45 protein-coding genes and 1 tRNA gene (2 of these 46 only partly in view) are annotated in these 57,671 nt (G+C 67.5%); 17 read left to right on the top strand and 29 right to left on the bottom strand.

What is annotated here, in order from left to right; all coding sequences use genetic code 11:
* The 4 genes from thiL to hisG all read right to left on the bottom strand — a co-directional run.
* Positions 1-696, bottom strand: the 5' portion of a protein-coding gene (thiL, locus tag AC0CH3_RS09195) for a thiamine-phosphate kinase (RefSeq protein ID WP_354303274.1). The gene continues 198 nt to the left of window position 1, outside the view; 696 of the gene's 894 nt are visible here — the first part of the coding sequence; the start codon lies at positions 694-696; its stop codon lies off the left edge, out of view.
* 108 nt (positions 697-804) lie between these two features.
* Positions 805-1,260: a transcription antitermination factor NusB gene (gene nusB / locus AC0CH3_RS09190; RefSeq protein ID WP_354303272.1), complete on the bottom strand. Its 456-nt coding sequence runs from the start codon at positions 1,258-1,260 to the stop codon at positions 805-807.
* 205 nt (positions 1,261-1,465) lie between these two features.
* Positions 1,466-2,761 (bottom strand): histidinol dehydrogenase, encoded by a 1,296-nt coding sequence (gene hisD / locus AC0CH3_RS09185; RefSeq protein ID WP_354303270.1) that lies wholly within the window; start codon positions 2,759-2,761, stop codon positions 1,466-1,468.
* Positions 2,758-3,423, bottom strand: coding sequence for an ATP phosphoribosyltransferase (gene hisG, locus AC0CH3_RS09180; RefSeq protein ID WP_465237795.1), 666 nt, complete (start codon positions 3,421-3,423; stop codon positions 2,758-2,760). The genes hisD and hisG overlap by 4 nt, the downstream gene beginning before the upstream one ends.
* A gap of 46 nt (positions 3,424-3,469) precedes the next feature.
* Here hisG and AC0CH3_RS09175 point away from each other — a divergent pair, with 46 nt between their 5' ends.
* The gene (locus AC0CH3_RS09175) at positions 3,470-4,564 is read left to right on the top strand and encodes a DUF2332 domain-containing protein (RefSeq protein ID WP_354303268.1); all 1,095 of its coding nucleotides are present in this window, start codon (positions 3,470-3,472) and stop codon (positions 4,562-4,564) included.
* A 39-nt stretch (positions 4,565-4,603) separates the two neighbouring features.
* On the opposite strand, the gene AC0CH3_RS09170 is transcribed toward AC0CH3_RS09175, so the two are convergent.
* From AC0CH3_RS09170 to AC0CH3_RS09145, 6 genes are all read right to left on the bottom strand, one after another.
* The gene (locus AC0CH3_RS09170; RefSeq protein WP_354303266.1) at positions 4,604-5,083 is read right to left on the bottom strand and encodes an RcnB family protein; all 480 of its coding nucleotides are present in this window, start codon (positions 5,081-5,083) and stop codon (positions 4,604-4,606) included.
* Between the two features lie 220 nt (positions 5,084-5,303).
* Positions 5,304-6,179, bottom strand: coding sequence for an alpha/beta fold hydrolase (locus AC0CH3_RS09165; RefSeq protein WP_354303264.1), 876 nt, complete (start codon positions 6,177-6,179; stop codon positions 5,304-5,306).
* A gap of 242 nt (positions 6,180-6,421) precedes the next feature.
* The gene (locus tag AC0CH3_RS09160; protein WP_333995997.1) at positions 6,422-7,321 is read right to left on the bottom strand and encodes a pirin family protein; all 900 of its coding nucleotides are present in this window, start codon (positions 7,319-7,321) and stop codon (positions 6,422-6,424) included.
* Positions 7,311-7,697: an NUDIX hydrolase gene (locus tag AC0CH3_RS09155; protein WP_457325968.1), complete on the bottom strand. Its 387-nt coding sequence runs from the start codon at positions 7,695-7,697 to the stop codon at positions 7,311-7,313. Before AC0CH3_RS09155 ends, AC0CH3_RS09160 begins: the two co-directional genes overlap by 11 nt.
* 56 nt (positions 7,698-7,753) lie before the next feature.
* Positions 7,754-8,476, bottom strand: a complete 723-nt coding sequence (locus tag AC0CH3_RS09150; protein WP_354303260.1) for a glutathione S-transferase — start codon at positions 8,474-8,476, stop codon at positions 7,754-7,756.
* Entirely contained in the window at positions 8,476-8,763 is a 288-nt protein-coding gene (locus AC0CH3_RS09145) for a BolA family protein (RefSeq protein ID WP_354303258.1), read from the bottom strand. Before AC0CH3_RS09145 ends, AC0CH3_RS09150 begins: the two co-directional genes overlap by 1 nt.
* A gap of 137 nt (positions 8,764-8,900) precedes the next feature.
* Here AC0CH3_RS09145 and AC0CH3_RS09140 point away from each other — a divergent pair, with 137 nt between their 5' ends.
* Entirely contained in the window at positions 8,901-9,437 is a 537-nt protein-coding gene (locus AC0CH3_RS09140) for a J domain-containing protein (protein WP_082445926.1), read from the top strand.
* Between the two features lie 37 nt (positions 9,438-9,474).
* Here AC0CH3_RS09140 and AC0CH3_RS09135 read toward each other — a convergent pair whose 3' ends face one another.
* From AC0CH3_RS09135 to AC0CH3_RS09110, 6 genes are all read right to left on the bottom strand, one after another.
* Entirely contained in the window at positions 9,475-10,059 is a 585-nt protein-coding gene (locus AC0CH3_RS09135) for a DUF922 domain-containing protein (protein WP_465237794.1), read from the bottom strand.
* Positions 10,056-10,319 carry a ribbon-helix-helix domain-containing protein gene (locus AC0CH3_RS09130; protein ID WP_354303254.1) on the bottom strand — a complete coding sequence of 88 codons (264 nt, stop codon included), beginning with the start codon at positions 10,317-10,319 and terminating at the stop codon, positions 10,056-10,058. The genes AC0CH3_RS09135 and AC0CH3_RS09130 overlap by 4 nt, the downstream gene beginning before the upstream one ends.
* A 7-nt stretch (positions 10,320-10,326) precedes the next feature.
* Positions 10,327-12,150 carry a cobaltochelatase subunit CobT gene (cobT, locus tag AC0CH3_RS09125; protein WP_354303252.1) on the bottom strand — a complete coding sequence of 608 codons (1,824 nt, stop codon included), beginning with the start codon at positions 12,148-12,150 and terminating at the stop codon, positions 10,327-10,329.
* Positions 12,151-12,154: 4 nt separating this feature from the next.
* Entirely contained in the window at positions 12,155-13,159 is a 1,005-nt protein-coding gene (cobS, locus tag AC0CH3_RS09120) for a cobaltochelatase subunit CobS (RefSeq protein WP_031393922.1), read from the bottom strand.
* Between the two features lie 134 nt (positions 13,160-13,293).
* On the bottom strand, positions 13,294-17,976 hold the full coding sequence (locus AC0CH3_RS09115) for an NAD-glutamate dehydrogenase (RefSeq protein ID WP_465237793.1): 4,683 nt from the start codon (positions 17,974-17,976) through the stop codon (positions 13,294-13,296).
* 138 nt (positions 17,977-18,114) lie between these two features.
* The gene (locus tag AC0CH3_RS09110; protein WP_354303248.1) at positions 18,115-19,197 is read right to left on the bottom strand and encodes a PAS domain-containing protein; all 1,083 of its coding nucleotides are present in this window, start codon (positions 19,195-19,197) and stop codon (positions 18,115-18,117) included.
* A 136-nt stretch (positions 19,198-19,333) separates the two neighbouring features.
* Here AC0CH3_RS09110 and AC0CH3_RS09105 point away from each other — a divergent pair.
* The 4 genes from AC0CH3_RS09105 (at position 19,334) to AC0CH3_RS09090 (ending at position 22,104) form a co-directional block, all read left to right on the top strand.
* A tRNA-Thr gene (locus AC0CH3_RS09105) sits at positions 19,334-19,409 on the top strand.
* 375 nt (positions 19,410-19,784) lie between these two features.
* Positions 19,785-20,210 carry a LexA family protein gene (locus AC0CH3_RS09100; protein WP_354303246.1) on the top strand — a complete coding sequence of 142 codons (426 nt, stop codon included), beginning with the start codon at positions 19,785-19,787 and terminating at the stop codon, positions 20,208-20,210.
* The gene (locus AC0CH3_RS09095) at positions 20,207-21,475 is read left to right on the top strand and encodes a Y-family DNA polymerase (RefSeq protein ID WP_354303244.1); all 1,269 of its coding nucleotides are present in this window, start codon (positions 20,207-20,209) and stop codon (positions 21,473-21,475) included. Before AC0CH3_RS09100 ends, AC0CH3_RS09095 begins: the two co-directional genes overlap by 4 nt.
* A 158-nt stretch (positions 21,476-21,633) precedes the next feature.
* Positions 21,634-22,104 carry a hypothetical protein gene (locus tag AC0CH3_RS09090; RefSeq protein ID WP_354303242.1) on the top strand — a complete coding sequence of 157 codons (471 nt, stop codon included), beginning with the start codon at positions 21,634-21,636 and terminating at the stop codon, positions 22,102-22,104.
* A gap of 81 nt (positions 22,105-22,185) precedes the next feature.
* On the opposite strand, the gene AC0CH3_RS09085 is transcribed toward AC0CH3_RS09090, so the two are convergent.
* Positions 22,186-23,259: an AGE family epimerase/isomerase gene (locus AC0CH3_RS09085; protein WP_465237792.1), complete on the bottom strand. Its 1,074-nt coding sequence runs from the start codon at positions 23,257-23,259 to the stop codon at positions 22,186-22,188.
* Complete coding sequence (locus AC0CH3_RS09080) at positions 23,256-23,801, bottom strand: D-glycero-alpha-D-manno-heptose-1,7-bisphosphate 7-phosphatase (RefSeq protein WP_354303238.1); 546 nt, start codon at positions 23,799-23,801, stop codon at positions 23,256-23,258. The genes AC0CH3_RS09085 and AC0CH3_RS09080 overlap by 4 nt, the downstream gene beginning before the upstream one ends.
* A gap of 127 nt (positions 23,802-23,928) precedes the next feature.
* On the opposite strand from AC0CH3_RS09080, the gene AC0CH3_RS09075 reads away from it, so the two are divergent.
* From AC0CH3_RS09075 to AC0CH3_RS09050, 6 genes are all read left to right on the top strand, one after another.
* Entirely contained in the window at positions 23,929-24,780 is an 852-nt protein-coding gene (locus AC0CH3_RS09075; RefSeq protein ID WP_354303236.1) for a hypothetical protein, read from the top strand.
* The gene (gene rfaE2 / locus AC0CH3_RS09070; protein WP_354303234.1) at positions 24,777-26,195 is read left to right on the top strand and encodes a D-glycero-beta-D-manno-heptose 1-phosphate adenylyltransferase; all 1,419 of its coding nucleotides are present in this window, start codon (positions 24,777-24,779) and stop codon (positions 26,193-26,195) included. Before AC0CH3_RS09075 ends, rfaE2 begins: the two co-directional genes overlap by 4 nt.
* Positions 26,196-26,268: 73 nt before the next feature.
* Positions 26,269-28,440, top strand: a complete 2,172-nt coding sequence (locus AC0CH3_RS09065; protein ID WP_354303233.1) for a sulfotransferase — start codon at positions 26,269-26,271, stop codon at positions 28,438-28,440.
* Between the two features lie 8 nt (positions 28,441-28,448).
* Positions 28,449-29,633: a glycosyltransferase family 9 protein gene (locus AC0CH3_RS09060; RefSeq protein ID WP_354303232.1), complete on the top strand. Its 1,185-nt coding sequence runs from the start codon at positions 28,449-28,451 to the stop codon at positions 29,631-29,633.
* A gap of 247 nt (positions 29,634-29,880) precedes the next feature.
* On the top strand, positions 29,881-36,222 hold the full coding sequence (locus tag AC0CH3_RS09055) for a hypothetical protein (protein ID WP_465237791.1): 6,342 nt from the start codon (positions 29,881-29,883) through the stop codon (positions 36,220-36,222).
* Positions 36,126-40,925: an autotransporter domain-containing protein gene (locus tag AC0CH3_RS09050; protein WP_465237790.1), complete on the top strand. Its 4,800-nt coding sequence runs from the start codon at positions 36,126-36,128 to the stop codon at positions 40,923-40,925. Before AC0CH3_RS09055 ends, AC0CH3_RS09050 begins: the two co-directional genes overlap by 97 nt.
* A gap of 85 nt (positions 40,926-41,010) precedes the next feature.
* On the opposite strand, the gene AC0CH3_RS09045 is transcribed toward AC0CH3_RS09050, so the two are convergent.
* Both AC0CH3_RS09045 and AC0CH3_RS09040 read right to left on the bottom strand, forming a co-directional pair.
* Positions 41,011-41,268: a hypothetical protein gene (locus AC0CH3_RS09045; protein ID WP_354303226.1), complete on the bottom strand. Its 258-nt coding sequence runs from the start codon at positions 41,266-41,268 to the stop codon at positions 41,011-41,013.
* Positions 41,269-41,315: 47 nt separating this feature from the next.
* Positions 41,316-42,320 (bottom strand): SDR family oxidoreductase, encoded by a 1,005-nt coding sequence (locus AC0CH3_RS09040; RefSeq protein WP_354303224.1) that lies wholly within the window; start codon positions 42,318-42,320, stop codon positions 41,316-41,318.
* A 332-nt stretch (positions 42,321-42,652) separates the two neighbouring features.
* Here AC0CH3_RS09040 and AC0CH3_RS09035 point away from each other — a divergent pair, with 332 nt between their 5' ends.
* Positions 42,653-44,680, top strand: coding sequence for an alpha/beta fold hydrolase (locus tag AC0CH3_RS09035; RefSeq protein WP_354303222.1), 2,028 nt, complete (start codon positions 42,653-42,655; stop codon positions 44,678-44,680).
* Between the two features lie 83 nt (positions 44,681-44,763).
* Here the strand turns inward: AC0CH3_RS09035 and AC0CH3_RS09030 are convergent, their stop codons facing one another.
* The 3 genes from AC0CH3_RS09030 to AC0CH3_RS09020 all read right to left on the bottom strand — a co-directional run bounded on the left by AC0CH3_RS09030 (position 44,764) and on the right by AC0CH3_RS09020 (position 46,253).
* Positions 44,764-45,192 carry a DUF1810 domain-containing protein gene (locus AC0CH3_RS09030; protein WP_465237789.1) on the bottom strand — a complete coding sequence of 143 codons (429 nt, stop codon included), beginning with the start codon at positions 45,190-45,192 and terminating at the stop codon, positions 44,764-44,766.
* Positions 45,193-45,409: 217 nt separating this feature from the next.
* Positions 45,410-45,745 (bottom strand): hypothetical protein, encoded by a 336-nt coding sequence (locus AC0CH3_RS09025; protein ID WP_056020281.1) that lies wholly within the window; start codon positions 45,743-45,745, stop codon positions 45,410-45,412.
* A gap of 238 nt (positions 45,746-45,983) precedes the next feature.
* Positions 45,984-46,253 (bottom strand): GlsB/YeaQ/YmgE family stress response membrane protein, encoded by a 270-nt coding sequence (locus AC0CH3_RS09020; RefSeq protein ID WP_354303219.1) that lies wholly within the window; start codon positions 46,251-46,253, stop codon positions 45,984-45,986.
* A gap of 171 nt (positions 46,254-46,424) precedes the next feature.
* On the opposite strand from AC0CH3_RS09020, the gene AC0CH3_RS09015 reads away from it, so the two are divergent.
* Positions 46,425-47,900, top strand: a complete 1,476-nt coding sequence (locus AC0CH3_RS09015; protein WP_354303217.1) for a helix-turn-helix transcriptional regulator — start codon at positions 46,425-46,427, stop codon at positions 47,898-47,900.
* A gap of 132 nt (positions 47,901-48,032) precedes the next feature.
* On the opposite strand, the gene AC0CH3_RS09010 is transcribed toward AC0CH3_RS09015, so the two are convergent.
* The 3 genes from AC0CH3_RS09010 to AC0CH3_RS09000 form a co-directional block, all read right to left on the bottom strand.
* Positions 48,033-49,421 (bottom strand): glutamate--cysteine ligase, encoded by a 1,389-nt coding sequence (locus tag AC0CH3_RS09010; RefSeq protein WP_354303215.1) that lies wholly within the window; start codon positions 49,419-49,421, stop codon positions 48,033-48,035.
* A gap of 100 nt (positions 49,422-49,521) precedes the next feature.
* Positions 49,522-50,283 (bottom strand): 16S rRNA (uracil(1498)-N(3))-methyltransferase, encoded by a 762-nt coding sequence (locus AC0CH3_RS09005; RefSeq protein ID WP_465237788.1) that lies wholly within the window; start codon positions 50,281-50,283, stop codon positions 49,522-49,524.
* Between the two features lie 183 nt (positions 50,284-50,466).
* Entirely contained in the window at positions 50,467-50,622 is a 156-nt protein-coding gene (locus tag AC0CH3_RS09000) for a hypothetical protein (RefSeq protein WP_354303211.1), read from the bottom strand.
* Positions 50,623-50,706: 84 nt separating this feature from the next.
* Here AC0CH3_RS09000 and ubiA point away from each other — a divergent pair, with 84 nt between their 5' ends.
* The 3 genes from ubiA to AC0CH3_RS08985 are packed head-to-tail and all read left to right on the top strand — an operon-like array spanning position 50,707 to position 53,782.
* A complete protein-coding gene (gene ubiA / locus AC0CH3_RS08995) occupies positions 50,707-51,630 on the top strand; it encodes a 4-hydroxybenzoate octaprenyltransferase (RefSeq protein ID WP_354303210.1) in 924 nt (307 codons plus the stop codon).
* Positions 51,631-51,645: 15 nt separating this feature from the next.
* The gene (locus tag AC0CH3_RS08990; protein WP_354303208.1) at positions 51,646-52,992 is read left to right on the top strand and encodes a TldD/PmbA family protein; all 1,347 of its coding nucleotides are present in this window, start codon (positions 51,646-51,648) and stop codon (positions 52,990-52,992) included.
* Entirely contained in the window at positions 52,985-53,782 is a 798-nt protein-coding gene (locus AC0CH3_RS08985; protein WP_465237787.1) for a 3'(2'),5'-bisphosphate nucleotidase CysQ, read from the top strand. Before AC0CH3_RS08990 ends, AC0CH3_RS08985 begins: the two co-directional genes overlap by 8 nt.
* A 154-nt stretch (positions 53,783-53,936) precedes the next feature.
* Here AC0CH3_RS08985 and typA read toward each other — a convergent pair whose 3' ends face one another.
* The 3 genes from typA to AC0CH3_RS08970 all read right to left on the bottom strand — a co-directional run.
* Complete coding sequence (gene typA, locus AC0CH3_RS08980) at positions 53,937-55,781, bottom strand: translational GTPase TypA (protein ID WP_056020309.1); 1,845 nt, start codon at positions 55,779-55,781, stop codon at positions 53,937-53,939.
* 172 nt (positions 55,782-55,953) lie between these two features.
* The gene (locus AC0CH3_RS08975) at positions 55,954-56,979 is read right to left on the bottom strand and encodes a DUF2268 domain-containing putative Zn-dependent protease (RefSeq protein WP_354303204.1); all 1,026 of its coding nucleotides are present in this window, start codon (positions 56,977-56,979) and stop codon (positions 55,954-55,956) included.
* Positions 56,980-57,256: 277 nt separating this feature from the next.
* A protein-coding gene (locus tag AC0CH3_RS08970; protein WP_354303202.1) for a zinc-binding alcohol dehydrogenase family protein crosses the window boundary here: on the bottom strand, positions 57,257-57,671 show its 3' end. 599 nt of this gene lie beyond the right edge of the window; only the last 415 of its 1,014 coding nucleotides appear in the window; its start codon lies off the right edge, out of view; it ends in the stop codon at positions 57,257-57,259.

Raw genomic sequence — 57,671 nt, 5'->3', positions numbered from 1 at the left:
GCGATAGGCGGCCGACAACGGCACGCAGTCGAGGTCGATCGCCACCGCGAGGCCGCTCGCGCGTGCCATCCGGGCGGCGTCGATCAGCAACCCGTCGGAGACGTCCATCATCGCATGGACATGCGGGGCAAGGATGCGACCATCGGCAAGCCGCGGCTGCGGGCGCCGGTACGCGGCGAGGAGCTCGGGCGGGCCGTCCTTGCCGCGCGCGATGGCGAGCCCCGCGCCCGCGTCACCGATCGTACCGGTGACATAGAGCGCGTCGCCCGCCTTCGCGCCGCTGCGCACCGGGGCGGTGGCGTTGCTGCCGAATGCGGTGACGGTGAGGATGCGGGGCGCGCCTGCGGGCAGCGTGACGGTATCGCCGCCGATGATCCGGGTGTCGAACGCAGCCAGGACGTCGGCAAGTCCGCCCAAAAAGGCGCGGTCCCACGCGTCGTCGCGCAACGGGTAGTTGAGGAGGATCCCCTCGGGGATTGCCCCTTTGGCGGCAAGGTCCGAGAGGTTGGTCGCGACCAGCTTCCACGCGACGTCCTGCGGCGGGTCGGTGGGGAGGTAATGCACGCCTTCGACGAGCGTGTCGGTGGTGACGACCAGCGGGCCCGCATCGAGCAGCGCTGTGTCGTCGTTGAGGCCTCGCGCCGCTGGGTGAAGCGGGACGCGTCGGAGCGCGGCGATGAACTCGGCTTCGGTCATTCCCGCTCCCCAAACACCCCCGTCATCCTGACGAAAGTCAGGACCCAGAGCCACGAACGATGCGCGCCGTCACTCTGGATCCTGGGTCGAGCCCAGGATGACGATAGATTACTTCCGCACCTCTTTCGCGATGCCGTCGAGCAGGCCGTTGACGAAGCCCGATTCGCGCTTGTCGTAGAAGGCATGCGCGACGTCGACATATTCGCTGATCACCGCGGCGACCGGTACGTCCTTGCGCGCCAGCAGCTCGTAGGTGCCGACGCGGATGATCGCCTTCATCGGCTTGTCGAGCCGCGCGAGCGTCCAGCCCTTGGCGAGCTTGCCCTCGATCAGCAGGTCGATCTCGCCGCTGCGGGCATTCGCGCCGGTGACCAGATCGTCGAAGAAATCGACGTCCGCTTCGGCATATTCGACGTCTTCGATCGTCGCGCCGAGCCGGTGCTGGTGGAATTCGTTGAGCAGGACGGGCATCGCGGTGCCCTCCATCTCATGCTGATAGGTCGCCTGGACGGCGGCGAGACGCGCGGCGGCACGCGCCTTTGTGCGGGGGGCGGTTCTGGACATAAGCGGTTGCCTGTACGCGCGGGGGGCTTGCGTGTCAGCCCTTCGCGTCGTGCTGAAGGGAGAAGGGTTTGTTCACGCGAAGGCGCAAAGGCGCGAAGAGCCTTTGTCGCGCCGCAGGCGAAGCGTCATCACCGCCGGCCGTTGTCATGCCGGCCGGTACGCAGCGTGCGCGTCTTCGCGCCTTTGCGCCTTTGCGCGAACAAATCTAACTGTTGAGGCGAAGCCGCAGCGCGACTGATTTCGCGTGGGCGGGGAGGCCCTCCGCGTTGGCGAGGGCGACGGTTGCGGGGCCGAGTTCGCGCAGCGCGGCTTCGTCGAGCGCGAGGAAGCTGGTGCGCTTCATGAAGTCGAGCACCGACAACCCGCTGGCGAATCGCGCGCGGCGGCCGGTGGGGAGGACGTGGTTCGGGCCAGCGACGTAATCGCCGATCGCCTCCGGGGTGTAGCGGCCGAGGAACACCGAGCCCGCGTGCCGGATGCGGTCGAAAAAGCCCTGCGGGTCGGGAATCGCAAGCTGGAGATGCTCGGCGGCGAGCCGGTCGACGAGCGGGATCGCGTCCGCCAGCGTGTCGACGACGATGATCGCGCCGTTCGCATCCCAGGCGACGCGCGCGACCGCTTCGGTGGCGAGGTCGCTGAGCTGCCGATCGACCGCGGCGGCGACCTTGTCGGCAAAGCCTGCGTCGTCGGTGAACAGAATCGACTGCGTCGTCGTGTCGTGCTCGGCCTGGCTGAGCAGGTCGGCGGCGGTCCATTCGGGGTCGTTGAGCGCATCCGCGACGACGACGATCTCGGACGGCCCTGCGACCATGTCGATGCCGACGACGCCGTAGACCTGGCGCTTGGCCTCCGCGACCCAGGCGTTGCCGGGGCCGGTGATCACGTCGACGGGCGCGATCCGACCGGCGCCATAGGCAAGCGCGGCGACGGCCTGTGCGCCACCGACACGCCAGACCTCGTCGACGCCCGCGAGATGCGCGGCGGCGAGGACGAGCGGGTTGATCTGGCCGGCCGGGGTCGGGGTGACCATCGCGAGACGGCCGACGCCTGCGACCTTGGCGGGGATCGCGTTCATCAGCAGCGACGAGGGATAGGCCGCACGGCCACCGGGGACGTAGATCCCGGCGGCGTCGACCGGCAGCCACCGCGCGCCGAGCCGGACACCCGCCGAATCGACCGAGTCGCTGTCGAGCGGCCGCTGCTTCTCGTGATAGGCGCGGATCCGCGTCGCGGCGAGTTCGAGCGCGGTGCGCAGCTCGGGCTCGAGCGCGTCGAACGCGGCCTTGCAGTCGGCGGCGTCGATCTGCCAGCCGGTCGCTTCGAGATCATGGCGGTCGTGCTTCTGCGTCAGGTCGCGGATCGCGGTCTCGCCGTCGCGGCGGACGGACGCGATGATCGCGGCGACGTCCTGCGTGACGCCTGCGTCCGATTCGCGGCGATCCTCGACGAGCGCGGTGAAGCGCTCGGCGAAGTCGGCGTCGGTGGTGGCAAGGCGGATCATGCGGCCTGCTCCTGCTCGACGGCGCGGCGGAACGCCTCGACCAGAGGCACGACGCGCGCGCGCGTCTTCATCGCGGCGCGGTTGACGATCAGGCGGCTGGTGACCTCCATGATCGTCTCGACCTCGACGAGGCCGTTTTCCTTCAGCGTACGGCCCGACGAGACCAAGTCGACGATGCGCGGGGCGAGGTCGAGCGTGGGCGCGAGCTCCATCGCGCCGTTCAGCTTGACGCATTCGGCCTGGACGCCGCGGGCGGCGAAGTGCGCGGCGGTGACGTGCGGGTATTTGGTCGCGACGCGGACATGGCTCCAGCCGCGCGGATCGTCCTTGGCCGCCATCGCGGTGGGTTCGGCGACCGACAGCCGGCAATGGCCGATGCCGAGATCGACGGGTGCGTAGAGCTCGGAATAGCCGAATTCCGCGATCACGTCCGACCCGACGATGCCGAGCTGTGCCGCACCGTGCGCGACGAAGGTCGCGACGTCGAACGCGCGGACGCGGATCAGCGAGATGTCGGGATCGTTCGTCGCGAAGCGGAGCGCGCGGCTGTCCCCGTCCGAAAACGCCGCCTCGGGATGGATGCCGGCACGGGCGAGCAGCGGCAAAGCCTCGGCGAGGATGCGTCCCTTGGGGACGGCGATGATGATCTGGGAGTCTGGCACGCGCCGGGCTTTACGGGTGGCGCTTGGCGGGTGCAACAACCTGCGCATGGCCGACGAGACTGCGAACCGCGACTCCTTCCGCATCCAGGCGGACTATTGCCGCGCGATGGCGGCGCCGATCACCGCGCGCGTCTGCACCGCGCTGGTCGAAGCGGTCGATCGCGAGAGCGCGACGGGGCGCCGGGTGCTCGACTGGCCGGGCGAACCCGTGGCGGATGCGCTCGCGTTGCGGCTGGTCGGCGGGCTGCATGCGCTGCACCGCGCGGGCATCGATCCGCCGCTGTCGACGGTGTTTTCAGGCGCGGAGGCCGATCCCGCACGCGTGATCGCGATCCTGCGCGCGACGCTCCGGATGCAGGACGCGGTGTTGCTGCCGTGGCTCGACGGGCCGCCGCAGACGAACGAGGCGGGGCGGTCGGCCGGGCTGATGACCGGGCTGTTGCATCTGGCGGCGCGCTACGGACCGGCGTTCGAGGTGCTCGAGATTGGATCAAGCGCGGGGCTGAACCTGCTGATCGATCGCTATCGGTTCGATCTGGGCGGGGTGATGGTGGGGCCGGACGAGTCGCCGCTGACGATCCGGCCAGAGTGGCGCGGTGTCGCGGCGCCCGGTGCGCGGGTCGCGATCCGCTCGACGCGCGGTGTCGATATCCAGCCGGTCGATCTCGCGGCACCCGACGCGGCAACGCGGCTGGAGGCCTATGTCTGGGTCGATGCGGCCGAGCGGCAGGCGCGACTCGCCGCGGCGATTTCGATGGTGCACGAGCGCGGCGTCGATCTGGTCCGCGGCGATGCGGCCGACTGGGTCGAGGCGCAGCTGGCCGAGCCACAGGCGGCGGGCGTCACGCGCGTGCTGATGCATTCGGTGGTGTGGCAATATCTGCCGCCCCCGGGGCGTGCGCGGATCCGCGCGGCGATGGCGGCGGCGGGCGAGCGGGCGACGGTCGAGCGGCCGCTTGGCTGGGTGATGATGGAGCCCAATCGCGACCTCCACCGGCACGAGGTCCGCGTCCAGGGCTGGCCGGGCGCGGCGGGGATGGAGCTGGTGGCGCTGACGCATGCGCATGGCGCCTGGGTCGAGGCGCTGCCGCCGCCCTACGAGACGCGCGATTACGTCATGCGGCGGGGGGCGTATGAATAGGCAAACGGCCCGGGATTGCTCCCGGGCCGTCGTGGCTGCTCAGTAGAAGAAGCCGTTGTTGACCTGTGCAACGCGGCCGTTGCGCGTGTCGACCAGGACGACGTCGCGGCCGTAGCGAACCCAGCGCTGATAGCCATAGCCCGGACGGGGCAGGCGATAGGTCTGATAGTCGTTGATCCAGTACTGGCGACCGTAATAGCTTGGTGCGAACCGATAGCCGACGTTGACCGGGCGATAGCGATAGCCGCGCGGGCCGACATAGGCGGGGCGGCGATAGACGTTGGCGTGGCTGCGGCGATAGTCGCGCCAGTCCTCGCGGCGCTCCTGCCGGTCTTCGCGCAGCTCGCGGCGGGCATCGCGGACGTCGCCGCGGTCGCCGAAACGGCGCGCCTGCTGGAGTTCGCGCTGGCTCTGGCGGACTTCGCGGTCGCTGCGGCGGGCTTCGCCATAGCTTTGTGCGGTGGCGAACGTGGGAACCAAGGTGGCGGCGGCAACGGCCGCGAGGATCATCTTACGCATGACTGCTCTCCTGTCTTCGACGCCGTACCAAACGGCATGACAGGGGATTTGCTCCCGCGCCGCTGAACGCTTTCAGAATGCGGTGGTCAGGCAACAGACAGGTGATGGCGATGCGCTCCACCGCTACCGTCATTCTGACGAAAGTCAGGATCCAGAGTTACTTGGGACAGCGCTGGTGGCTCTGGGTCCTGACTTTCGTCAGGATGACGAGGGGGCTTTATCAGATGGCCCAGCGGCGCATCGCCGCGATCACCGCCTCGGGCTTTTCCCAGGGGACGAAATGCCCGGCATCGATCTTTTCGATCGTCAGCTCGGGCACATAGTCGGCAAGGTCGAGCTGGCTTGGCAGCAGCGCGGCGTCGCGCATGCCCCAGATCACCAGCACCGGCATCCGCATCGGCGGGAAGGGCGCGTCGAGAAAGGCGGGGCGCGGCGGGGTCTCGTCCATCGCGGGGACGACGATCGGGCTGGCGCGGTACCAGTTGAGCATCGCGGTCATCGCGCCCGGCTGCGACCATTCGTCGAGATAGGCGGCCTTGTCCTCGCCCGCGATCGCGTGCGTCACATGATGCGCGAAGGTCGAGCCGAGGAATTTCTCGAGGCCCGCGCCGGTCAGGCCCTGGTCGATGCTCGTGTCGCGGAAGCGGCGGATATACTGGCTCGCCTTGCGCTGATCGGGGTCGTCGAAGATCGTCCGCTGGAAGACGAGCGGGTGGGGGGCGTTGACGATCACCAACCGCTCGATCCGGTCGGGATGCTGGAGCGCGGCCATCCACGCGATCGCGCCGCCCCAGTCGTGGCCGACCAGCGTGAACCGGTCGATCTTGAGGTGATCGGCGAGCGCGAGCAGGTCGGCGACGATCTTGTCGGGCGAGTAGCTCGCGACGCCCTGGGGTTTCGACGAGCGCGCGAAGCCCCGTTGGTCGGGCGCGATGACATAATGGTCGCGCGCGAGGTCGGGGGCGATGTGGCGCCAGGTGCGGTGCGATTCGGGAAAGCCGTGGAGCAGGATGACGGGCGGATTCGCCCTGTCGCCGCTGATCGCGACGTCGAGGTCGACGCCGGTGGATAATCGGAGGCTTTGCAGCTCGGTCATGTCTTCTCTCTCCCGCTCGTCGGCCCTGGACGGGGTCCGGGGGCCGACATGGTCTGCGCCAGTTTCAGGAGTGTGCGGTAGAGCGGGGGTCTCGACAAGGGCCGCTCGCGATCCTCCCCCGCCAGGGGGAGGTGGCGCCGAAGGCGTCGGAGGGGGAGGGAAGGGAAACACCTGTTCCGTGTCCTCCCCCTCCGTCTCGCTGTGCGATCCACCTCCCCCTGGCGGGGGAGGATTTTCTGGGGTCAGGGGTAGCTGACCGTCTTCGGGATCGCCGGGATCTCGATCCATTCCTTCTCGTCGCCGGGCACCTTGGGGAAATTGCCCGCATTCCAGTCGCGTTTCGCCTGTTCGATGCGGTCGCGGTTCGAGCTGACGAAGTTCCACCAGACGTGGCGCGGCGTCGTGAACGCATCGCCGCCGCACAGCATCGCGCGGCCGCCGGTCGCCGAGCGGAGCGTCGCCGCGATGCCCGGGCGCAGCACGTAGAGCACCTGCGGTTCGAGCTTGACGCCCTCAAGCGTCGCCTCGCCCATCGCGAGGTAGATCGCGCGTTCCTCGGCGGCCGCGTCGATCGGCACGCTCGCACCCGGATCGAGCGCGATGTCGGCGTAGATCGTCCCCGAATAGGTCGTGGTCGGTGCGGTCTGGCCCCAGAGGCTGCCCATGATGATCCGCGAGCGCGCGCCGTGCGCCTCGATCACCGGCAGCTGTGCCTTGGTGACGTGCTCGAACGCAGGGTCGATCTCCTCGACCGCCTCGGGCAGCGCCAGCCAGGTCTGGATACCCGACAGATTGGGCCCTCCCGCGCGCTCGTCGCCGGGCGAGCGTTCGGAATGGACGATGCCGTGGCCCGCGGTCATCAGATTGACCGCGCCGGGCTCGATCCGTGCCTGTGTACCGAGCGAGTCACGGTGGTCGATCGCGCCGTCGAACAGATAGGTGACGGTCGACAGGTTGATGTGCGGATGCGGTCGCACGTCGATGCCCGTACCGACCTCGAGATGCGCGGGGCCCATCTGGTCGAAGAACAGGAACGGGCCGACCATCGTCCGCTCCTTGTTCGGCAAGGTGCGGTGGACCTTGAACCCGCCCAGATCGTGCGTCGAGGGGAGGATGGTCTGGAGGACGAAATCATCCAGCATGGGGTGTCTCCGTGGCGTCGAGGAGTTCGACGAGGTCTGCTGGATAGAGGAGTTCGTCATGCCCCGCGATCTCGTTTCGGGAAAACCAGCGGTGACCGACGAGCAGCTTGCGCTCCTGATCGGTCAGGTTTCCCGCCGCCACGTCGCACGTCTCGACATCGACGCGGAAATAGCGTTCGTCGGCGGTCACCTCGACGCCCTCGAACGTGCGGAAGTCGACGACGCGGCGCGCGACCTCGGGGCCGCAATCCATATCGAGCCCGACCTCTTCCCATAATTCGCGACGCGCGGCGGCGGCGTAGCTCTCCCCCGGATCGACCGCGCCGCCCGGCGTGCACCAGAGCGGCGGGCGATCGTCAGGCGTGAAGCGGAACATCAGCACGCGGTCCTGCGCGTCGACGAGCAGAATGCGCGCGGCGGGGCGGGCGGCTCTCACGCGGCGTCGAGTTCGGGATAGTGGCGGAAGATGCCCTCGGTGTTGAACGCGATCCGGCGGTCGCTCTTCAGATACGCCTTGATGCCCGGCAGCTCGGCGACCTGGTCGCGGATGCGGACGAGGTTGGGATAATCGGGTTCGAGCGTCTTCATTCGCTGCGGGAACATGTAGCGCAGCCCCTCGACGATCTGGAACAGCGAGGTGTCGGCATAGCTCCATGCATGGTCGATCAGCCACTCGCCCGGATTGGCCTGTGCCGCATCCTCGAAATGGCCGAGGAACTTCGGCAGGCGCTCCTCGCGGAACTGCCTGGCGGCGCGCGCGGCCTCGGGCTTCTGGTCGTCGTAATAGTCCATCATCGCGACCGGATGGTGGACGTTGTGGACCTCCGCCACCAGATCCGCGATCGTCAGCTGCAACTGGTTGAGCCACAGCCGGTCGGCCATCGTCGACGGCGCGATCGAATGCCGTTCGCCGAGATACATCAGGATGTTCGCGACCTGCGCGATCACCAGACCCCCCTCTCCAGCGCCGGCCAGCTCGAGATAGGGCGGCGCGAACGGGGTGCGGCCGGTGCGGTCGTTGAGGTCTGCCATCAGCCCGTCCTCGCCGACCTGGCGCGCGCGGTCCTCATAGGGGATCCCGGCGGCTTCGAGCGCGAGGCGGACGAACTCGCCGCGCCCCTGAAGCGAAGGCCAGTACCACAAGATATAGGACATCAGAGCTCCCCGGGAGCGCGGGCCTTGATGGCGAGCGCGTGGATCTGCGTGCTCAACAGATCGGCGAGCGCCTGGTTCACGAGCCGCTGCCGCGCGACACGATTAAGTCCTTCGAACTTCGGCGTTTCCACTTCGACGCGGAAATGCGTCTCGCCCGTGCCGTCGTCGCCCATGTGGCCCGCGTGAAGTCCGCTCTCGTTGACGACGGTCAGCTGCGTGGGGTTGAGCGCGGTGGTGAGGCGCGCGGTGATCTGGTCCTGTACGGAGCCGGTGGCGAGGTCTGTCATGCGCCCTATATAGCCCGTTTTGGAAGCGCGGGGAGCCGGTGGCGGACGACGATCGACATGATGACGGGCGCAAGGCCCGGAAGGAGCGCCCAAGCCCGCGGTTTCACGGCCGCGTGGAAGGGACGGGGCGCGTCTGCATGTGGCCGGGCTGCGCCGAGCCGGGCGAATTTCGCGCGCCACCGCTGGAGGGGCCGAGTGATGGCGGGCCGCCACAGTTCCGCTGGTTCTGCCTCGAGCATGTCCGTGCATTCAACGCTGGCTATAATTATTTCGACGGGATGACCGCGGACGAGATCCATCATGCGCAGCGACCGATGGCGGGCTGGGAGCGCGAGACACGCGCGTTCGCGCATGGCGGCGGCGACACGCCGCCGAAATGGGCGGACTTCGCCGATCCGATCGACGCGATCGGCGCGCGCTTCGGCGAGCGGGTGGCGCAGGGTTTCGGGGGCGCGCGCAAGGATGGCCGCGTGCTGTCCGACGGCGAGCGGCGGTCGCTGCGCGTGCTGGGGCTCGGGACCGACACCGACCGGACGGCGCTGCGCAAGCGCTACAGCGAGCTCGTGCGGCGCTATCATCCCGATCGCAACGGCGGCGACCGCGCGCATGAATCGGAGTTGCAGAAGGTCATCGCGGCGTATCAGCATCTGAAGGGGGCGGCGGCGTTCGCGTGATTTCGGCGACATGCTTCCGGTGACCTGCCGCGCGGGATCAGGGGAAACTGGCGCCCTGCGTCGCGCCGTGCCCGGTCTCGCGGTCATAGGCGATGTGATAGGCGTCGATCGCCGCCAGCGCCGCGCCGGCCGCGCGATCCGCGGTCGCGCACGTCGCGCTGCGGATTGCTGCCAGCACGTCGCTGCGGCGGTCATAGGTATAGGCGACGTGCCCCACCTCGTGCACCATGAGCGCCGCGAGATAGCGGTCCCAGGCGGTGCGGTCGGCCGGGGTCAGCCGGGCCGTCGCCGCGAGACGCGGTAGCCGGACGGTGGCGGTGTAGCGGATCGTTGCCCTACGGAGATCGCACCCGCCGCCGCGCGTGCGCGGCCAGCTCCAGCGCATGTCCCAGCTGCTGACCGCGTCGACGCGCGTCCCGTCATGCGCATCGGTCGGTCGCCTGGAATCGATCGACCGGCGGACCGCCAGCGCATCGTCACCCTCGACGAGATAGGGCGCGATCGTGACGTTGGGGATCGATGCGAAAGCATCGCGCGTCGGCGTGGCCGATACCGGGCTGGTCAATAGCGCGCCCGCCACCAGCGACGCGACACGACGCACAGTGGCAGGCGATGCGATCATTGCGACGCGTCGTGATCCGGTCGATGATGTGCGAGCAGCCACGTCCGCAGCGCGCTCGCGAGGTTGGGCGGATCGTCGCCGTTGATCCGGATCGCGTCGATTTCCGCGACGAGTGCCGACAGCGGGAGCGCTGCCCCGCGCGCGGCGGTTTCGAGCGCCTGCCAGAAGATCGGCTCGAGGCTGATCGAGGTCTGGTGGCCTGCGATCGTGATCGACCGCTTCACGGGACCATGAAACCCGTCGCGCGGCGCGGCGATCACGCCGGCCTCACTCGGTATCGAAAAGCGAGGCGAGCTGTTCGATGATCGTGCCGCCGAGTTGCTCGACGTCCATGATCGTGACCGCACGCGCATAATAGCGCGTCACGTCGTGGCCGATCCCGATCGCGACGAGTTCGACCGGCGACTTGGTCTCGATCCAGCCGATCACCTGACGCAGATGGCGTTCGAGATACGAGCCCGAATTCACGCTGAGCGTCGAATCGTCGACCGGCGCGCCGTCGCTGATCACCATCAGGATGCGGCGTTCCTCGGGCCGCGCGACGAGCCGGGCGTGCGCCCACATCAGCGCCTCGCCGTCGATATTCTCCTTGAGCAACCCCTCGCGCATCATCAGCCCGAGCGAATTGCGCGCGCGCCGCCACGGCTCGTCGGCGCGCTTGTAGACGATGTGGCGGATGTCGTTGAGCCGCCCCGGCTGCGGCGGACGCCCGGCGGCCAGCCACGTCTCGCGGCTCTGCCCGCCCTTCCACGCACGCGTCGTAAAGCCGAGAATCTCGGTCTTGACGCCGCACCGCTCGAGCGTGCGCGCGAGGATGTCCGCGCTGATCGCCGCGATCGAGATCGGGCGGCCGCGCATCGATCCCGAATTGTCGATCAGCAGCGTGACGACGGTGTCGCGAAAGTCGGTCTCGCGCTCGGCCTTGTAGCTGAGCGACAGCGTCGGGTTGACGATCACGCGGGCGAGCCGCGCCGCGTCGAGAATGCCCTCCTCCTGGTCGAAATCCCACGAGCGCGACTGCTGCGCCATCAGTCGGCGTTGCAGGCGGTTGGCGAGCTTCGACACTGCGGACTGGAGATGGACGAGCTGCTGGTCGAGATAGCCGCGCAGTCGCGCCAGTTCCTCGGCGTCGCACAGCTCGGTCGCTGCGACCACCTCGTCGAACTGCGTCGTCCACGGCTTGTAGTCGAACGCGGTGCCCATGTCGGCGAAGGGCCGGTTGGGGCGGACGGGCTGCATGCCCTCCTCGCCGTCATCGCCAGGCTCGCCGTCAATGTCGTCCATCGACTCGTCGCTCTGCTCCTGGCCGTCGCTTTCCTCGTTCTGCTGCTCGGACTGTTCGCCGCGCGCCTCGACTTCGCCCTGGCCGTCCTCGCCCTGGTCGTCGCCTTCGTCGCCCTCGTCCTGCTGCTGCTCGTCGGTGCCCTCGTCCTCGGAGCCGTCTTCGTCGCTGTCTTCGGGGACCTGCTGTCCCTCGACCAGCTCGAGCTCCTCGAGCATCTTGCGCGCAAGGCCCTGGAATGTCTTCTGATCGTCGATCGCATAGGCGAGCGCGTCGAGATCGGTCTTCTGCTCGATCCAGTCGCGAACCAGTGCAAGGCCGGGGGCGGCGATCGCGGGCGATTCCTGCCCGGTCAGCCGCTCGCGCACCATCAGCCCGAGCGCGGTCGACAGCGGCACCTCGTCACGGTTGCGCGCGCGCGTGATCGGATCGGCGCGCAGCCGCACGTCGAGCGCCATCGCGAGATTGTCGCTGATCCCCGCATAGCCGCGCGAGCCGAGCGCCTCGACGCGCGCGGTCTCGACCGCATCGAACACCGCACGCGCGACCGCCTCGACCGGCGCGGCGCGATTATGCAGCGCGATGTCGTGATGCTTCAGCTGCAGCGCGAACCCGTCGGCGAACCCGCGTGCCTCCGCGACCTGCTCGGGCGGCAGCGCACGCGCGGGCATCGGCACCTTGATGTGCTTGCCCGACTGCGCCGGCGCGTCCGCGGTGAAGGCGAGCTCGACCTCGGGCTCCTCCGCGATCGCACGCGCGGTGCCGGCGAGAACCGCCTTGAACCGGTCGAGGGGCGTTTCGTTCGCCAAGGCCTCAGGCCTTGCCCATCACGCTCTCGGGCAGGTCCTTGCCGAACACGCGCTGGTAATATTCCGCGACCAGCGACCGCTCTGCCTCGTCGCACTTGTTGAGGAACGACAGGCGGAATGCGAAGCCGACGTCACCGAAGATCAGCGCGTTCTGCGCCCAGGTGATGACGGTACGCGGGCTCATCACGGTCGAGATGTCGCCGTTGACGAAGCCCTTGCGCGTCATGTCGGCAACGCGGACCATGTTCTCGACGACCTTCTTGCCGTCGGGCTTGTCATATTCCCCCGACTTGGCGAGCACGATCTGCGCCTCGACCTTGGCGGGGAGGTAGTTGAGCGTGACGACGATGTTCCAGCGGTCCATCTGACCCTGGTTGATCTGCTGCGTGCCATGATACAGCCCGCTGGTGTCGCCGAGGCCGACCGTGTTGGCGGTCGCGAACAAGCGGAACCACGGGTTCGGGCGGATCACGCGGTTCTGGTCGAGCAACGTCAGCTTGCCCTCGGTCTCCAGCACGCGCTGGATCACGAACATCACGTCGGGACGTCCAGCGTCATATTCGTCGAACACGAGCGCGGTCGGGGTCTGGAGCGCCCAGGGCAGCAGGCCTTCGCGGAACTCGGTGATCTGCTGGCCGTCCTTGAGGACGATCGCGTCGCGGCCGATCAGGTCGATGCGGCTGATATGCGCATCGAGATTGATGCGGATGCACGGCCATTTGAGGCGTGCCGCAACCTGCTCGATATGCGTCGACTTGCCGGTGCCGTGATAGCCCTGGACCATCACGCGGCGGTTGTGCGCAAAGCCCGCGAGGACGGCGAGCGTCGTGTCCGCATCGAAGACATAGGCGGGATCGAGATCGGGGACGCGTTCGTCGGCTTCGGAGAAGGCGGGCACCTCCATGTCCGAATCGATCCCGAACATCTCGCGCACCTTCACCATGCGGTCGGGGGCGTCGAGGATCGTGGTTTCGCGGCTGTCGGGCTGGGTATTGGGAATATCGGTCATATCGGCCTCGTGTTCCCGGTAGCTCTAGGCCAAGCGCGGGGCGTTACTCAACCGCTGCGTATGCGATTGGCGGGAAGAGTGTGACGAACCGCCGGGCAGGCGCGGAGTTCCGCCCGGCGGTGTCGCCTGTCCGCTTATCGCCCGAGCAGGACGCGCGCCTGACCGGCGATCTGCGCAAGCATCGCCGCATTCGGTACCGCGGCGTGACGCGCACGGTCGATCACCGCCCTGAACTGCGTGATGCGCGGGGCATTGGCGGCGAGCCACGTATCGACCGCGCCCTGCGGGTCCTTCGCGCCGCACCGGGCGAGGAATTCGAGGCGCAGTTGCTGGAAATCGCGGGCAAGCCCCGCGATCAGCAGGCGTTCCCACGGATCGCTCGGCGTGATCCGCGCGGCATTGGCCTGCGCCCAGTCGAGACCGAGCGCCTGGCCGAGATGCGTGAACGCGCGCGTCAGCACCGCCTCGTCAAGCGACAGCCGCTCACCCAGATCGGCAAGCCCGACCGCACCATCGAGCTCGAACAGCCGGACGACGGCCAATGCAAGATCATGCGGCGCGCCGGCAGCCTCGAGCTGCGCGGCGATCCGTCCGCTCTGCGCGCTGGCCTCCTCGAGCAGCAGCGCCTTGGTCTGCCCGTCGAGATGATGGATGCCCTTGCCGAGGCGGTCGAGCACCGTGCCCGGCATCGTTCCCGGCGCCGACACGCGGAGCAGGTCGGCGATCTGCGACCGGGTCGCGACCGCAACCTCGTCGAACAGCGCGATCCGTGCGGCCTCGGGCATCGATCGCCGTTCGATGTCTGTCCACAGCGCGGGCAGGTCGAACAACCGTTCGGCGACCACGAACATCGCCGCGATGTCGCCCATCGCCGCGCCTTCCTCTTCGGCGAGTTCGAACGGGTGGAGCACGCCGAGGCGGTTGACGATGCGATTGGCCAGTTTCGTCGCGACGATCTCACCGCGCAGCCGGTGCTCCTCGATCGCCTGCGCGAACGTGTCGCGCATCGCCTTGGGGAACGCCGCATGGAGATCGGGGAGCAACGCCGGATCGTCACCCAGACCGCTCTGCTCGATCGAATCCTGCAGCGCGAGCTTGGCGGTCGCGAGCAGCACGGCGAGCTCGGGACGCGTCAGGCCGTGCCCGTCGAGCCCGCGACGCAGCAGGTCGTCGTTCGAGCCCAGCCCCTCGACCGCCCGATCGAGGCGGCCATCGGCCTCGAAGATCTCGATGACGCGGACATAGCTCGGCATCGACGCGGGGCCACCGCCGCCGGTCGCAGCGATGCCACCCGCCGGGCCGACGCCGATCGCGGCGGCACCCGCGCCCTCGGCGATCGACAGCGCGAGCGTCTGGAGACGATTGTCCTCGAGCACGAGATGCGCGACGTCGTCGGTCATGCTCGCGAGCAGCGTGTTGCGCGTCTCGTAGTCGAGCCGGCCCTCGATCATCTCGCGGTTGAGCGCGATCTTGATGTTGACCTCGTTGTCCGAGCAGTCGACGCCCGCCGAATTGTCGATGAAGTCGGTATTGATCCGCCCGCCGCGCTCGGCGAACGCGATGCGCGCGGCCTGCGTCACGCCGAGATTGGCGCCTTCGCCGATCGCGGTGACGCGCAGCTCCTCGGCATTGACGCGCAGACGGTCGTTGGCGGGGTCGCCGACCTGGACGTTGTTCTCCGCCGCCGCCTTCACATAGGTGCCGATGCCGCCGAACCACAGCAGATCCGCGGGTGCCTTGAGGATCGCGGAGATCAGCGCGCCGGGCTCGATCTCGTCCAGCGTGATCCCGAGCACCGCCTGCGCCTGTTTCGACAGCTTGATGACCTTGGCGGTACGCGCGTGGACGCCGCCGCCCTCCGAGATCAGCGCGGTGTCATAGTCCGCCCAGCTCGAGCGGGGGAGCGCGAACATCCGCGCGCGCTCGTCCCAGCTCGCCGCGGGATCGGGATCCGGGTCGATGAAGATGTGGCGATGGTCGAACGCCGCGACGATCTTCAGCGATTTTGACAGCAGCATGCCGTTGCCGAACACGTCGCCCGACATGTCGCCGCAGCCGACGACGGTGATCGGATCGCTCTGCACGTCGATGCCGCGCTCGGCGAAGTGCCGCTGGACCGAGACCCAGGCGCCCTTGGCGGTGATCCCCATCGCCTTGTGGTCATAGCCGACCGACCCGCCGCTCGCGAACGCGTCGCCGAGCCAGAAATCGCGGTCGAGCGCGAGCGCGTTGGCGACGTCGCTGAACGTCGCGGTCCCCTTGTCCGCGGCAACCACGAAATAGGGATCCTCGCCATCGAGGATCGCGACGCCCGCCGGATGGACAACCTTGCCCTCGACGATGTTGTCGGTGATCGACAGCAGGGTGCGGATGAAGATCCGGTAGCTCTCGGTGCCCTCCGCCAGCCACGCGTCGCGGTTCGACGGGGCAGGGAGCTGTTTGGGATAGAAGCCGCCCTTCGCGCCGGTCGGCACGATGACCGCGTTCTTGACGCGCTGCGCCTTCATCAGCCCGAGGATCTCGGTGCGGAAATCGTCGCGCCGATCGGACCAGCGAAGCCCGCCGCGCGCGACCGGGCCGGCGCGCAGGTGGATGCCCTCGATTCGCGGGCTGTACACCCAGATCTCGCGCCACGGCACGGGCGCGGGGAGGCCGGGGATCAGGTGGCTGTCGAGCTTGAACGCGAGCGCCTCGGCGGCGGCAGGTGTGAAGGCGTTGGTGCGCAGCGTCGCGCCGACCAGGCTGTGATAGGCGCGCAGGATGCGATCGTCGTCGATCGCGGTGACCGCATCGAGCCCGGCCTCGATCGCGGCGTCGGCATCCGCCGGGTGGCCGTCGTTCGCGGGATCATGCGCGGCCGCAAAGCGTGCGATCAACGCGGTCGCGACCTTCGGTGCGCGGCGCAGCGCGTCGACCACGGTGGTCAGGCCGTAGGGCAGCCCTGCCTGGCGCAGATAGCGGAACCACGCGCGGAACAGCACGACCGCCTGCGGGCTCATGCCGACCTCGACGATCAGGCGGTTGAACGCGTCGTTCTCGGCCGCGCCCTCGAGCACCGCCGCAATGGCGCGCTCGAGCGTCGCCGCGTCGGTGTGTGAGGCGTCGTCATTCGCCTCGAGCACGAAGTCGTGGACGAACGGATCGCTGTCCTCGCGCAGACGCGTTGGTAGCTCGCCGATCACGCGGAAGCCGAAATTCTCGAGCACCGGCACCGCATCGGACAGCTTGAGCGCACCGCCGAGACGGTAGATTTTGAGCTGGCGATCCTCGCCGGGCGCGCTCTCGATCAGGCGGACGCCGCGCGATCCCGGATTGTCGAGCGCCGCAAGCCGCTGGATGTCCGCGGCGGCATCGGCCGCGGTGCTGACGTTGCGGTAATTCTGCGGGAAGGCGGCGGCCCAGCGCAGCGCGAGGCGCGCGGCGCGCGGCGGCGGCAACGTCTCGACCAGGGCCGCCTCGACGTCGGACACCCAGCCGCGGACCATCCGCTGAAGCCGCAGCGCGAGCGGCGCGACATCGGGCATCCGGCCGTCGCCGCGCAGGTCGAGCGTGTAGCGCAGCATCGCCACCTCGCCGTCCTCGAGCGCGATCGACCAGTTGAGGATACTCGCATTGGCGGCCTCGGCGAGCATGTCGCCGATCGCCACGCGGCGCCCGGTCGTGACATCGTCGCGCGGCAGCCAGACGAACCCGAACAGATGGCGGCCAAGCGCCGATTCGACCAGCACGAGCGCCGGGCGCGGGCGATCCGCGAGGCTCATCGCGGTCAGCGCGAGGTCCTCGAGCGCATCGGGGGGAAAGGCGACGACGAGGTCGTGCGGGAGCGCGGTCAACGCATGCGTCAGCGCCTTGCCGGCATGGCCGCGCGGATCGAACCCGAACTTCGCCTTCATCGCGGCGAGCCGCGTGCGGAGCACGGGCACGTCGCGCGGCATCGCCGCCAGCGCCGCGCTGGTCCACAACCCGCTATAGATCGACAGCCCGCCGATCCGGTCGCCTTCCATCACCGGTACGACGACGAGGTCGAGCGGCACCGCGCGGTGGACGGTCGAGATGAGGTTCGATTTCAGCAGCAGCGGCGCGAGGTTCCCCGCCTCGAACCACTCGATCGCGAGCATCCGCGATGCCTCGGCAAGGATCGGGACGGCATGCTGGTTGCGCGCGATGCCGAGCGCGGCGCCGGCGCTGCCGTCGCGATGCCAGACCTGGTGGCCCAGCAGCGTCAGATGGCCATCGAGGAACCAGCGGAGCAACGCCGCGCCCTCCGCATCGGGGCCGTCGCTGTGGAGCAGCGCGATGTCGGTCGCCATCGCGCCCTGCATCGCGCGCCAGTCCTTCACCGCGGCGCGGACATCGGCGAGCACCGACGTCAGTTCCTCGATCAGCCCGCGACGATCGCGCGCGTCGGCACGTTCCATCTCGAGATAGATCATCGATTCGGCGTTACCCGAATCGCCGATCGACTGCAGGACGCCGTCGGGGCTGCGAACGGTGTGGACGACCGGGTGGATGATCCGGTCGATCGCGATGTCCTGCCCGGCGATCGCGGCGGCGATCGAATCGACGAGGAACGGCATATCGTCGTTGATGATCGCCAGCCGCATCCGCCGCCGCGTGTCGTCCGTGCTGATCGGCTCGAGCGCGATCACGGGCAGTCCGTCGCCGCGCTGGCGTGCGGTGGCGGCGACGAAGGCCGCGGCCTGTCCGGCCTCCGCCTTGCCGAAATCGTTGAGTTCGCCGGGCAATGCGCGCTCGGTCAATCGAGCGGACAGCGCCTCGGTCAGCGGGTCGATGAGGGTCGAAGAATGATCAGCCATGCGCGAGCCTATGCGCTCGGCGTTGATCGACCTCAAGGCTTGTGGCGGCTGCGAAGATGCATGCTGCAGTGCGGGATGTGCAGGGCCGGACCCGGATCGCGGTGCCGCCACGGACGCGTAGCATCGCTCGCAGATACCCTATCCGTCGATCGCCCCCAGCGCGCGTGTGATGAGCGGCTGGTCATCGGTGATCGTGCCGACGATGTCGTAACCGCCGCCCTGCGCGACGCGCGCGACGAGCAGGACGACGTCACCGGTCCGCACGCCGGCCGGCAGCGCTTCGCCATCGATCGCGACATGCGCGAGCACGGCGCTGGCGTGCGTCGGCGAGGCGGCGATGTCGGCCGATGACGGCGCCGACGGGGGCGGGGAGTCGAACTGAGCGCTCGGTCCGTCTGCCCAGATCGGGACGCCAGGCGACGTGGCATGCGCATGACCGACGGACGCGCCGCCCTGGGTGCCGCCCGAGATACCGCCCGAGATACCGCCCGAGATACCGCCCGAAATACCGCCAAGCCCCGGCATATCCGGCGCGGTCATGGCGTACGCAGCAAGTCCCGCATGGCTGCGCGGCGGCATCGCACGCACCGCGGCGTCGAGTTCGGCCGCCAGCGTCGCCTGCAATCCCGCGTCGGCGAGCTCCTTCCAGTTGATCACGCCGTAGAGGAAATCGATTCCCTCGTCGTTCGACGCGAACGGCATCAGGATGCCGCGGTACAGCGTGGTCCGGCCACGGCTGTTGACGAATTCGGCTTCGAATCCGACGGGTGCGCGATTCGCGATGATCTGCAGATAGTGATCGGTCAGTCGCGACAGCAGCGAGCGGCTGGGTACGTCGGCGATCGAATCGATCCGCCCGACGAGCCCGCATTCCTCGCGCAGCGCGGTCCCCAGGAACGCGATTCCGGGGTCGGTGATCGGCATTTCGCCGCGTTGCGGATCTGCGCCGTTCGGGGTCCTGAAATCCATCAGGACGCTGTGCGGGCCGAAGTCGGCGATCGAGCCGGGATCGAGATCGGCGATCGTCGGATAGGGGCGTCCCTTCAGCAGCGACACCCAGTGATTATACGCGCGGACGTGCATTCGCCGCTCGTCGCCGCCGAGATCGAACATGACGTCGTTGATCCCGGCATCGGCGGCATCGCCGGCACCGGCGGTGGCTGCACTCCCCTCGGCCCGCATGGTGGCCTGGCCGTCATCAAGTTCGCGCGCACTCGTCATGCCAAAACTTCCCCGTGTCATGGTACCATGCTGTGCACCGCGTTTGGTAAACGGAGCGTAAATCCGCGTTGGCGCTTGTCAGCGCGAATTTCCCCTGTTAAGCGCCGCCCCCTCGACCGGAGAGATCCATCGTCGGGCCGCTTTAGCTCAGCTGGTAGAGCATCGCATTCGTAATGCGGGGGTCACAGGTTCGAGTCCTGTAAGCGGCACCACCTTAAATCATTGATATCCTTGAGCTTTATTGGCGACTTGTCGCTTAAAGCTTCGGTGAATCTGCGTTTTGGTATCGCGGTGGTATCGCAAGCCCACGTTCCGGTCGCGTAGCCCGCCGCCGCTAGGTTGGACGGCTGTCCTTCCACGTCCCCCGGCATCGTATGATTCGCAACGCGGCTACCCCCGTGAGCCGACTGCCTCGCGCAGCGGTGCCGCGCCACAACACACGCCGGGCCGGACGCTTACCTCTTAAATGTCCTCGCAAACGCCCGCTTTCGGTTCGAGCGCTCACCATGCGGCAGCGTTGTCACACGAATCCTTGTTCACTTTCTGTTCTTGCGCTCTAAAGGGCTGGCCGGAAAAGGAATCGTCCCATGAGCAGCTTGAGGCTCCACGAAATACCGTTCGCGTTGGTGCCGCGCGAGGTCCCGTTCTTCCTGTGTCACACGCCGGCCGGGTTTCCGTCACCGGCGCAGGACGACATGGAGGAGCCGATTGATCTCGGCGCGTGGCTCGTGGAGCATCCCGCCGCCAGTTACATCATGCGGGTCGAAGGACGATCGATGGCGGGCGCCGGGATCAATGACGGCGATCTGATCGTCGTCAATCGCGCCAAGCAACCCAAAGCCGGTGCGATCGTCGTCGCCTTGGTGCACGGCGAGCGGACATTGAAACGGCTTCGGCATATGGACGGGCGGCACTGGCTCGTGCCCGAAGCCGAGGGCTTCCCGCACATCCTCGTCGACGAATATGTCGAGATCTGGGGCGTCGTCGTCGGCGTGGCGCGCAAGGTGCCATGAGCGCGCCCATCGCGCTGATCGACTGCAACAACTATTATGTCAGCTGCGAACGGGCGTTCGATGCCAGCCTCGTCGGCGTGCCGGTCATCGTGCTGTCGAACAATGACGGCTGCGCGATCGCCCGCTCGGCCGAGGCCAAGGCGCTCGGCATCAAGATGGGCGATCCGATCCACCATCTGCGTGACGTGGTCCGCCGGCACGGTATCCGCGTCCTGTCCTCGAACTACACGCTGTATGGCGACATGCAGCGCCGCGTCATCGCTGCCTGCGAACCCTTCGCGCGTGACTTCGAGATCTATTCGATCGACGAGACGTTTCTGGACCTTGCAGGCTTCGAGGGCAGGGACCTTGTCGAGCATGCGCATGCGATGCGGGAGCAGGTTCGTTTGTGGACCACGATCCCGACCTGCGTTGGCATTGCCGAAACAAAGACATTGGCAAAGCTGGCGAACGCCGCGGCTAAGAAGGACGTCCGGTTCGAGGGTGTCGCGGACTTGCGCGATGAAGCCGTTCGCCGACAGGTCATGGACGGTTTCGCTGTCGCAGACGTCTGGGGCGTAGGTGGCGCCACTGCGAGAAAGCTGACCGGCCTCGGCGTGCACACCGCCGGCGCGCTGCGCGACATGCCGATGAAGCAGGCGCGCGCCATCGGCACTGTGGTGCTTGAGCGGCTGGTTGCCGAATTGCGCGGCGTGCCGTCGGACGCTGTCGAGTCCGTCGCGCCCCGCCGAAAGGGTATGGCGGTCACCCGTTCGTTCGGCACGCCGGTATGTGACTTTGATCGGATGATGGGCGCCTTGTCGCAATACGCGCTGCGCGCCGGCGAAAAGCTGCGGATGCATGGGCTCGTCGCGGCACGGCTGACCGCCTTCTTTCACACCAACCGGAACAGGCCGGACCGACCGCAGTATGGCGGGTCGCGCACCGTCGCGCTCCATCCCATGTCGAGCGATAGCTTTGAATTGATAGCGGCTGCACGGCGGGCGGCCGAAAAGGCATGGCGCGACGGCTATGCCTATACCAAGGCCGGTATCCTGCTCGACGATCTCCTGCCCGAAGACGAGCGACCGCGGACCCTGTTCGAGGCGGATACGGCGAAGCGCGACCGCCTAATGGGCGCGCTCGACGCGATTAACGGCAAGTTCGGCACCTGGACGGCGGTGACCGCGACGCAGGGCTTCAAGCGGGAGTGGAAGCTGCGGTCGGAGATGCGGTCGCCCGCGTGGACGACCAGGATTGCCGACGTCCCGACGGTCCGTGCATGACGTCAAAAGGGGCGATCTGGACAGTGCGAACCGAGGCCATGACCTGCCGTTCGATAACGTCAAAGCCCCGTCATAGCCGTCCTGGTCCTGGCAATGCTGATTGCCGACGCTCTGTCCGTGGTTACAAGGTGATCAGACGAGCGAAGGGGACTGTCGCGATGATCGGCGTGTTGGCATTTGCGGCAGCTACGACAGCGTCCTGCCCGGTCGAGCAGGCACACTATGTTTTACGCCATAACCCGGGCGTGACGGCCTCTTTCCGCCCGGTCGACAGCGGCCCGGACTGGCCGAGCCATGTTGCGCTCGGCGTCCACTATGAAGCGTCGGGGGCGACGTTTTGGTGGTTGCCGTGGAATGGCGGCTCCAACGGCCTCCAAAACATCGCCTCGACCGAAGACGTCACCGTCAAGGGGTGGCGGCCGCCAAGTCCGGATGGGGGCCCCCGTCCGTACGGAGACCGGCACTATATCGGAACCGATGGTGCGTATGAACTGATCAATCATGTTCCGAAGCTGGGTGACGCTGCTCCGGCGCATATGCTTTTCCCGGACTCAGGGGGTTCCGGGGATGTTGCCTTTCGCGATAGGCAATTCTTCGATCTTGTGGGGTGCCGGAAGGACGGCATGTAACCCGCGCCGCTGCCGGATCCGCGCGCGAAAACGGCCGGTTCGCATTGCTGCCTGAGCAGAGGGGCATCACCCGGCGGTGCCTCAGCCAAAATGATCCACCGCGGTGCTGATATGGTAGAGTGTGCTCGCGGGAATGAACGCGACCAGAGGATCGCCTCCGGGATCTACATGGTCGATCCATCCACCCGGGTGCGCGGGCGCGAAGAAAATGCGCCATGCCGTGCCGAGCACCTGATCGCGCGCGGGACCCGTCAGCACCTTCGCGGCTTCCAGCGCGGGCCAAAGTCGGCAGCTTGCCGCGATCGCGCCGTCCGGGCCCATGATGTCGACGACGCGGCCATCGGCAGTCATGCCGCGCAGCGCTTGCCGGCGCAGCCGGGATACCCGGTCGCCCACCGCAATGCCGGTCAGGGCCGCGGTGCGCTCGAGCAGCCATATCCATTCGAAATGATGTCCCGGTTCGAAGGCGCGGCCGGGGTTCGCGGGCGTCCAGTCCAGCGTATAGGATTCCGCCAGCACGTCGTCGCCGGCGGGCAGGAAGCGCGTGTCGAACAGCGCGATCAACGCGGCGATGCGGGGGGTGAGATCGCCGCACGCCCCGGTTTCGTGCAACGTCAGCAGCGATTCGAGCAGATGCATGTGCGGGTTCTGTCGCCGCGGCAGAACCGTGTCCGGCCACGCCTCGACATAGCCGCCTGCGGGATGCCCCAGTGCCTGATCGAGAAAGGCGAGCGTCTGGTGGACCAGCGCGACGGTGCGCGGCGCGGGGTCGAGCCGGATCAGTGCGGCCAGTGCCAGAAGGACGAACGCATGCGCGTAGAGGTCGCGACGGGGATCGGCGACCGAGCCGCGCCGGGTGCAGGAAAACGCCCAGCCTGGCTGCGCGTCGGCCTGCCAGTAGCGGGTGATCATCGTGTCGCCGGCCCACAGGGCGAGATCGGCGGCGCCTGGGCACCAGCCACGCCGCGCTGCGATCGCGAACGCATGGATCTGCCGCGCCTGCACCATCACCCGGCGCGGCACGTCCGGTTGCGGCGTGCCGTCGTGCGCGAGACGTTCGACGAACCCACCCTCGTCATGGCCAGCGTTGCTCCACAGCGGCAGCGCCTGGCGGCACAGCCAGCCGGTCCAGAAGGCGGGCTCTGCCGGGGTCACGCGCCGCGCAGAAGCTGGACGACGAACCGGTCGAGATCGCCGCCGGGGAACAGGAAGCCGTCAATTCCTGCGGCGGCCGCGGCCGCGAGGTCGCTCGCCCGGTCGCCGATCAGGAAGCTGCCCGCCCGATCGATCCGGTGCCGCGCGATCAGGCTGTTCAGCATGCCGGGCGCCGGCTTGCGGCAATCGCAGGCGGTCGCATAGCGCGCCACGCTGCCACCGGGATGGTGCGGGCAATAGGCGAAGTCGTCGATCCGCGCCGCATCGGGCAGCGCGGCCTGCATCGCGGCATGGATGCTCTGGACCGCGCCCTCGTCAAAATATCCGCGCGCCACCCCCGACTGGTTGGTCACGACAAACCGCCGGTATCCCAGCGCGGCAAGTCGTATCAGCGCGCGCTGCGCGCCATCGATCCAGTGTATTTCGTCGGGCTTCGACGGATAGCCCGTATCGACGATCAGCACCCCGTCCCGATCGAAGAATACCGCGCGTATCGGTGTGTGATCCTGCTGCATTGCACCATGAAATGGGGCGTTTGCCATTTCTCAATTCACCCAGGAACGACCAGTTGAATAGATCATGCAGTAACTGTTAGACTAGCGTGTCGTATTATCAAATGGAGCAATGAAAGGGCGGGGTTGATGGCCAAGTACGTGTGGTTACGTATTAATGCGTAGCGTGAAAACACTTTTCATTGTTCTCGCAATTAGTTGCAATCATGCCGCTGTCGCGCGGGTTTCTGCTGTGGCGCTGGCGCGCGAGGCAGGATGGCAATCGGTAGTGATCCCGGCCGGCGATTTCGATCTGGCGGTGGCGCAGCGTCCCGGCCGCGGCAGCTCGAACGTCCTCACCGTGTATGTCGAAGGCGACGGCCTGGCCTATGCCGCCCCCGGCCGCCGGGCGATGGATCCCACCCCGACCGATCCGCTCGCGCTGCGGCTGGCCCTGCAGCATCCGGGGAGCGGGCCGGTCGCCTGGCTCGCGCGACCCTGCCAATACGGTCCCCGAGCCCGAAATTGCCGCAGCGCCTATTGGAGCTTCGCCCGCTTTGCCCCCGCGGTGATCGACAGCGCCGGTGCCGCGCTGGACCGGCTGAAGGCCGAGGCCGGCGGCGCATCGCGGGTCATTCTCGTCGGATATTCGGGCGGTGGCGCGCTGGCGGCGCTGTTGGCGGAGCGACGCGCTGACGTCGCCGCGCTGGTGACGATTGCCGCCAACCTCGATCTGGGTGCGTGGACCGCCGCCCATCGGCTGACGCCGCTGTCAGGCTCGGTTGATCCGGCGATCGACGCGGCGCGGCTGTCACGGCTGCCGCAGGTGCATTTCGTTGGCGGTGCCGATCGCACCGTCTCGCCGGCAATCACGCGCGCCTTTGTGGCGCATATGGCAGCCGATGCGCCGGCGACGATCGTGATTGTTCCCGGACAGGACCATCATTGCTGCTGGGCTGCGCGCTGGCCCGAGCTCGCGATGCACGGCGATCTGGCACATATTCCGGGCTGGGGACCGGAGGCGCCATGACCCGGAGCGTGTCGCTGTCCGGGCGCCCCCATGTGCTGGTGGTCGGTGATGCCATGGTCGATCGCTACATCATCGGCGAGACGCACCGCATCTCGCCGGAAGCGCCGGTACCGGTGGTGTGTGCCGGTCGCGAGGAGACGCGCGCGGGTGGCGCCGCGAACGTGGCGGCCAACGTCGCCGGGTTGGGGATGCGGTGCAGTCTGCTGACGATCCGTGGCGATGACGACGCGGGCACGGAGCTCGTCCGGCTGATGGCGGAGCACGGCGTCATGCTCGATGCCGTGGTGGAGACCGGCGAGCGTACGACGCAGAAGACGCGGCTGATCTCCGGTGTCCAGCAGATTGCCCGGATCGACCAGGACGGCACCACCGGCGCGGCGGCGCGAGCGGAGCTGGCGAAGCGGTTCGAGCGGCGTCTGGAGGGCGTCCAGGCGGTGATCTTCTCCGATTACGACAAGGGTGCGCTCGCCGATCTGCCAGCGCTGATCGCCGTTGCGCGCCGCCACGGCGTGCCCAGCTATGTCGATCCCAAGGCGCCCGATGCCGCGCGTTATGCCGGTGCCACGCTGCTCAAGCCCAATGCGCGCGAGTTTCACGCGCTGTTCGGGCCTTGCGCGGAGGAGCGGATCGCCGAGCGTGCGGGGCAGGCGCTGGCCGAGCTGGATCTCGACTGTCTCGTCGTCACGTGCGGTGCGAAGGGGATCCTGATGGTGTCGCGCACGGGCGAGGTGGTCGAGCACCCCACCGAGGCGCTCGAGGTGTTCGACGTGACCGGCGCCGGCGACACGATCATCGCTGCGCTTGTCGCGGGCGTCGTCGAAGGACTGCCGATCGCAGCCGCGATCGATCAGGCGAACGTTGCCGCCAGCATCGCCGTGTCGCGCCCGGGCACCTATGTCGTCACGCGCGCCGATCTGGACGAGCGGCTGCATCGGCGCACCCATGGCGCGAGTAAGCTGGTATCGCTGCCGCTGCTCACCGCGCGGCTGCGCCAGGCGCGGGCCGGTGGTGCGCGGGTCGTGTTCACCAATGGCTGTTTCGACATCCTCCATGCGGGCCATGTCCGCCTGCTCGATATGGCACGGCGCACGGGCGACCTGCTCGTCGTCGGGTTGAATTCGGATGCGTCGGTACGGCGGCTGAAGGGGTGCGCGCGTCCCGTGAACGGACTTGCCGACCGCGCCGAGGTGCTGAGTGCGCTCGCGGCGGTCGATCATGTCGTGGCGTTCGAAGACGATACGCCGCTCGACCTGATCCGGGCGATCGCGCCCGACATCCTGGTCAAGGGCGGCGACTATAGCGCCGAGACCATCGTGGGCGCCGATCTGGTTCGCGATGCCGGCGGCGAAGTGGTCATCACTCCGCTGCTGGCGGGGCGATCGACGAGCGGGATCGTCGCGGCCATGACCCCGTGATCCGCCGCGCCGCGACGGCCATGCCGCGTCCCAGCTGGCCGCACCCCCTCCATCGAGCGAGCCAGCCGCAGCTATGAGTACGTCCCCGCAGACTCTGACCGTCGACCAGGCCCTCACCCAGGCCAACGCGCATTGGAATGCCGGACAGGCGGATCAGGCCGAACGGCTGTGCCAGCAGGTGCTCGCGCTCTGGCCCGGGCAGTCGGACGCGCTGCACCTGATGGGGCTGATGGCGCATGCTTACGGCAATCTCGACGTCGCGATCGAGCATCTGCGCCGCGCCTGCCAGGCGCCGCGCGCGCCCGCCATCTATCAGAGCAACCTGGCCGAGATGTGCCGCCAGAGTGGCCAGCTCGTCGACGCCGAGCAGGCCGGTCGCCGGGCGGTGGCGCTGGACGCCGGCCTAGTCGCCGGTTGGAACAATCTCGGCATCGTCCTCCAGGAAGCGGGCAAGCTGGACGAGAGCCGGACATGCCTGGAACGGGTCGTGGCGCTCGAGCCGGGCTATGCCGAGGCGCAGAACAATCTGGGCAACACGCTGAAGCGGCTCGGCCTGCTGGAAGAGGCGCGCGCGCGGTACCAGCAGGCGCTCGACCTCGTCCCGACCTATGCCGAAGCACTGAGCAACCTGTCCAACCTGCTCACCGATCTGGGATTGCACGACGAGGCGCTCGCCTATGCGCGTCGCGCGATCGAGGCCAATCCGCGCCTGTCCGACGCCTATATCAACGCGGCCGCGGTGGAGGTGGCGCGCGATCGGTATGAGGACGCGCTACGCTGGGTCAGTTCGCTCATGATCGCGGTGCCGATGCATGCCGGCGCGCTGGGGGTGCGGGCGACGATCCTGCGCCGGCTGGGGCGGCTGGACGAGGCGCTGGCCGACGCCCGCAGCGCGGTGGCGGCGGCGCCGGCGCCGGGCAACGGCGAGGCGCTCAACATCCTGGGCGAGGTGCTGCAGGCGCAGGACAGGATCGACGAGGCGATGGCCGCGTACGACAGCGCCGCGCAGTTGCCGGGCTTCGGCCGTGAGAAGGCGCTGATCAACCGCGGCGTGGTGCTGATGGAGCAGGGCGATCGCGCCGCGGCGCAGGCGGCGTTCGAGGGGGTGCTGGCACAATATCCGCGGTCCGCGTCCGCGTGGTTCAATCTGGCGGATCTGCACGACTTCGTGCCCGGCGACGCGGCTATACCGGCGATGGAGGCGCTGCTTGGCCCCGGCGGCGTTCAGGTGCAGGCGGATCGCACCGCGCTGCACTTCGCGATCGGCAAGGCATGGATGGACGCCGGCGACCCCGAGCGCGCCTTCACCCATCTCGATGCGGGCAACCGGCAGAAGCGGGCGACCTTCGCCTATGATGCCGACGCGATCGACAGCTGGTTCTCGGCCATCGCCGCCGCGTTTCCCGCCGCGCTGTTCGCCCGCCCGCGCGCGGCGACCAAGGGCAGCGAGCGGGCCGTGTTCGTCGTCGGCATGCCGCGATCGGGTACGACGCTGATCGAGCAGATCCTCGCTTCGCATCCTGCCGTGGCCGGGGCAGGGGAGCTGGCGACGCTGCAGACCATCGTCCAGCAGGGCGGCGGCTATCCGGCGATCGTCCAGCAGCTCTCGGCGGAGACCGAAGTCGCGCTGGGGCAGCGATATCTGGGCGCGGTCGCGCCGCTGGGTGGCAACCACCGCCGGCTGGTGGACAAGATGCCGTCGAACTTCCTGTTCGCCGGCCTGATCCACCGCATCCTGCCCGACGCGCGGATCGTGCATGTGCGGCGCGATCCCGCGGACACCTGCCTGTCCTGCTACACCAAGCTGTTCACGCGCGAGCAGTTGTTCAGCTATGATCAGGTCGAGCTGGCACGCTTCTATCTCGGGTATGAACGGCTGATGGCGCACTGGCGCGCGGTGCTGCCGGCGGACCGGTTTCTGGAGGTGCGCTACGAGGATGTCGTGGCGGATATCGAGCCGGAAGCGCGCCGGCTCGTCGAATTCTGCGGGCTCGACTGGGATCCCGGCTGTCTCGACTTCCACACCACCGTCCGCACGATCCGCACCGCCAGCCTCAACCAGGTCCGGCGTCCGTTGTACCGCAGCAGCATCGGCCGCTGGCGCGCCTATGCGGATCACCTCGGACCGTTGCTCGAGACGCTTGGCATCGATCCTGCTGCGGCGCCGGCGGTCGCGCCCGTCGCGGCGACGCGCGCGACCAAGGCTGCGGCCAAGCGCGCGCAAAAACCCGTGGCGGGGCATTGAGCGGTGCGGTGACGGACCCCGGGGCATTGGAGGCGCAGGCGAAGCTGCTGTTGGCAGCAGGGCGCGGTGCCGAGGTGGAGGCAATGCTGCGGCCGATCCTCGCGGGCGGCAGCGGGCCCGTGGGGCTGTGGGCGATGCTGGCGCAGGCGTATCGCGTGCAGGGACGCGTGGCGGAGGCGCGGCCGATCCAGGAAATGCTGGTCGATGCGCTGCCGGGCCATCTGCCCACTCGGTTCGACCTGTCGGAAACGCTGTTGCTGCTCGGCGATTTCGCGCGCGGCTGGCGCGAGTACAGCTATCGCTACAGCCTGGCGCACACGACGCGCATCGAGCGCAAGGTCCAGCGACCGCGCTGGGACGGGGGTCCGATGCCGGGCCAGACGCTGCTGATCCATGACGAGCAGGGCTATGGCGACACGTTCCAGTTCCTGCGCATGGTCGCCTGGGCGAAGCAGCGCAGCCAGGCGCAGGTGGTGCTCGAGATCAACCATGAGATGGCGAGCATCGCGCGCCGCATGCCGGGCTTCGATGCGGTCACGCTGCGCGGCGAACTGCCGCCACCGTTCGACGCGCATTGCGAGATGATGAGCCTGCCGATGGCGATGGGCCTCACGCTCGGCGACCTGCCCGGCGATCCGATGCCCTATATCTCCGCGCTGCCCGATCGGCGTGCGGCGTGGCGGGCGCGCCTCGCACCGTATCCGGGGCTGAAGGTCGCGTGCCTGTGGGCGGGGCGGCCGACGCACATGAACGATGCCAACCGGTCGATGTCGCTCGCGATGCTGGCGCCGCTGGGACAGGAGGGCGTCACCTTCTTCTCGATCCAGAAGGGCCCCAGCGAAGACGATGCGCTGCGGCCGCCGCCGGGCATGTCCCTTGTCAGCCTCAGTCCCGAGATCCGCGACTTCGAGGATACGGCGGCGATCCTCTCGGAGGTCGATCTGCTGATCTCGATCGACAGTTCGCCGGTCCATCTCGCGGGCGCGCTGGGCCGCCCGGCCTGGGTGATGCTACCCCTGCTGCCCGACTGGCGCTGGCTGCAGGGGCGCGATGACACACCCTGGTATCCCTCGGTAACGCTGTTCCGGCAGACGGAGTGGGGTCGATGGGATCAGGTCATCGCGCGCGTCGCCGCGGCATTGGCCCGCTACACGCGCCCGGCACCGTCTGATGCAACCAGTGCGGTTCAATAAAAGTCCATGAGTGGATGCTATGGGATAGTTGACGACGCATCATCACAAGTCCAAAAAGACTCGTCGAGTATCTTATAAAGAAAACAAGTTCGACAGGTGGGTATTTCGCAATTGGCTTTCCGACAGGAAAATATTGAGGCTATTTCCGTTATTTAGAATAGCGTAACCGACCCGTAGAATCATCGCCTCGATTGCTGATTGATAGTGTTGGAATTCCGTCTAGCGAAGCAGTTAGGGGCAGGAATCAATGCGTTCGAATCGCAACCGGGCAGTTCTGGCGGGTTCCTCGCTGGTCGTCATCGGCATCGCGCTGGCCGCGCCGCCGGTGCTGGCGCAGGACACCACGATCGCGACTTCGGTCACCACCGGGACCATATGGAGCGGGGCGACCTCCCCCGGCAGCAACTTTACGATTACCGCTACCGGTACGATCAGCACGCCCGATCCGAACGCGATCACGATCACCGGCGGGCCTGGCGCGACGCTGGGTACGCTGTCGAACAGCGGCCGGGTCAACAATACGGCGGCGACGGGTAAGGCGATCCTTGTCGGTGCAACCGGCACGGACACGATCAGCGTCGCCGAGCTTGCCAATATGGCCACCGGGACGATCTCCGCGGTCGCGACGGGTATCCTCATCAATGCGCTTGGTACGATCGGTGCGCTGACCAACGCCGGGCGGATCAGCGGACGCACGGCCGTCACCAGCGTAGGATCGATCGGATCGCTCAGCAACACCGGGGTGATTGCCGGCACGACCCGCGGTATTCATAATGCCGCCACTGGCAGGATCGGCACGCTCAACAATTCCGGCACGATTACCGTCGCCGCAGGGGCATCGGGTGCCGCAGGCGGCGTCGCCAACAATGGCGGCTCGATCCTGACGCTGATCAACACCGGCACGATCGTCAGCAGTTCCAGCAGCGGCATCGGCAACAACCAGACCGGCGCCTCGATCGGCCAGATCACCAATAGCGGCCTGATCAGCGGCGCAACCGGCGGGCTGTGGAACTCGGGGACGATGTCTCAGGTCACCAATACCGGCCGGATCATCGGCGCCCAGGCCGGCGTCTTTCATACAAGCGGCACGATCGGCACGATCAACAACAGCGGGACGATCAGCGGCGGCAGCTACGGTATTTCGATCGGGAGCGGCGCGTTCAATTCGTTGATCAACAGCGGAACGCTGAGCGGCGCCATAGCGCTGTATCTCGGATCGGGCGTGTCCGCGCTCAACGTCACCAACAGCGGCGTGATCGCCGGCAACATCAACAATCTGAGCACCAATGCGCTGACGATCGCGGGTGGCACCGGCGCGACGTTCGGCACCCTGACCGGCAGCACGCTGACGAACAAGGGCAGCATCACCAGCACGCTGGCGAACCTGGTGTTCACGACGGGCAACCTGGTGCTGAACGACAACATCAATGCGACGGGGCGCACGGTCAGCAACACCGGCGCGACCCTGTTGCTCAACAGCGGCATCAACGTTGCCGGCGCCTATACGCAGACCGCAGGCACACTCGACGTGAACCCGCTGGGCGGCCTGATCGCCACCGGCGTGGCGACCGCGAGCGGCGGCACGATCCAGTCGAACTTCGTCAGCACGGGCAATTATCTGGCGGGCACCTACACGCTGCTCGGCGGGTCCAGCCTGAACATCTTCGGTGCGACGGTCGATGTGGGCACGCTCGCCAACCTGGACCGGTCGGTCAACGCGACCGGCACGGCGCTGCAGTTGCTGATCAACAACAGCTATGTCGGCGGCTCGCTGGCGACCGGGGCCAATGCTGCGGCGCTGACCAGCAGCGACACCGGTCTGTTTGTCGCGACGACGGGCAGCATCGGGACCTTCTCCAACACCGGCACGCTCGGCGGCGCGCAGTTCGGGGTGAACAACCGCGGCATGATCGGCCTGCTGACCAATTCGGGCCGCATCACCAACAACAATTTCTCCGCGCTGTGGAACCAGGGCAGCATCGGCCAGCTGGTCAACACTGGCACGATCACCAACAGCAGCTGGGCGATCCTGAACAGCGGCACGCTGGGGACGGTGACCAACAGCGGCGTGATCGCCGGTGGTTCTTCGAATGGGAACGCCATTCAGAACAACGGTGTCATCCAACTGGTCGACAATAGCGGCACGATGTCGGGCGCGGGCAACGCGCTCGCCGGCAATTTTGGCACGATCCGAAACGGTGGCGTGATTCTCGGCGATATTAGCGGGGATAGCGGCGGTGTTATCGGCACGATCATCGGCGGAACGGGCGGCACCATCGGTACCTTCACGGGCTATACCGGCGGCACGCAGGGTACGATCGGCCTGAACGGGAACCTCATCTTCGCCTCGGGCGCGCTGCTGCTCAACAACTCGATCGTCGCAAAGAGCATCACGGCCAGCGCGCTGATCGTCAGCAACACGGGCGCCGACATCACGCTGTCGACGATCGTCAACGTCGACGGGAATTTCAGCCAGAGCGCGGGCTCGCTGAATCTGGGCACTGCAGGCAAGCTGGTGGTCACCCAGGCGGCGAGCATCACCGGTGGCACGATCAGCGCGGGCGCCAACGGCTTTTCCCCCAACGCCACCTATCTGAAAGGGGCGACCGGCGGCACGCTGGTGAGCGGTGGGGTCGGCTCGAGCTATACGGGCGTCGGCATCGCGACGAGCGGCGGCTTCACCGGCCTGGCCTTCGGCAGTACGACCAGCGGCAACAACCTGCTGCTGTCGGCCAACAACATCTATGTTGGCGATACGCAGGCCTCGATCAACAATAGCGACTCGATCAGCGGCGTAACCTGGGCGTTCTACGTCGCCAACACCGGCGCGGTCGGCACCCTCATCAACAGCGGCACGCTGACCGGGCTGGGCACCGGGCTCAGCAGCAATGGCAGCATCGGCAACCTGACCAACAGCGGCCTGATCAGCGGCGGGCAAAAGGGGCTGGGCAACCAGAACACGATCACCAACCTGACCAATACATCGACCGGCACGATCCTGGGCGGCACGGCGGCGGGCCTGCAGAACGATACGTCGATGGGCACGCTCACCAATGCGGGCCTCATCTCCTCCGGCTCAGCGGGCTTTGCCAATTACGGCACGCTGGGGCTGCTGAGCAACAGCGGCAGCATCAACGGCGGGCCGCAGGGCATCTATCTCGACGGCAACAGCAATTCGGGCACGATCGACAACAGCGGCACGATCACCTCGGGGCAGACCGCCGTCCAGGTCAGCGGCACGCTGGGGTCGCTGGTCAACAGCGGCTATATCGGCAACGCCACCAACGCGGTGAATGTCGCCGGCACATTGGGCACGCTGGTCAACGCCAATGGCGGCACCATCAGCGGCAACAACGTGATCTACATCTCGGGAAGCCTTGGCGGGATTTCCAACAGCGGCGTCATCAGGGGCCGGATCGACAACCAGACGGCCAACCCCCTGACGATCACTGGCGGCGCGGCGGGCACGATCGGCACGCTGACCGGCACGTCGGGCATCGGCACGATCAACAACACGCTCAGCAACCTGGTGTTCGCGTCGGGCAATCTGCTGCTCAACGACCGGATCATCGCGACCGGCCGGACCGTCAGCAACACCGGCGCCAGCCTGTCGCTGACCAGCAACATCAGCATCACCGGCAATTACAGCCAGTCGGCGGGCACGCTCAGCCTGACCCCCGGCACCAGCAGCCTGATCGTTAGCGGAGCGGCCAACCTGAGCGGCGGCACCGTCCTGGCGAGCCTGTCCAGCACGGGGAATTACCTGGCGAGCAGCTATACGCTGGTCTCCGGCGGCGCGAGCTCGTCGCTTTCCGGCGCTACCGTTTCGACCGGGACCGTCACCGGCCTGGCGAGTTCGTCGAGCATCAGCGGGAACACCCTGCTGCTGGCGATTACCAACGACTATGTCGGCGGATCGCTCACCACGCTGGCCAACGTGGCATCGCTCACCAGCGCCGCCACCGGCCTTTACGTGGCAACGGCCGGCACTATCGGCACGGTGTCCAACACCGGCACGCTGGGCGGCGCGCAATTCGGCGTCAACAACCGCGGCACGATCGGCACGTTCGGCAACTCCGGTCGCATCACCAACGCCAATTTCACCGCGCTGTGGAACCAGGGCAGCATCGGCCAGCTGGTCAATAGCGGAACGATCACCAACAGCAGCTGGGCGATCCTGAACAGCGGCACGATCGGCACCGTGACCAACAGCGGCGTGATTACCGGCGCCGGGGTCGCGATCCAGAACAACGCCGTGATCGCCGTCGTCAACAACAGCGGCACGCTGTCGGGCCAGAACGCGCTTGCAGGCACGTTCGGCACGGTCATCAACAGCGGCCTGATCCGCGGCAATATCAACCCATCCGGCGGCGTGATCGGCACCATCATCGGTGGCAGCGGCGGCGCGATCGGTACGTTTACCGGCTCCACCGGGACGACCCAGGGCACGATCGGCGCCAGCGGCAACCTCACCTTCGCCGCGGGTGCGCTGCTGCTCAACGATACGATCAAAGCCGTCAACATCGCTGCCAGCGCGCTGACCGTCAGCAACACCGGCGCCGACATCACGCTGGCGACGATCGTCAACGTCGACGGCAATTTCAGCCAGAGCGCCGGCACGCTCAACCTGGGCACCACCGGCCGACTGGTCGTTAGCCAGGCGGCGAACATCACCGGCGGCACGATCGCTGCGGGCGGCTTCTCCGCCACGGGCAATTATCTCGCCGGCAGCAATGCCGGAACGCTCGTGTCCGGCGGCGTGGGCTCGAACTATGCCGGTGTCAGCATCAGCATGGGCGGGGCGACGGGCCTGGCGGCCGGCCCGGTCACCAGCGGCACCAACCTCGTGGTGGCCGTCGCCAATGATTATGTCGGCGGCACGCTCGGCTCGATCAACAATAGCGGTAGCATCGGCGGGGTCGCGCAGGCGGTCTATGTCGCGGCGACGGGCAATCTGGGGACGCTCGACAACAGCGGCACGCTGTCTGGCACCAGCAACGGCGTGTATAATGCCGGACTGGTCGGGGTGTTGCGCAACGCCGGCCTGATCGAGGGCGGCAATCCGGGCCTGTACAATGCGAGCACCGGCGGCATCACCGCGCTGGTCAATACCGGCACGATCAAGACGACCAACGACGCATTCGGCACCGGACTGCAGAATGCCGGCAGCATCGGGACGCTGACGAACAGCGGGCTGATCGGCAACAATATCGGCATCTTCAACGCCGGCGGCACGATCGCTTCGCTGGACAATCAGGGCACGATTGCGGGCGCGACCGCGCTGTTCATGACCGGCAATGTCGGTGCGCTCAGCAACAGCGGGACGATCACCAACACCGGACATGGCATCTACATCACCGGCGCGACGCTCGGCACTTTGGTCAATTCCGGAACGCTCAGCGGCGATGCGGGCGCGATCTATATCGCGGCCAGTGGCAGCCTGGGCGGCATCGCGAACAGCGGCGTGATCCGGGGCGACATCGTCAACAACTCGGCGCAGAATCTGACGATCACGGGCGGCAGCGGCACCACCATCGGCACGTTGACCGGCGTTTCCGGCCAGGGCGTCATCAGCAACACCGCGAGCGATCTGGTGTTCAGCGGCGGCTTGCTGGTGCTGGACAGTTCGATCGATGTGACGGGGCATGGCGTCGTCAACAGCGGAGCGATGCTGGGATTGTTCGGCACCACCAGCATTACCGGCAACTATACCCAGTCCGCGGGTGCGCTGGTGCTGAACCCGGGTTTGGGCACCATGGTGGTCAGCGGCATCGCCAATGTCAGCGGCGGCGGCGTCCTCACGGCGGTGTCCGGCACCGGCAACTATCTGGCGGGCGATTCCTTCACGCTGATCCAGGGCGGGGCGGGATCGTCCTATAGCGGCGCCATCGTCAGCGGCGGAAGCGTTCCCGGGCTGGATGCGGCCGGATCGGTTGCCACGATCGGCGGCAATACCAACCTGCTGCTGTCGGTGAACAATGATTATGTCGGCGGCACGCTCGGCTCGATCGTCAACAGCGGAACGTTGAGCGCCGCCACGGCGGTGTATGTCGCGAGTACCGGTACGCTGGGTACGCTGGTCAACACCGGCACCGTGATGGGCGATGTGGTCAACCAGTCCGCGGGCAACCTGACCATCGTCGGCGGCAGCGCCAGCAACGGCGTGTTCACCGGGCAGAGCGGCGCGCAGGGCATGATTTCGAGCGCGAATGGCGATGTCGTGCTGGCATCTGGCAAGATCCTGCTGGACGATAGCGTCGTGGTCTCCGGGCACGCGCTGGTCAACACCGGTGCGTCGGTGGAGCTGGATCGCGCGGTCGACGTCACCGGCAACTTCGGCCAGTCCGGCGGTACGCTTGGCGTGGTCGCCAGCGGCGGCCTGATCGTCAGCGGTACGGCCAATCTCACGGGCGGGACGATCGCCGTCAGCGGGCTTTCGTCGACGGGCAATTATCTGGCGGGCGATACGGCCGGCACCATCATCCAGGCGGCGTGGGATCGGCCTATACGGGGCTGGCCTATACCGCCAATGTCGGCGGGCTGGAGATTGCAGGCGCGACGCAGGGCACCAACCTGCTGGCGAGCGTGACCAATGACTATGTCGGTGGTTCGCTGGGCACGCTGAGCAACACCAGCAGCCTGGGCGGGAACACCGCCATCTACGTCGCCAGCACCGGATCGATCGGTGCGCTCCTCAACAGCGCCATGATCACCGCGAATGTCGGTCTGGCCAACCAAGGCATGATCGGCGGCATCGCCAATAGCGGCGTGTTCGACGTCGGCGGCACCGCGATCACCAACACTGGCAGCATTGGTCAACTCGACAACACCGGCAGCATCGTCGCCGCAGCGTCCGCCGGCATCTATAATGGCGGCACGATCGCCGCGATCAACAACAGCGGCGCGCTGATCAACAGCCAGGTCTCGGCCGGATCGGGTCAGGTCGGCGCGATCGTCAACGTCGCAGCGCTGGGTGCGCTCACCAACAGCGGTACCATCGCCGGCCCGGTCGCGCTGTTCAATTCGGGATCGCTCGGTACGATCGCCAACACCGGCACGATCGCCGGCAATATCGAAAATGTGTCGGCACAGGATCTCGTGTTCACCGGTGGCACCGGTGGAACGTTCGGCACGCTGACCGGCCATGGCGCCGGCAGCCAGGGCATGATCACCAACCTCGTCGGCAATGTCGTGATGGGGTCGGGCGGCATCGTGCTGAACGACGCGGTGAATGTCGGCACGGGCACGCTGATCAATGCCGGCGCGACCCTCCAGCTGACCAGCATCGTCGCGGTGACGGGCAATTACGCCCAGGCATCGGGCACGCTGGCGCTGGGCCAGTCTTCGCTGCTGGTCAGCGGCATCGCCAACATCAGCGGCGGCCTGATCACCACGACGCAGTTCGACGCGACCGGCAACTACATCGCCGGCAGCAATGGCGGCGCGCTGGTGCAGGGCGGCGCGGGGTCCAGCTATCTCGGCGTCGGTGTGGCGTCGGGCATCAACGGCCTGTCGATCGCGACGAGCGTCGGTACGATCGGCAGCACCGTCAACCTGCTGCTGACGTTGCAGAACGACTATGTCGGCGGCACGCTCGCCAATCTCGACAACGCCGGTGCGATTTCGGGCGTATCGACGGCGATCGTTGTCGCGACATCGGGCAATATCGGCACGCTGTCGAACAGCGGCGTGCTTGCCGGCACCAGCTTCGGGGTCAATAACAGCGGCGCCATCGGGCTTATCGCGAACAGCGGGACGATGAGCGGCACCGTCGGTGTGTTCAACGGCGGTACGATCGGCACGATCCTGAATACCGGCAGCATGATCGACACGCCGGCCATCCTGGCCGCGGGGCTGAACAATGCCGGCGTGATCGGCGCGGTCATCAATCAGGGGACGATCAGCGGCGAAGCGCGCGGCCTGTACAATGATGGCTGGATCGACAGCGTGACGAACAGCGGCACTATCGCCGGCCAACTCGCGCTCTACAATGGCGGCAGCATCGGCACGTTGAACAACAGCGGTATCCTGCTCGACTCCGCGGCACCTGACAGCGCCGCGCTGAACAACGCGGGTACGCTGACTGTCGCCATCAACAGCGGAACGATCATGGGTGCCACCTATGGCATTCTGAACAGCGGGACGCTGGGGCAGCTGGACAATAGCGGCACGATCCAGGCGGTAACGGCGATCTACAATGCCGGCATGCTGGGGCCGATCGCCAATAGCGGCGTGATCGCGGGCGACATCCAGAACGTGTCGGCGCAGGATCTGACCTTCACCGGTGCCAGCGGCACCAGCATGGGCACGCTGACCGGCCAGAATGGCGGACGCGGCACGATCACCAACCTTGCGGGCAACGTGGTGTTCGCCTCGGGCAATCTGCTGCTCGACGACGATGTCGTGGCGACCGGCCATGCCGTGACCAACGGCGGTGCGGTACTGACGCTGCAGAACAGCGCGGCGATCACCGGCGACTTTGGCCAGACGGCTGGCTCGCTGGTGCTGGCTACCGGCCAGCAGCTCAATGTCAGCGGCGTAGCCAGCCTGACGGGGGGTGGCGTGGCGACGACTTTGCCGAACGCCGCGAATTATCTGGCAGGGACAACGGCGGCCACGCTGGTCACCGGCGGCACCGGCTCCACTTATACCGGCGTGTCGGTGACCACCGGCCCGATCACCGGGCTGGCGCTCACGGCGGGCGGGAGCGGCAACGACCTCGTGGTGACGGCCGACAACAATTATATCGGCGCGACTCTCGCCAGCCTGACCAACAGCGGCAGCCTGGCGGCGGACTATCCGGTCTATGTCGCGGCAAGCGGCAGTCTCGGCAGCCTGGCCAATAGCGGCACGCTGAGCGGCGCGGTCGCGGCGATCTACAATGCGGGCATGCTGGGGCCGATCGCCAATAGCGGCGTGATTGCCGGCAACATCCAGAACGTGGCGGCGCAGGCGCTGACGATCTCCGGCGGCAGTGGCGGCAGCATCGGCACGCTGACCGGGCTGAATGGCGGGCGCGGGACGATCACCAATTCCGGCGGGGGCGTGGTATTCGCCGGGGGCAATTTGCTGCTGGGCGACGATGTCGTGGCGAGCGCTGTGGCGAACAGCGGCGCGGTGCTGAGCCTGGCGACGAGTTCGAGCATCACCGGTGCCTTCAGCCAGACGGCGGGCGGGCTGGTGCTGGCGAGCGGGGCGCAGCTCAACGTGAGCGGCGCGGCGACGCTGAGCGGCGGCACCGTGTCGACGACGCTGCTGGGCGCAGCCAATTATCTGGCCGGCACCACGGCGGCGACGTTGGTCACCGGCGGCGCGGGATCGGCCTATACGGGTGTGTCGGTCGCCACCGGGGCGATTCCGGGGCTGGCGCTGACGTCGGGCACCAGCGGCACCAATCTGGTCGTCACCGCCACCAACAACTATGTCGGTGCGAGCCTGACGAGCCTGACCAACAGCGGCAGCCTGACCGCGGACCATCCGGTCTATGTCGCGGCAAGCGGCAGTCTCGGCAGCCTGACCAACACCGGCACGCTGAGCGGCGCGGTCGCGGCGATCACCAATGCGGGCACGCTGGGGCCAATCGCCAATAGCGGTGTGATCGCAGGGAATATCCAGAACCTCGCGAGCACGGACCTGCGTATCGCGGGCGGCAGCGGCACGAGCTTCGGCACGCTGACCGGCTTCGCTGCGGGCAGCCAGGGGACGATCACCAATCTCGCGAGCAATCTGGTGCTCAGCGGCAACCTCCTGCTCAACGACGCGATCAACCTCGGCACGCGTGGCCTCGTCAGCAGCGCGATGCTGCAGCTGAACAATGCGGTGCGGGTGACGGGCAATTACAGCCAGGTCGGCGGCGCGCTGCTGATCGGCGTCACGTCGACCAGCGTCTACGGCCAGCTTCAGGTGAGCGGATCGGCAAGCCTCACCAACACGAACGTCCGGCTCGTCGCACTGGGCAGCACTACGCTTGCGGCCGGTACGCCCTATACGGTGGTGAAGGCCGGTGGTGCGCTGACCTATAGCGGGCTGACCTCGTCCATCACGGGGTTCGACGGCAGCTTCTCGACAGCCAGCGGCGGCGGTACGTCCGATCTGGTACTGACGGTGAAGAACAACGTGCCCGCGACGCAGTTCGCGCCGATCGGCGTCTCGGCTGGCGGACCCGGCGTCGGGACCGGTGCCGCGCTCGACGCCATCGTCGTGGCCGGAAACAGTGCCGACACCGGTGCCGCACTCCCGGTCATCAACGACGTGCTGGTCCCGCTGGCCGCGTTGCCGGCCGCGGAGCAGGAGCGCGCGATCGTCCAGCTTTCGCCGACCCAGTTGACGCCGCAGGTCGTCGCGCTGGCGGTGTCGCCGGCGGTGAACGCGATCGTGCAGCATCAGGACGTCCTGGCGGCGAATGCGAGTGGCCGCGATGAACGCGGTATGTCGGCGGGGTCTCAGGGCCAGCGCGGCAATGTCTGGGGGCAGCTGCTGTTCAACACCGCGAAGCGCGGGGTGGCGGCCGGCTCGTCGCCCTATGCGGCGGACAGCTTCGGGATCATCGCCGGTGTCGACCTGATCGGCAGCAGCACGCTTCTCGTCGGCGGCGCGGTGAGTTGGGTGAACAGCACCGCCAATGGCCGCGCCGACCTGATCGGGAGCCGGACTCGCCTCGACAGCTATCAGGCGACCACCTATTTCACGTGGCAACCGGGCGATCTGGAAAATGGCGGCTTCGCGGTCGATGGCCAGCTCGGCTTTGGCTATAATGCGTATCGCCAGCAGCGGCGGATCGATTTTCTCGGCCGGACCGCCAGGGCGTCCTATGACGGGCAGCAATATCTCGGCAGCCTCCGCGTGAGCGACACGGTACCGCTGGGCGATAGCGCGTCGCTCACGCCCTATGCCGGGCTGCGCGCGATCCACCTGCGGAATGACGGCTATACCGAACGCCAGGCGGGCACCGCGAACATGCAGGTCCGCCGGATCTCGGTCGATTCGCTCAACCACGAGATCGGGGTGCAGGGCGGGGCGATCTACGACACCGGCTCGGGCCGATTCGCGCCATCCGTGAAGCTCGGGTGGATCCACAATTACGTGAATGGCCCGGTTCCGCTGACCGCCATATTGGGTGGGGTGACCTTCACCAGCACGTCGACGCGGGGTCCGAGGGACGGTGCGGTTCTCGGCGCGGGCCTGACGTTCAGCCGCAACGATCGGCTGCGCATCGGGGTGCAATATGACGGCGAAATCCGCGACGCGTTCCAGAGCCATAGTGGCACGGTCAAGCTGACGGTAAACTTCTGAGACAGCGGGGCTTCGGTAGTCTTGCGGTCGAACGCCTAAGGGCAGTGCGGCCCCGCAGCAGGAACACGGAACCGATGTGGTCCGGCTATAATCCCGCCCGATCGATCATCGATGCGACCTCGACCGGTAACGCGGAGTCCGACTTGGGCAGCAGCCGGTTGAGCGCGGTCTGCACGCGTTTGCGCGCGACCTGATACGCCTTGTGGCGGATCGCGCGCGTCGCGTTGGTCCGCCAGGATGTGCTCCCGCCGAGCAGCGCCTCCCATTTGTTCTCTTCGGCCTCGAGGATCGACAGCGCCAGACGCAGCCCATCGCGTCGCCCGCGTGCATAATCGTCGGACATTGCCGGCCTCTCCCTGTGGTATGATCGCGAATGTCATGGTCCGGCGGTCAGGGAAATCCCTTGCCGCCATGCGCGCCGACCGCGGTCCCCGTCGAATAGCTTGCCTCGTCGGAGGCGAGCACGACGAACAGCGCTGCCAGTTCGGCGGGCTGGCCCGCGCGACCGAGCGGCGTGTCCTGCCCGAACTCGTGCATCTTGCCGGGCAACTGCCCGCCCGCGACCTGGAGCGGCGTCCAGATCGGCCCCGGCGAGACCGCGTTGACGCGGATGCCCTTCTTGGCAAGCTGCTTGGCCATGCCCCGCGTCAGGTTCTGGATCGCGGCCTTGGTCGACGCATAGTCGATCAGGTCGTCGCTCGGATCATAGGCGTTTTGCGAAATGGTGTTGATGATGACGGACCCGGGCGGCATCGCGGGTATCGCGGCCTTGGAAAAGCGGAACACGTGGTAGATGTTCGTTTCGTAGGTGCGGACGAACTGTTCGTCGCTGATCTCCATGATGTCCGCCTTGGACTGCTGATAGGCCGCGTTGTTGACGAGGATATCGAGGCCGCCAAGCTGCGATATCGCCTTCCTCACGGTATCCTCGCAGGCCTTTTGCGTGCGGATGTCGGCGGGCAGCAGCACCGCCTTGCGTCCTGCCTGCCGGATCAGGTCGGCGACCTCGCGTGCGTCCGCTTCCTCGCTGGGATGATAGTTGATCGCCACGTCCGCCCCCTCGCGGGCAAACGCGATGGCCGCGGCGCGACCGATGCCGCTATCGCCGCCGGTGAGCAGCGCCTTTCGGCCGACCAGCTTCCCCGCGCCGCGATAGCTCGTCTCGCCGTGATCGGGACGCGGGTTCATCCTGCCGGCGAGCGCGGGCCAGGGCTGGCGCTGCTCGGGGAAGGGTGTGCGCGTGTATTTGTCGCGCGGATCACGCAGGCTGGGCGCCGCGCCCTTGCCCCCGGCTATTGCCGATTGCGCCAGCGCGGCGCCCGGCGCGGCTGCCGCGGCGAGGCCGATGGCGGCACCACCGAGAATGCCGCGGCGCGACGTTTCATTGTTGCTCATGATCGGGTCCTTCTCTGTCGGGCATTCGCCGGATGACGGGCATCGCGTGTGGTCTTGTCGTGCCCGACGATCGCTCGACCGAACCGTTCCATCGGACCGGCCATCCGATCGCGCGGGTGGCGGCAGCGTGGCACGATTCCAGCCTGTTGCCGCTGCTCGTCACACCCAGCGCACCCCGACCATGCGCCGCTAATCCCGGACGAAAAAACAGCGGCGCGGTTTGCAACGCCACCGGGCGGCCGGACCGATAGTCCATGATGGTCAAGGACTTATGCCGGAACGCTCTGCGCATGCCCGGGTTGTGACGATGATCACAGCAGCAGTGCGAGCGCATGCCAGACATTTCCACCGAGCATCTGACGATTCACTACGCCGACTATGGCGCGCCGACCGCGCAGCCCGTCCTGCTCATCCATGGGTGGCCCGACGATGCCTCGACATGGGACGAGGTCGCGCACGCGCTGGCCGATGCCGGGCTGCGCGTGATCGTGCCGACGCTGCGCGGGTTCGGCGCGACGCGGTTCGTCGGCGATGCCGCGCGTACCGGCAACAGCGCCATGCTGGCGATGGACATGATCGCGCTGATGGATGGCCTCGGCATCGACCGCTTCATGGTCGCGGGGCATGACTGGGGCTCGAATACCGCCGAAGCGATGGCGGTCGGCTGGCCCGAGCGGATCGAGCGCCTGGCGATGCTGTCGACGCCGCCGCGGCTTGGCGGGATGCCCACCCCGCCGTTCGAGCAGGCGCAGCGGCAATGGTATCACTGGTTCATGGCGACGAGGCGCGGCGCGCAGGCGGTCCGCGACGATCGTAAGGGCTTTGCGCATATTCACTGGATCAACTGGTCGCCGCCCGGCTGGTTCGACGAGGCGACATTCGACCGCGTCGCGCGGGCGTTCGAGAACCCCGACTGGGCCGACGTTACGCTGCACAGCTATCGCGCGCGCTGGGACGAGGCCGACCCCGATCCGCAGAGCCAGTGGCTCGAGGACAAGGTGAAGGCGACCGGAACGCTCTCTCTGCCGGCGCTCTATATCCGGGGCGCGGTCGATGGCGTGAACCCGCCATCGGCCAGCCAGAACGTAGCGGGCAAGTTCGACGGCCCGTTCGCGGTCGTCACGCTCGCCGGCGTCGGTCACTTCCCGCAGCGCGAGAACCCGACCGCGGTCGCGCATCATCTCATCCAGCTTTTCACCGGCGATCCCGCCGACGTCACAGACCCCACAGACCGGAGCCGCATCATGCCCAGTTCGAAAACCCTCCTGGCCGGCATCGCCGCCGCCGGGATCATCACCGCATCGCTGATCGGTATCGCACAGGCTCAGGGTCCCGCCGCGCCCCTGACGCAGGTCGCGCAGTTCGATCACCAGGCGACCGGCGTCGCCGTGACGGCGGATGGCCGGCGTTTCGTCAACTTCCCGCGCTGGACCGACGACGCGCCGATTTCGGTGGCCGAGGTGATGAAGGACGGCACGCTCAAGGCCTATCCGGACGAGAAATGGAACAGCTGGCGCAACGCCAAGGCGAACACGCTCCCGGTCGGCGATTATTTCGTCTGCGTGCAATCGATCGTACCCGACGGCCAAGGCAATCTCTGGGTGCTCGACCCGGGCGCGCCCGGCAACGAGAAGATCCTCGAAGGCGCGCCAAAGCTGGTGCGGATCGACCTCGCTACCAATCGCGTGACCAAGGTCATTAAGGTGCCGCTCGACGTCGCGCTCCAGGGCACCTACCTCAACGACATCCGCTTTTCGCCAGACGGCAAGACCGGTTACATCACCGACAGCGGCACGCGCGGTGCGATCATCGTCATCGATCTCGAGACCGGCAAAGGCTTTCGTGCGCTCGACGGCCATCCCTCGACACAGATCGACAAGACGGTGACGGTCAGGACCGATGGCAAGCCGCTGGTCCGCCCCGATGGACGCCAACCCGCCTTCGCCTCGGATGGTATCGCGATCTCGAACGACGGGAAGACGCTGTATTACCAGGCGCTGACGGGCAAGACGCTCTATTCGATCGATACTGCGCTGTTGCGCGCGAACGTCAGCGAGGCGGATCGCGGCACCGGTGTGAGGACGGTGGCGCAGACGCATGTCGCCGACGGTCTGTGGATGAGCAAGGCGGGTATCCTCTATATCACCTCGCCCACGACCAACGGCATCTCACGTCTGGTCGGCAACCGCACCGAGCCGGTACTGACCGACCCGCGTCTGCGCTGGCCCGATACCTTCGCCGAGGGACCCGATGGTCGGATGTACGTGACCGCAAGCCACATCCAGGACACCAACTGGTTCAAGCCCGGCGCACCGGCATCGATCAAGACGCAGCTCTTCTCGTTCGCGCCGGTCCGGTAGGACCTGCTTCCGCGCGCACGGAGGCGCTTAAGCGCATGACGCCTGTCCGTGCCGATCGGGTGATCGGTACGGACAGGCGGCGATCAGCGGGCCAGCAAGGCGAGCGTCGCCCCGTCGCGCTCGCCGCCGAACCAGCGATCAAGCGCGGCGCCTGTCATCGCGCCCGCCCCGGCCCGCTCGAACAGCGTCAGCGATGATCGAAGCTTCATCGCATCGATCGCACCGAACACCTCCACGGGGTCGCTGCTTGCCAGATCCTGCAGCGCGCACACGCATTCGAGATACCGCGGGCCAAGCACGGGATGCGCCAGATAGGCGTGCGCCTCGTCGAGCGAGAGGATGCCGAAATATCTGGCCGTCTCGCTCCGGCCCAGCCCGGTCAGTTGCGGAAACACGAACCACATCCAGTGCGAGCGTTTGGCGCCCCGGCGGATTTCTGCGAGCGCGTCGGTGTAGACCGGTGCCTGCGCATCGACAAACCGCTCGATCGAGGCCGCGACACCGGCGTTCAAAACGCGATCGCCCGTACCGGCGACCGCAAACACATTCGCATGGCCAAGAACTTGTCCTTTCGCAGCCTCGCTGGACGTCGTCGATCCGGTCTCCCGGATCAGCGCCAATGCAGCGAGTGCACGCCGGAGCGTGACGCCGCGTCGATGGAACGCGACCCTGCGCTAGCTGTCCCGACCTGCCGGTACAACCCGTTCGCGATCCGTCGTTCTGCGGTTCTTAGAAGGGCGCGTTGCGTTCGATGATGCACTCGAGCACGCGGTTGGGGAGCGGGTGGCTGAAGTCGATCCCGATCGCCTCCGGACTGCTCCAGGCGACCCATCCCGGCACCGTGGCAAATCGCGGGATCGTAAGATGGACGAATGTGCCGACAGTCACTGCCAGCTGCGTCTCGACGCGGCACCCCCGCGCCGTACAGTCGGAGATGCAGACCGATTGCTCGTCGAACTTGTCCGCGGATATCGTGGCATTCCAGGCAACCGGAATCCGTACGAGCTGGCGTTCGTCCTTGCCGAGCCAGGCAGGGTATGTGTCGTCTATGAGTCGGGTAGCCATCGACGCGCCGATACCGCCGACATCGTTCCCATCGCGTTAATCCGCCTGAATGCGAAGGCGTCGCGCGGAAGAATGGGGGTGTTAGCACCGCCGACGGTCGGTCCGCTCGCTGCGCGGCCCGCGACGGCGATGCCGGCGTCGACCCCCGCCGATATCACGGAGATCCGCACGGGCCTTGGGCGCGCGCGCGTGTCGGGCAGGGTGAAGGGCGACGCGGGTGCGCCGCCCTCCGTTACGCTCAGCGAACCGCGCCGCGGCGAAACATGTTGACGATCGCGAGCAGGATGACCGCGCCGACCAGCGAGATCAGGATCGACTGGATGTTGAGCGCGCCGTCCATGATCGAAGCACCACCGATCAGTGGCGTGATGAGGACGCCTGCGAGCAGCGCGCCGACGATGCCGACGACGATGTTGAGGAAGACGCCCTGCTGTGCATCGGTCCGCATGATCATGCTGGCGACCCAGCCGATAAGACCGCCGACGACGAGAAGGATGATGAGGTTCATGATAGGGCTCCTGGACAATATGGGTACAGGTGCCTCAACACCCTGAAGCCGGGATCCGTTCAGTCCGCACAATTTCCAGCGATTTGGAAATTGGTGCGCACGCACCAGCGGCGTTGGTAGAGCTGTACCGCGCGCGGCGGAACCCGATGCGCTGCGGGGCGCTGAACCGGCATGACCGACACGCCCCCGAAACCGCTGCATGCCCCGACGCTGCACCATCTCGAACAGCTGATGACGGGGCTGCTCGAGGGCGTGATCCTCATGGATCCGACCGGGACGATCCTCAGCGCCAACCCCGCCGCATTGCAGATGCACGGGGTCAGGCGCGTGGAGGATCTCGGGCAGACCGCCGACGACTATGCCACGCGCTTCCAGCTCCGCTACCGCGACCACCGCAAGCTGCCGCGCCGGGAGTATCCGCTGATGCGGCTGCTCGCGGGCGAGAGCTTTCCCGATCTGATCGTCGAGGTCACGCCTGTCGACGCCGATGAGCCCCGGTGGGTCCATCAGGTGCGCGACATCGTCATGGACGAGGATGGCGGCGAACCCGATTGCCTGGGCCTGGTCATCAACGACGTCTCCGAACGGTTCGACGCGGAAGCCCGGTTCGAGGCGATGTTCCACGCCAATCCCGCGCCCGCGCTCATCATCCGCATCGCCGACCAGCGTTACGTGCTCGTCAATCAGGGCTTTCTCGACCTGTCAGGCTATGAGCGCGACTGGATCGTCGGCAAGACACTGTTCGATTTCGACTTTCTGGCAGATGTCGACCGCAAGGCGTTCGTCCGGGACTGCGTCGCGTCCGGCGAGACGATCCCCCAGCTCGAGGCCGAGTTGCCGCTTGCCGACGGGACGACGACGCTCGTCATCCTTGCCGGGCAACCGATCGAGCTCGCCAACCAGGACTGCCTGTTGTTCACCTTCGCCGACCTCGAACCGCGTAGGCGCGCGGAACATGCGCTGAAGGCGAGCGAACGCCACTTTGCGTCGGTGTTCGAGATGGCGCCGGTCGCGATGGTCGTGACCGAAGGCCGGGACAACCGCATCGTCCAGGTGAACGCCGCGTTCAAGGCGCTGACCGGCTATGCCGACCGCGCCGTGATCGGCCGCATCGCCGACGATCTCCAGCTGTGGAACGACGCGGGCCAGCGCGAAGAGCTCGAGACCGAGATCGGCGAGCATGGTGGCTTCCGCGGCCGCGACGTGCAACTCCTGCACAAGGCCGGCGAGGCGCTCGACTGCCTCGTGTCCGCCGAACGGATCAGCGTCGACGGAACGCCGTGCGTGCTGTGGCTGTACCAGGACATCTCGGCCCGGCGACGCGGGGAGCTCGAACTCGTCGAAGCGATCGACGCGGTGATGAAGGACGCGAACTGGTTGAGCCGGTCGATCATGGACAAGCTGGCGACCCTGCGAAATCCCCGCACCGCGACGGGTTCCGCCGCAGCGACGGTCGAACTCAGCAAGCGCGAGCGCGAGGTGCTGGAGCTGATATGCCAGGACCTCGATGACGCGGCGATCTCGGAACGGCTCGCGCTGTCGCGCAACACGGTGCGCAACCATGTCGCGCGGCTCTACGCGAAGATCGGCGTCAACCGGCGGAGCGCCGCGATCGTCTGGGCGCACGAACGCGGCGTGGGGCGTTGATATCGGCGGTCCGTCGGTCCGGCGGGGTGAGCGATACCGACGGACAGCCGCACCAAGAGGTTCCGAGCTGCTTCGATCCTGTCGGTGATCTGCGTCGGGTGATCGACCATCCTTGCCCCCCGGCATGATGCGCTAGAACCGGGTTTCCTCATACACGTTTGCGACGTCCTTGTCCCAGGCGCCGTTATACTTGTCGAGCAGCAGCTCGGCCGGGACCTTGCCCGAGCGGACGATCTCGCGCAGCGGGTCGAGGAAGCCGGTCTCGTTGTCGCCCGCCTGGTTGAGGCGCGCGCGCGCCGACAGGCCCGCACCGGCGATGTCGAGCACCGCGCCGGCGATGTCGCGCAGGCGGCCACCCCCCGCGATCGGCGCGTCGAGGCCCAGCTTCGGGACAGAATCGCGCAGCGACTGGCGTTCGTCGATCGTCCAGTCCTTGACCAGATCCCAGGCGGCATCGAGCGCGCCCTGGTCGTAGAGCAGCCCGACCCAGAGCGCGGGGAGCGCGCAGATCCGGTTCCACGGCCCGCCATCGGCGCCGCGCATCTCGAGGAAGGTCTTCAGCCGCACCTCCGGGAAGGCGGTCGAGAGATGGTCGGTCCAGTCGTCGAGCGTCGGCTTTTCGCCGGGCAGGACGCTGAGCTCGCCCTTCAGGAAATCACGGAAGCTGAGCCCCGCCGCATCGATATATTTGCCCTCGCGGTAGACGAAGTACATCGGCACATCGAGCGCATAGTCGGTGTAGCGGTCATAGCCGAAGCCGTCCTCGAACACGAAGGGCAGCATGCCGGTGCGGTGCGGATCGGTGTCGGACCAGATATGGCTGCGGTACGACAGCATGCCATTGGGCTTGCCCTCGGTGAAGGGCGAATTGGCGAACAGCGCGGTCGCCAGCGGCTGGAGCGCGAGCCCGACGCGGAACTTCTTCACCATGTCCGCCTCGGACGCATAATCGAGGTTCACCTGGATCGTGCAGGTCCGCAGCATCATGTCGAGCCCCATGCTGCCGACGCGCGGCATGTGCCGCAGCATGATCGCATAGCGCCCCTTGGGCATGATCGGCAGCTCGGCGCGCGTCTTGTCGGGCCACATGCCGAGCCCGAGGAAGCCGATGCCGAGCTTCTCGCCCGCGGCCTTGACCTGTTCGAGATGGCGGCCGGTCTCGGCGCAGGTCTCGTGCAGGTTGTCGAGCGGCGCGCCCGACAGCTCGAACTGGCCCGCGGGCTCGAGGCTGATGCTGCCGTCCGCGCCGGTCATCGCGATCACGTTCTCGGTGCCGTCGGGGCCGCGCTCGAGCACCGGCGCCCAGCCATGCTGCTCGAGCTCGCCGAGCAGCGCGCGGATGCCGCCCGCCTCGGTATAGGACGGCGCGTGATGGTCGTCCTTCGCGTACACGAATTTCTCGTGCTCGGTGCCGATCCGCCAGCGGTCCTTGGGTTTCTCGCCACGCGCGAAGCTCGCGATCAGCTGGTCGCGCGACTCGATCGTCGGGCTGGTCTTTGCGGGGGCGGTATTGCTCGTCATCGCCGCGCCTTACGCGTCGATGAACGAGCGTGCTAGAGGGGATTCGGACCGGTCGGTAGCAATGTCGTCCCGCCGGCGATCCGGGCCGCCGCCTTATGGGTCAAGTCGTTGATATGTCAGCGGTCCAGTCGCCTGCCGCCGCCATCCAGAGCGCGACCGCCGCGGCCGCCGCGGTCTCCGCGCGCAGGATGCGCGGGCCGAGGCCGATGCCGACCGCCTGCGGATGCGCGCGAATCGCCGCGCGCTCGTCCGCGTCGAACCCGCCTTCGGGACCGATCAGGATCGCCGCAGGGCCCGGACGCGCGCGCATCGCCGCCAAAGCGGGCGCACCGCCGGTCTCGTCCGCGAAGAACAGCGTGCGCTCCGCCGGCCAGTCGCGCAGCAGCGCGGTGAGTTTGACGGGCTCGGCAACCTTGGGCAGCGCGGTGCGGCCGCATTGCTCGGCCGCCTCGATCATGTGCGTGGTCAGCCGCTCGGTATTGGGTTTGTCGACGACGGTGCGGCGCGTGACGACGGGGACGAGCCGGCCGACGCCGAGCTCGCACGCCTTTTCCGCGAGCCAGTCGACCCGGCCCTTCTTGAGCGGTGCGGCGCAGAGCCACAGATCGGGTACCGCCTCGCGTTCGCGCAGCAATTCGGTGACGTCGAGGACGAGATCGCGCTTGCCGACGCTGGTCGCGGTGGCGAGCCATTCGCCGGTGCGGTCGTCGAACAGCTTGACCGGATCGCCGATCTTCAGCCGCATGACGCCCGCGAGATAATGCGCGGCGGGACCGTCGATCGGCAGCGGGCCGGGGCTGAGCGGGGTGTCGACGAACAGCCGCGGCGTGGATTGCGGCGGCCAGGCTGGGGTTGCAGGCATGGCGGAAGCCCTAGCAAATCCGGTCGGTGACGGGGAGGGCGTTTCGGCCTCGCCTGATCCTCCCCCGCCAGGGGAAGGTGGCGCCGTAGGCGACGGAGGGGGAGGAAGGGGTCACCTCTGTTGCGTTTCCGCCCCCTCCGTCAGGCTTCGCCTGCCACCTCCCCCTAGCGGGGGAGGATTAGCTTAGCGGCGGGACCAGAGTTTGCGGGCGACGACCCACACCAGGATGGCGACCGCGACGCCGAGGATCAGCATGCCCGCGACCGCGCCTGCCACGCGAAAGATGCCCCAGAAAAGCGCCTCGACGAAACGGCCGACCGCGACCGACAGGCCGATCATGCAAGGGGGCTCGAACGCGACACCGGCGTGATCCTAGCCGCTGCGGGCTTGCGCGCCAAACGCCGTCTTCCTACGCCCCGCGGCATGCAGACCAGCCCGACCCCGCCGGACATCGTTCCCGACAGCGAACATCGCGGTCTGGTCGCGCGGCTGCCGCCGACGCTGCGCGGGCTGGCGCTGCTCGCGCGGTTCGACCGGCCGATCGGCTGGTGGCTGCTGTTCTGGCCCGGCGCGTGGGGGATCGCGCTCGCGGGCGGGGCGTGGGCGCGGTGGGACCTGATCGCGTGGTTCCTGCTCGGCAGTATCGCGATGCGCGGGGCGGGCTGCGTGTTCAACGACATCGTCGACCGCGATCTCGACGCGCAGGTCGCAAGGACGCGCGCGCGACCGATCCCGAGCGGGCTCGTCTCGCTGCGGCTGGCCTGGATCTGGCTGGGCATGCTCGCGCTCGTCGGTCTCGTCGTACTGCTGCAGCTGACGCCGCTCGCCGCGATCGTCGCGCTGGCGAGTCTGGCGCCGGTCGCCGCCTATCCGTTCATGAAGCGCATCACCTGGTGGCCGCAGGCATGGCTCGGGCTGGTGTTCAGCTGGGCGTTGCTGGTCGGGTGGAGCGACATCGCCGGCGCGCTGACGCTGCCGATGTGGCTGCTCTATGCGGGGTCGATCGCGTGGGTGATCGGCTATGACACGATCTATGCGCTGCAGGACCGCGAGGACGATGCGATGATCGGCATCCGGTCGTCCGCCTTGCGGATGGGGCGCCACGTCAAGGCGGGGGTCGGGATCTTCTATGCGATCGCGATCCTCTTCTGGGCGGCGGCGTTCTGGTCGATTCGTCCCGATCCGCTCGCGATCGCCGCGCTGGTCCCCGCGGCGCTGCATCTGGGGTGGCAGGTCGCGACGCTGCGCGCGGACGACGGCGCCGGTGCGCTCGCCCGATTCCGCGCCAACCGCTTCACGGGGTTGCTGATCTTCCTCGCCTGCGTGGTTGTCGGCACGAGTGTGTGACCCTAGATCGTCGGGATGCTTACACCCGACCAAGCCCGCGACCGCGCCCATGACATCGTAGCGCGCGCGAAGGCCGCCGGCGCCGACGCCGCCGACGCAGTCTTTGCGGCCGACGCCTCGCTCGACGTCTCGATCCGCCTCGGCAAGCTCGAGGATATCGGTCGGTCGGAGAGCGAGGACCTGGGGTTGCGCGTGTTCGTCGGCAAACGATCGGCGAGCGTCTCGACCTCCGACCTGTCGTCCGCGGCGATGGACGCGCTCGCCGCACGCGCGGTGGCGATGGCGCGCGAGGCCCCCGAGGATGCCTGGGCCGGCCTGGCGCCCGAAAGCCGGTTGCTGCACGGCCTGCCGCCGATGCTGGGGCTTGCCGACGATGGCGTGGTCTCGCCCGAGCAGCTCCGCGATGCCGCGACGGCTGCTGAGGATGCGGCGCGTGCGGTTGCCGGCGTGACGAACAGCGAGGGCGGCGGCGCGAGCGCATCGAGCAGCGTGTGGGCGCTGGCCACCAGCCATGGGTTCGCGGGCGCCTATGCCTCGACCGCGTACGGCGTGTCGGCGAGCGTGCTGGCGGGCGAGGGCGGCGCGATGCAGCGCGACTATGCGTATCACAGCGTGCGGCACCGCGAGCATCTCGAATCGCCCGAGGCGATCGGGCAGCGCGCGGGCGAACAGGCGGTCGCGCGGCTCAATCCTGGCCGGCTCGCGAGCGGGCCGATGACGGTGGTCTATGATCCGCGCGTCGGCAGCTCGCTGCTCGGCCATCTGATCGCGGCGATCGCGGGGCAGGCGATCACGCGCAAGACCAGCTTCCTGCTCGATTCGCTTGGCTCGCAGGTGTTTGCGCATGGCATCACGATCCGCGACGATCCGCATCGGCCTTACGGATTGCGGTCGCGGCCGTTCGATGGCGAGGGGCTGCCCGTGTCGCCGACTGCGATCATCGAGCATGGCATGCTCGAAAGCTGGCTGCTCGATTCGGCCTCGGCACGGCAATTGGGGCTCGAGCCGACCGGCCATGCCGCGCGCGGCGTCAACGGCGCGCCGGGCGTGTCGACGAGCAACGTCTTCATGGAAGCGGGCACGATGCCGCCCGAGACGCTGATCGAGGATATCGTGTCGGGCGTCTATGTCACCGAGCTGATGGGCGGCGGCGCGAACGGCGTGACCGGCGACTATAGCCGCGGTGCGGCGGGGTTCCGGATCGAGAACGGCGTCATCACCGGGCCGGTCGCCGAGTTCACGATCGCGGGCAATGCCAAGGACATGTTCCTGGCGATGACGCCCGCGAATGATCTTGAATTCCGCTATGGCATCAACGTGCCCACGCTGCGCGTCGAGGGCATGACGGTGGCGAGTGGCTGAACCGACCCTGCGTGATGGGGCCCAACTGATCGAGGCCGTCGAGTCGATCGCCGCCGAGGCGGGTCAGATGGCGCTCGCGCGGTACGGGACCGATTTCAGACGCTGGGAAAAGACGCCGGGCAGCCCGGTGTGCGAGGTCGATATCGATATCGACCGGATGTTGAAGGCGCGGTTGTCCGCGCTGTTGCCCGACGCCGGCTGGCTGTCGGAGGAAACCGCCGACAATCCTGCGCGGCTCGCGCGCGACCGGCTCTGGGTCGTCGACCCGATCGATGGCACGCGCGACTATATCCGGGCACGCCCGGGCTGGTGCGTGTCGATCGCGCTGGTCGAGCGCGGGCGCGTGGTGATCGGCGTGCTCGATGCGCCGGCGCGGGGCGAGATCTGGTCGGCGGCGCTGGGGCAGGGCGCGACGCTCAACGGTGCCGCGTTGCGTGCTGGCGACCGCGTCGACCTTCCGGGATCGCGTGTGCCGACCGATGCGCTGCCCAAGGCGGATCGCGATCTGGCGGTGGTCGAGAAACCCAACTCGATCGCGCTGAGGATCGCGATGGTCGCGGCCGACCGCGCTGATCTGGTGGCGACGCTGCGCTGGGGGAATGAGTGGGACATCGCCGCCGCCGCGCTGGTCGCGAGCGAGGCCGGGGCGGCGGTGACCGACGCGGTCGGGATCCCGCTGGTGTTCAACAAGCCGCGCCCGCAGGCCTTTGGAGTCGTCGCGAGCACGCGCGGGATCCACCGCGCGGCGATTGCGCGGCTGGCGGATCGGGCGGCGGCTATCCTGGGGTAGGGCTTGTGCGCTGAGCTGGACACGAAAAAGGCCGGAGGTTTCCCTCCGGCCTTTTTCGTGTCCGCGGCGCGACCCGGCAAAGCCGTGTCGTCGGACCTCGCCTGAGCGAGGCCGGCCGAGCGCCTGAGGCTCAGCCGGCTTCGCCGTGCCGGCCTCAGGCGCTCTGCTTAGCCCGGCTCGCCCGCTTGCGCTCGTTCGCGTCGAGGAAGCGCTTGCGCAGACGGATCGACTTCGGCGTGACTTCGACCATCTCGTCGTCGTCGATGTAGGCGATCGCCTGCTCCAGCGTCGCACGCTTTGGCGGGGACAGGCGAACCTGGTCGTCCTTGCCACCGCTCGCGCGGAAGTTGGTCAGCGCCTTGGTCTTCATCGGGTTGACCTCGAGGTCGTCCGGCTTGGCGTTCTCGCCGACGATCATGCCCTCATAGAGTGCCTCGCCGTGACCCACGAACAGGATGCCGCGCTCTTCGAGCGGACCGAGGGCGTAGTTGTTCGCTTCGCCCGACCCGTTCGAGATCAGAACGCCGTTTTTGCGGCCTTCGATCTGGCCCTTGTGCGGACCATACTTCTCGAACAGCCGGTTCATGATCCCCGTGCCGCGCGTGTCGGACAGGAATTCGCCATGATAGCCGATCATCCCGCGGCTCGGCGCCGAGAAGGTGATGCGGGTCTTGCCGCCGGTCGACGGACGCATGTCGGTCAGTTCGGCCTTACGGATGTTCATCTTCTCGACGACGGTGCCCGAATGCTCCTCGTCGACGTCGATGATGACGGTCTCGTACGGCTCGGTCTTCTTGCCATCCTCGTCCTCGCCGAACAGCACGCGCGGACGCGAAATGCCGAGCTCGAAGCCCTCGCGGCGCATCGTCTCGATCAGCACGCCCAGCTGAAGCTCGCCACGACCGGCGACTTCGAAGCTGTCCTTGTCGGCCGCCTCGGTCACCTTCACGGCGACGTTCGACTCGGCTTCGCGGAACAGGCGCTCGCGGATCATGCGGCTCGTCACCTTGCTGCCCTCACGGCCCGCCATCGGCGAATCGTTCACGGCAAAACGCATCGACAGCGTGGGGGGATCGATCGGCTGCGCGTGCAGCGGCTCGGTCACCGTGATGTCGGCGATCGTGTCAGCGACGGTCGCGACCGAAAGCCCTGCGAGCGAGATGATGTCGCCGGCCTTGGCTTCGTCGACCGGCACGCGGTCGAGGCCACGGAACGACATGATCTTCGATGCACGGCCGGTCTCGATGATCTTGCCGTCGTTATCGAGCGCGTGGATCGCCTGGTTGGTCTTCACGGTACCCGAATTGACGCGACCGGTGAGGACGCGGCCGAGGAACGGATCGCGGTCGAGCAGCGTGACGAGGAAGGTGAAGGGCACGCCGGCGACTTCGACCTTGGGCGGCGGCACGTGCTTCACGATCGTCTCGAACATCGGGATCAGCGTGCCTTCGCGCGCGTCCATGTCGGTCGAGGCATAGCCGTTGCGGCCCGAGGCGTAGAGCACGGGGAAATCGAGCTGGTCGTCGTTCGCGTCGAGCGACACGAACAGATCGAACACTTCGTCGAGCACTTCCTGGATGCGCGCGTCGTTACGATCGACCTTGTTGACGACGACGATCGGCTTGAGGCCGAGTGCCAGCGCCTTGCCGGTGACGAACTTGGTCTGCGGCATCGCGCCTTCCGACGAATCGACCAGCAGGACGACGCCGTCGACCATCGACAGGATGCGCTCGACTTCGCCGCCGAAATCGGCGTGGCCGGGCGTGTCGACGATGTTGATGCGGATGCTCTCGCTCTCGCCGGGAGGCGTCCAGTCGACCGAGGTCGGCTTGGCGAGAATGGTGATGCCACGCTCCTTTTCGAGGTCGTTCGAATCCATTGCGCGCTCTTCGACGCGCTGGTTGTCGCGGAAGGTGCCGGACTGGCGGAAGAGCTGGTCGACCAGCGTCGTCTTGCCGTGATCGACGTGCGCAATGATCGCCACGTTGCGGAGGCTCATGAATGTATTCTCTTGAAACGAGGAACGGGGTTGGCGCGCGCCATAGCGTAATTGTTGCGCCGCGGGAAGACCGGGCGGGTTTCGAGACTCACGGGCCGTCCCGTCATCCTGACGAAAGTCAGGACCCGGAGCCACGTAGGTCCGCGCTTGTTACCCTGGATCCTGACTTTCGTCAGGATGACGGGGGGCGGCGCTTGTATGCTCCGGCCGCAAGAATGGCGCGCGGATCGCGTACCGCCAGCATCGCCCTGAGCGCGGCGTGCTTGTCGGGTGCGGCGGCGTAATAACGCTGCCAGATTCGCAGCCCCATCCAGTAGCCGAGCTCGGGCGGCCATCCGGCGGGGGGCGTGCTGTAATTGCCGACCCAGCGGGCATAGGCCTTGGCTTCGGGTGAGCCCTCGTCCGGGTTGTCCTTGTCGGTCAGGCTGCGGGTGAGCGCGATGTCGGCCTGCATTTGGCGCCAGAGCTCGGCCTCGCGCGGGGTTGCCCAGGCGGCGCGGGCGGTGTCGGGCTCCTCGCCGGTGACAAGTTGCGCGATGAAGTCCGCGGCGCCCTCGACGAGGATCGCGGTAAGCAGGGGATCGCGGGCGAGCGTCATGCCGGCATCCTCCTGGATCGCGTGCACCGTCTCGTGCGCGAAGAAATGGCGGAGCGTCTGGCGCAGTTTTTCCGGGGTCGGGGAGATGCGGCAGAGGACTTCGAGGCCGAGCACCTGCGCGCCGGGCTTGGCGGTGCCGCCCGAGCTGTTCGCGCCGAAGACTATATAGACCTGCGGAAGTTTCGCGTCGGGGAGCGCGCCGCGGAGACCGAGATAGATCGATCGGAGATCGGCGGCGGCGGCGGCGGCCTTGGCGGCGGGGAGGCAGGTCTTGATCGCCTGCGCGTAGCGGGTGGGGTTGGCGGCGATCGCGCGCGCGAGCGTATCGGCGTCGCCGATCCGGCCGGGGGTGAAGACGCCGATCGCGACGCTGCCCTTGTCGAGATAGTCGCGTTTGAGTTGCGCGGCGGTGGGCTTGCCCTTGGTTCTGGCGAAGAGCGCGGCGAAGCGGTCGGCGTCTTCGGTGTGGATTGTCGCGGTAAGCGGGTCGGCGGGCGGCGGGCGATTCGTGGCGGCCGCGGGGAGGAGGGCGAGCGCGAGGATCAGCGGGCGGAGCATGGCGGGCAGCGTATATTGTGCTGGGCGGCGCGCCAGTCTCATTCGGCAAGTCATTCGCCTCCCGCTGAACCAATGTTCCCCCGCGAAGGCGGGGGTCCAGGGTAACAAATGACACCGGGTTTGGCTCCTGGGCCCCCGCGTTCGCGGGGGAACAGGAAGAAGCAGATCGTAGCTTAGTCGCCCCACCCCGGCGGAGGCCGGGGCCCAACTGGAAGGGTGGCAATGATGATGCGCTGCCAGCTGTTACTACTGTTCCCCAATTGGGCTCCGGCCTTCGCCGGGGTGGTAAGAAGCGGGAGAGATGGCTCCGACGTAGGACTCAGAATCCCTCGAGCACAATCTTCCCCTTCGCCGTGTGGCTCTCGATCCGCGCGTGCGCCTTGCGCAGGTTGGCCGCGTCGATCCGCCCAAAATTCTCCGCCAGCGTCGTCCGCACCGTGCCCGCATCCACCAGCCGCGCGACCTCGTCGAGGATGCGGCCCTGTTCGGCCATGTCCGTGGTCTGGAACAGCGAGCGCGTGTACATCAGCTCCCAATGGACCGAGATCGACTTCTGCTTGAGCGGGCTGATATCGAGCGTCTCGGGATCGTCGATCAGCGCGAGCCGGCCCTGCGGCGCGATCAGCGTCGCGATCTCGGCGACATGCTCGTCGGTATGCGTCGTCGAGAAGACGAAGCCCGGCGCGCCGAGCCCGAGCGCCGCGACCTGGTCGGCGAGCGGCTTGCGGTGATCG

The organism is Sphingomonas sp. AC449 (assembly GCF_979253475.1).
Note: the sequence above shows the minus strand (reverse complement) of the source record. Positions and strands in the feature narration are given on the sequence as shown.

Coding starts and splice junctions, on each gene's coding strand:
- AC0CH3_RS09175 (WP_354303268.1), top strand. CDS start 3,470: ATGGCCGACGAGACTGCGAACCGCGACTCCTTCCGCATCCAGGCGGAC.
- AC0CH3_RS09100 (WP_354303246.1), top strand. CDS start 19,785: ATGAGCAGCTTGAGGCTCCACGAAATACCGTTCGCGTTGGTGCCGCGC.
- AC0CH3_RS09010 (WP_354303215.1), bottom strand. CDS start 49,421: ATGACGAGCAATACCGCCCCCGCAAAGACCAGCCCGACGATCGAGTCG.
- rfaE2 (WP_354303234.1), top strand. CDS start 24,777: ATGACCCGGAGCGTGTCGCTGTCCGGGCGCCCCCATGTGCTGGTGGTC.
- AC0CH3_RS09075 (WP_354303236.1), top strand. CDS start 23,929: ATGCGTAGCGTGAAAACACTTTTCATTGTTCTCGCAATTAGTTGCAAT.
- AC0CH3_RS09025 (WP_056020281.1), bottom strand. CDS start 45,745: ATGGCTACCCGACTCATAGACGACACATACCCTGCCTGGCTCGGCAAG.
- hisD (WP_354303270.1), bottom strand. CDS start 2,761: ATGATCCGCCTTGCCACCACCGACGCCGACTTCGCCGAGCGCTTCACC.
- AC0CH3_RS09150 (WP_354303260.1), bottom strand. CDS start 8,476: ATGTCCTATATCTTGTGGTACTGGCCTTCGCTTCAGGGGCGCGGCGAG.
- AC0CH3_RS09160 (WP_333995997.1), bottom strand. CDS start 7,321: ATGCTGGATGATTTCGTCCTCCAGACCATCCTCCCCTCGACGCACGAT.
- AC0CH3_RS08975 (WP_354303204.1), bottom strand. CDS start 56,979: ATGAGACTGGCGCGCCGCCCAGCACAATATACGCTGCCCGCCATGCTC.
- AC0CH3_RS09140 (WP_082445926.1), top strand. CDS start 8,901: ATGTGGCCGGGCTGCGCCGAGCCGGGCGAATTTCGCGCGCCACCGCTG.
- AC0CH3_RS09055 (WP_465237791.1), top strand. CDS start 29,881: ATGCGTTCGAATCGCAACCGGGCAGTTCTGGCGGGTTCCTCGCTGGTC.
- AC0CH3_RS09110 (WP_354303248.1), bottom strand. CDS start 19,197: ATGACGAGTGCGCGCGAACTTGATGACGGCCAGGCCACCATGCGGGCC.
- AC0CH3_RS09165 (WP_354303264.1), bottom strand. CDS start 6,179: ATGACCGAGCTGCAAAGCCTCCGATTATCCACCGGCGTCGACCTCGAC.
- AC0CH3_RS09035 (WP_354303222.1), top strand. CDS start 42,653: ATGCCAGACATTTCCACCGAGCATCTGACGATTCACTACGCCGACTAT.
- AC0CH3_RS09145 (WP_354303258.1), bottom strand. CDS start 8,763: ATGACAGACCTCGCCACCGGCTCCGTACAGGACCAGATCACCGCGCGC.
- AC0CH3_RS09170 (WP_354303266.1), bottom strand. CDS start 5,083: ATGCGTAAGATGATCCTCGCGGCCGTTGCCGCCGCCACCTTGGTTCCC.
- AC0CH3_RS09095 (WP_354303244.1), top strand. CDS start 20,207: ATGAGCGCGCCCATCGCGCTGATCGACTGCAACAACTATTATGTCAGC.
- AC0CH3_RS09040 (WP_354303224.1), bottom strand. CDS start 42,320: ATGAGCAACAATGAAACGTCGCGCCGCGGCATTCTCGGTGGTGCCGCC.
- AC0CH3_RS09005 (WP_465237788.1), bottom strand. CDS start 50,283: ATGCCTGCAACCCCAGCCTGGCCGCCGCAATCCACGCCGCGGCTGTTC.
- AC0CH3_RS08990 (WP_354303208.1), top strand. CDS start 51,646: ATGCTTACACCCGACCAAGCCCGCGACCGCGCCCATGACATCGTAGCG.
- typA (WP_056020309.1), bottom strand. CDS start 55,781: ATGAGCCTCCGCAACGTGGCGATCATTGCGCACGTCGATCACGGCAAG.
- AC0CH3_RS09000 (WP_354303211.1), bottom strand. CDS start 50,622: ATGATCGGCCTGTCGGTCGCGGTCGGCCGTTTCGTCGAGGCGCTTTTC.
- AC0CH3_RS09080 (WP_354303238.1), bottom strand. CDS start 23,801: ATGGCAAACGCCCCATTTCATGGTGCAATGCAGCAGGATCACACACCG.
- AC0CH3_RS09135 (WP_465237794.1), bottom strand. CDS start 10,059: ATGATCGCATCGCCTGCCACTGTGCGTCGTGTCGCGTCGCTGGTGGCG.
- AC0CH3_RS09090 (WP_354303242.1), top strand. CDS start 21,634: ATGATCGGCGTGTTGGCATTTGCGGCAGCTACGACAGCGTCCTGCCCG.
- AC0CH3_RS09045 (WP_354303226.1), bottom strand. CDS start 41,268: ATGTCCGACGATTATGCACGCGGGCGACGCGATGGGCTGCGTCTGGCG.
- AC0CH3_RS09015 (WP_354303217.1), top strand. CDS start 46,425: ATGACCGACACGCCCCCGAAACCGCTGCATGCCCCGACGCTGCACCAT.
- AC0CH3_RS09115 (WP_465237793.1), bottom strand. CDS start 17,976: ATGGCTGATCATTCTTCGACCCTCATCGACCCGCTGACCGAGGCGCTG.
- AC0CH3_RS09065 (WP_354303233.1), top strand. CDS start 26,269: ATGAGTACGTCCCCGCAGACTCTGACCGTCGACCAGGCCCTCACCCAG.
- AC0CH3_RS09155 (WP_457325968.1), bottom strand. CDS start 7,697: ATGTTCCGCTTCACGCCTGACGATCGCCCGCCGCTCTGGTGCACGCCG.
- AC0CH3_RS09020 (WP_354303219.1), bottom strand. CDS start 46,253: ATGAACCTCATCATCCTTCTCGTCGTCGGCGGTCTTATCGGCTGGGTC.
- ubiA (WP_354303210.1), top strand. CDS start 50,707: ATGCAGACCAGCCCGACCCCGCCGGACATCGTTCCCGACAGCGAACAT.
- nusB (WP_354303272.1), bottom strand. CDS start 1,260: ATGTCCAGAACCGCCCCCCGCACAAAGGCGCGTGCCGCCGCGCGTCTC.
- cobS (WP_031393922.1), bottom strand. CDS start 13,159: ATGACCGATATTCCCAATACCCAGCCCGACAGCCGCGAAACCACGATC.